Raw genomic sequence first — 44699 nt, 5'->3', positions numbered from 1 at the left:
GTCGACGGCCTGGCAGCCAACGGCGAAGACGGCAACTCCGAAGTCGAAGCCCGCGTCCGCGCCCAGGTCGCAGATCTCTGCAACCGCTTCCCCATCTACCCGAACCTGTAAGCCGAAAGGTCCCAACCATGAGCTTTCACCCAATTGAACAAGCCCCCGCCCGCCTGAACCGCAGCGAGCTTGCCGTGCCCGGCAGCCAGCCCGGAATGTTTGAGAAGGCCGCGAAATCGGACGTGGATGTCATCTTTCTCGATCTGGAAGACGCCGTCGCGCCCGATGAAAAGGAACAGGCGCGCAGGAACATCATTCAGGCGCTGAACGATATCGACTGGGGCAACAAGACCATGTCGGTGCGGATCAATGGTCTGGATACCCATTACATGTACCGGGATGTAGTGGATGTCGTCGAACAGGCGGGCCAGCGTCTGGACCTGATCATGATCCCAAAAGTCGGGACAGCTGCAGATGTATATGCGGTCGACATGCTGGTGACCCAGATCGAAGACGCCAAGGGATACAAGAAACGGATCGGGTTCGAACACATCATCGAAACCGCGCTTGGTATGCAGAATGTCAGCGCGATCGCGGCCGCATCAAAGCGCAATGAAAGCCTTCATTTTGGTGTCGCGGATTATGCCGCCTCGACTCGCGCGCGGACCACAATCATCGGGGGTGTAAACCCGGACTATTCGGTTCTGACCGACCCGGATGCCGACGGAGGCCGCCTGAACCACTGGGGCGACATGTGGCACTACGCCCTTGCCCGCATGGTGGTTGCGGCGCGCGCCAACGGGCTGCGTCCGATTGATGGGCCTTTTGGCGATTTTCAGGATCCCGACGGTTACAAGGCCGCCGCAAAACGTGCCGCCGTTTTGGGGTGCGAGGGGAAATGGGCCATCCACCCCAGCCAGATCGCACTTGCCAATGAGGTGATGTCGCCCTCGGATGCCGAAGTTACCAAGGCACGGCGTATCCTTGTCGCCATGGCCGAGGCCGAGGCGGATGGGAAAGGTGCCGTGTCTCTGGATGGCCGTCTGATCGACTATGCCTCGATCCGTCAGGCCGAAGTGCTGGTTGAAAAGGCAGGCCAGATCGCTGCGGCCTGATCGCCCCGCACCAAACCTGACTTGCGTGGGCGCACTGTCCACGCATATTCTCCAGCGCTTTGACGGGCGGACTACTGCGCTAACATAAATCGGCTGTCCGCGTTTCGCGAAAATTGCCTCCCTAAAACGCTTGTCACATTTTGACCAGCAAACGGATGCTGCCCTAAATCGCTACGACAAAAGCAAGGGATGTTTCCGAGTTCGACACCTTAAACCGGCACCCCGCCAATCCCGGTTCACTGCCCCGACAGGTTTCCGTTCCGAAATGCGGTCGGCGTCTGACCGAACTCAGCCTTGAACGCACGGGTCATGGCACTGGCGTTTTCGTATCCACAGCGCCCCGCGATCTCGGCGATGGATTGTTCCGTATCCTCGGCCAGATTGCGCGCGCGGTTCAGGCGCAGACGCCGGTACAGCGCTTGCGGAGTTGTTTTCAGTTCCGTCTGAACACGCGTTTCGAGCCTTTTCTGTGAACATCCGATTTTCCGGGCCACACTCCGGACCGAAAGCGGTGCTTCAAGATGCGCCTGCATGACAGTCAGAGCGCGATTGACCAGCGTGTCCTCGGATTTCAGAGGCAGGTCATAATGGCCACGCCCGTTCCGGCTCATGAACAGGTGCTCGACCTCCATCGCCAGCAGCGGGCCGTGATCCCGGCGGATCAAGGTCAGGGCCAGATCGAAGGCTGCCATGGCCCCGGAACAGGTCAGCCGATTACCATCAATGACAAACCTTTCCCGCACGGCCTCCACCGCCGGAAACCTTTCCTCGAACCGCGAAAACTCGTCCCAATGAATGGTCGCCCTGTGGTCATCCAGCAATCCCGCGCTGGCCAGCAGCCAGCTTCCCGTGTCCAGCCCGGCCAGGTGCTTGTGTTGCTTGGCCGCAGCCAGCACGGCACGTATGGTCGGCCGCATATCCAGCTTCAGGTATCCATATGACGGCATGACAACAAGAAAATCCCCCTGTTGATCGCCGATGGCCCCGTTCGGGGTGACGACAAGGCCGCTGGAGCTTTGAACAGGGTTGCCGTCAAGCGAACAGAAGCGCCATGCATATAATGCCTGCCGTGACAGGGTGTTCGCCGCCCGCAACGGTTCGACCATGTTCGCAAGGCAATGGTTCGAGAACCCGTCGAACAGAAGGACATTGTATTGCTGCGATAATATTTTCGAACTCGGCATGAAAATGATCTATCTCTGCATGCCGCGACCATGAGCGATGGCGTTTGGTTGGTCAACCACCGATCCAGGGAACACGCGCCATGCAGTTTGGTCTGACAGAAGAACAGGACATGATCGTCTCGACGGTCCGCAGCTTTGTAGAAAAAGAAATCTACCCGCATGAAGACGCGGTCGAACGCAGCGGAACGGTCCCGCCGGAGCTTGGCAACGAGATCAAGCAGAAATGTATCGATCTGGGGTTCTATGCCTGCAACTTCCCCGAAGAAGTGGGCGGCGCGGGCCTGTCGCATCTGGATTTCACACTGGTCGAGCGTGAACTGGGCCGTGGGTCGATGGCGCTGACGCATTTCTTTGGCCGCCCGCAAAACATCCTCATGGCCTGCAACGACGAACAGCGCGAACGCTATCTGCTGCCCGCAGTGCGCGGGGAAAAGATGGACGCGCTGGCGATGACCGAACCGGATGCCGGATCGGACGTGCGCGGCATGAAATGTCAGGCGGTGCGCGACGGTGGCGACTGGGTCGTCAACGGATCAAAACACTTCATCTCGGGCGCGGAACACGCGGATTTCTTCATTGTCTTCGTTGCCACCGGCGTGGATGAGACCCCTAAAGGCCCCAAAAAACGCATCACCACCTTCCTGGTGGATCGCGGCACACCGGGCTTTGAAGTGCGCGACGGCTACAGATCCGTCAGCCACAGGGGCTATAAAAACTGTATCCTGTATTTCGACAATTGCCGCCTGTCCGATGCGCAGGTTCTGGGCGAGGTCGATGGCGGCTTTGCCGTGATGAACGAATGGCTCTACGCGACCCGGCTGACGGTTGCGGCCTTCTCGGTCGGGCGCGCGCGGCGCTGCTTTGATTATGCGCTGAACTACGCCGCCGAGCGCAAGCAATTCGGCCAGCCCATCGGCAAGTTTCAGGGTGTGGGCTTTCAGATTGCCGACATGATCACCGAGATTGACGCCGCCGACTGGCTGACCCTTGCCGCCGCTTGGCGCCTGGACCAGAACCTGCCCGCAAACCGCGAGATCGCCTCGGCCAAGCTCTATGCCTCCGAGGCATTGGCGCGGGTCACCGACACGACGCTGCAAATCTTCGGCGGCATGGGCCTGATGGATGATTTCCCGATCGAACGGTTTTGGCGCGACGCCCGGGTCGAACGGATCTGGGACGGCACCAGCGAGATTCAGCGCCACATCATCAGCCGCGATCTTCTGCGTCCGCTGGGCGCCTGACCATGACCAAAGACCTGACCCGGCTGCTGCGCCCGAAATCCATCGCTGTCATTGGCGGCGGTGCATGGTGCCAACAGGTTATTCTGCAATCCGAACGCATGGGATATGCCGGTCAGATCTGGCCGGTCCATCCCAAGGCTTCTGACATTGCGGGCCACAAGGTTTATGGCCATATCGAAGACCTGCCCGACGCACCTGACGCGGTTTTCATCGGCATCAACCGCCACGCCACGGTTGAAGCGGTTCAAGTCCTGTCCAGCATGGGTGCGGGTGGCGCTGTCTGCTTCGCCTCGGGCTTTTCCGAAGCCGTGGCCGAGGACGACACCGGCGGGGATTTGCAGGATCAACTGATCAACGCGGCCGGCGACATGCCCATTCTGGGCCCGAACTGCTATGGCTTCATCAACGCGCTGGACGGGGCATTGTTGTGGCCGGATCAGCACGGGGTTGTGCCCGTCGACAAGGGCGTGGCGATCCTGACGCAAAGCTCGAACATCTCGATCAACCTGACCATGCAGAAACGCGGGCTGCCGATTGCCTATATGGTGACCTGCGGAAATATGGCTCAAACCAGTCAGGCGCAGATCGCCTCGGCCCTGATCGATGACCCGCGCGTGACCGCAGTGGGCCTGCATATCGAAGGCTTCAAGAACATCCGCGAGTGGGAGGCGCTGGCCGCCAAAGCCCATGCAAAAGGCGTCCCGCTGGTTGCCCTCAAGGTCGGCGCATCGGAACAGGCGCAGGCAGCAACCGTTTCCCATACCGCGTCACTGGCGGGCAGCGATGCCGGGGCGCAGGCGCTGCTTGACCGGCTTGGCATTCCACGCCTTTCGGCGCTGCCTGACTTCCTTGAAACACTCAAACTGTTGCACTGCTACGGGCCGCTGCCGGGGGGCAACATCGCCTCAATCAGCTGTTCGGGGGGCGAGGCGAGCCTGATTGCCGATATGGCCGTTGGCACTGGGCTGCAATTTCCACGGCTGAGCGGTGAAAAGCTGACCCGCCTGCGCGGCGCGCTCGGGCCCATGGTCGCGCTGAACAACCCGCTGGATTATCACACCTATATCTGGCGTGACGAACTGGCGATGACGCGGGCTTGGTCGGGCATGACGGGCGACGATATCGACATGACATTCTCGATCGTCGACTACCCGACCACCGACTCCACCGATTGGGCCTGCGCAACGCAGGCAGCGTTGAACGTACGGGCAGAAACCGGCGCCCGGTTCGCGATTGTCGCCACCTTGCCGGAGCTTTTACCGGAAGACATCGCACAACAGCTGATGGCCGGGGGTGTTGTACCCTTGATGGGCCTGCGCGAGGCGCTGTCTGCGACCCGCGCCGCAGGGCAGGTCAAGGCCCCATCCGCAACGCCCGTTTTGCAGCCGGGTATGATGGAACCAACCCAAATCCTGACCGAAGGCGCCTCGAAGGCGGCGCTGGCGGAATGCGGCCTACGCATCCCGCAAAACCGGACGGTGCGGGGCGCGGAAGCTGCCCGTGCCGCAGCGGACAAGATGGAAGGCCCCTTTGCCGTCAAGGGTGTCGGGCTTGCGCATAAATCCGAACACAGCGCCGTTCGGCTGGGCATACGGGCTCAGGACGTCGCGGCTGTCGCGGCTGATATAGGCACCGAAGACATCCTGATCGAAGAGATGGTCACCGGAACCGTTGCCGAGCTTCTGATTGGCGTGGTGCGTGACCCTGCGCATGGGTTTGTTCTGACCCTTGGGGCAGGGGGCGTGCTGACCGAACTGCTGCGCGACACGGTATCCTTGCTGGTGCCCAGCCCGCCCGGAGACATCCGCTCCGCCCTCGGTCAATTGAAGATCGCCCCGCTGCTGGCGGGCTATCGCGGTCAACCGGCGGCTGATATGGATGCGATTGTTGCCGCGGTCGAGGCTGTTCAGACCTATGTCATGCAAAATGCCGACACGCTTAGCGAGGTCGAGATTAACCCGCTCCTGTGCACGCCGGACAAGGCTGTTGCCGTGGACGCCCTGATAAGAAAGGCCTGAGATATGGACCCGATCAAAACCCGCCGCGATGGTTCAATCCTCGAGGTTACGCTGGACCGCCCCAAGGCAAACGCGATTGATCTGATCACCAGCCGCAGAATGGGCGATGTCTTTGCCGAGTTCCGCGACGACCCGGACCTGCGCGTGGCCATCCTGACCGGCGCGGGCGAAAAATTCTTTTGCCCCGGCTGGGATCTGAAAGCTGCCGCCGATGGCGACGCGGTGGACGGAGATTACGGCGTCGGTGGGTTCGGAGGCCTGCAAGAGCTGCGCGACCTGAACAAGCCCGTTATTGCCGCCGTCAACGGTATCGCCTGCGGTGGCGGGCTAGAGCTGGCCTTGTCCGCAGACATGATTCTTGCCGCTGATCACGCCACTTTTGCCTTGCCGGAAATCCGCTCGGGCACTGTTGCGGATGCCGCCAGCGTCAAGTTGCCCAAGCGCATCCCCTATCACATCGCGATGGAGCTGCTGCTGACAGGCCGCTGGTTTGATGCCGAAGAAGCCAACCGCTGGGGTCTGGTGAATGAGATTATTGCCGCTGATCAGCTGATGGACCGCGCGTGGGAACTCGCCCGCCTGCTGGCGTCAGGGCCGCCGCTGGTCTATGCGGCCATCAAGGAAATCGTGCGCGATGCTGAAGACGCCAAGTTTCAGGACGCCATGAACCGCATCACCAAACGGCAATTGCGCAGCGTGGATGTCCTCTATTCCAGTGAGGACCAGCTTGAAGGCGCGCGTGCATTTGCTGAAAAACGTCATCCGGTCTGGAAAGGCAAATAGAAACACGGTGTGTTTGTCGCGCGGATCCGGTAAATTTCCCATTTACTGATCCGCGTCACAGGTGCACAGTTGGGTATGCCTTATTTCGAACGAAAACCATACGTTAGCACGCCGCTTCCGGTCAGCCCGATCGCTCCGCAGCCGGACGCGCAACCGATCTCGGATATCGCACGCCGCGTGCTTGGGGCTGAACGGGGCACGAAACAGCCGCTTGAGGGGCCATTTGCGTGCCGCAAAACTTGCCACCCCGGCGGCACCGCGACCATTTTGCTGTCCTTTGACGCACTAAACGGTGGCGGGCCTGTCGCATTACAGTTCGAACCGGGTGACCTGATCAACCGGAACGGCGACACTCTTCCAGCAAACCGGGTTAATGTTGTTCCCCGGCAAATCCAGCTAAACCCCGGCGAGTCAACGGATGTTGCCGTCATTGTAACCGTGCCGGACCTTGCCGATCCCGGCGAATATCACGGCCGGATTGCCTGCACGGGTACAGTGCAAACTTCGATCCTCGTGATGTATGAGGTGGCGAACGCTCAAACCTGACGGGTTACGAGGTAGTCCATGAAATGGCCCAGAAACGCGCGGGGTACTTCTTCGGTGGCCGCAAAAACCTGCGCAAACTCCTGACGGGCCGAGGCCAGCAAGTCATTGGCCGCGTCCTGTGCATATCTGATGCAGCCATAGTGATCCATGCGATCCAGAACCCAGCCCACATCCTGCGTCGAGCGGCTGTCGCGCGGGTTTGACAGCATATCCGACAGGCGTGCTTTTTCGGGCTCGTCCGCCTGCAAGCTAAGCCGCCCTAGCATCAGCGTGCGTTTGCCTTCGTAGATGTCCCCGCCGATCTCTTTGCCATATTTGTCCTGCGAGCCCACGAGGTTCAGAACATCATCCTGTATCTGAAACGCGGCGCCCAAAAAAAACCCAAACGCGTTGAAATCGTCTAGGTTCAACGCCCCGGACGCGACATCATGTGGCCGGGCAATCAGCGCCCCGATGCGCATGGGGTGAATGAAGCTGTACCAACAGGTCTTTTTCAGACACATCGTCAGATAATCCGATGCATCCACGTTCAGCCGGTTGTCCCGTATCCAGCCAAGCTCCAGTGCCTGACCTTCAATGGACTGCTGCAACAGATGATCGAACTCGTCCACCACGCGCATGCCGGTTTCAGGGCCAAGCGGCCCAAGGTTCTGGCGCAACAGGCGCAGGGCCAGCGATTGCATCCCGTCACCGGTATTGATGGCCAAAGGGACCCCAAGACGCTTGTGCATACACGCGCGCCCGCGCCTGAAATCGCTTTGATCCTCGATATCGTCATGGATCAGAAACGCGTTGTGCAGCAGTTCAAGAACAGCGGCTGATACTCGTGCGGTTTCGCTGTCACCGCCGAAAGCCTCGCAGGTGGCCAGCAACAGTGCGGGCCGCAACCCCTTGCCCGAGGTTTCAATGTAATCTCGCATCGGCCCGTACAAATAGGCCTGCGGCTCGCCCGTCGGCAACAGCTGCAAAAGCGTCTCACGGGCCCGATCCCCGTAAGAGGTCAGCGTTTTCAGAAAATCCTGCTGTGCCGCAGGATCCAAATGTGCTGTGCCAGTGGCCACAGGGTCATCCCTTCTGGGTGATGATCACACGGGTTTTGGTCTCGTTCCTGCCCGTCTCGGCAAGGTTGGGTCCGGCCGCCGAAAAAGGTGCATCCGTCAGCGGCAAGGCTTTGGACAACACCCCCGACTGGCCGCTGTCCCGGCCCAGATCAAAGGCAACATCCTCTGCAATCTCCTCTCCGGGGATCGGTAGATCAGCCGTCGGCTCGTAGGCCACCATCAGGTCAAGCAGCTCTTTCGGAGGGCAGATCATACGCAACGCGTCCGCAATCGCAGGGTCTTCGGTAATCCCGCCGGGTTTTGAGTATTCCGTAGCCGGTTTCGCAATGACGGCAAGCGGCCCTTCGCCGCCACGCTCAACACCCACTGCATCCTGTCCCATCCTCAGCGCCGCCTCGACCGCAACCGCAAACCGGTTGTCCCAGGGTAGGCCGGCCTGATAGCGGGCAAAATCATAGGCGCGCAGCGGTTTCAGGATATCCGGTTCGTGCAGGTCCCAGATTTGGCAGGGCTCTGCTTTTGATCCGCCGCGTTGCAGGATGGCATTGACCGCCCGACGTGCCGCTTCGTTTGCTCCTTCCATGGTGGCAAGGTCGGTGTAGGTGCGTACATAATCCGACGCCAGCATGAAGTTCGGGATCAACGTGGCCGCCTCAGGGCGCAACCGCCAGCTGTTGATGCGGTTGACCAACAGCGGCTCCACATTGGTTTGGCGCTTGGGGTCGTTGGGATCCTGCACAATATCAGGATCAAGGAACCAGTAATGCATGTCCTCGTCGCGCAGGACGGTCTGGCCATCCACGTTGACGCTGCGCTTGAGCTGTTCCCAAACCTCGTGCGCAATCTCTTCGCGGCTACAATCACGCGCGGTTTTTCCGTTCAACCCCGGCTTGTCCCATTCCGAGATATCTATTGAAAGCAGGCCCTTGGTCTTGCCTTCTGCCCAGTTTTCAAAGTTGATGGCCGACCAGAACTGCTTTTGTGAAACCGCGGTCAGGGCCCAGGGGCTGTCAATGAAAATGACGTGGCCGTGGGTCAGTTCAACATCCTTGGTCAGGTAGAACTGAATTCCGTTCATCCATTGCACGTCTTCGGCCAGCAGGGGCAGCTTGGCCAGAGACGGGTCAATTGCCGTCATCGCAGGGGTGATGAGGGGCGCGATCCGTTCGATCGGCATCGCACTGATGAACCAATCCCCGGTGACCTGCTTTTCTTCGCCATCCTGTTCAACCGTCGCGCTGACGATGCGGCCATCCTGGCAGTCGATGCCCGTGACCTTTGAGTTGAACTTGTACACGACCCCCTTGCTTTTGAGGTAATCCAGCCACGGCTGTATCCAGACAAGGTTGGTGGGGCCGTTCAACAGCCGGTTGCCATGCGGCTCGGGCGTCGCGATACCCAGCTGAAGCTGAACGGCAATGTCGCCCACGGTCTTTGTACTGGCAGTTGTCGCCTTGGCGGCCACCAGCGAACGGGTCAGGCCAATCGCCAGAAACTTCTGATACGCTTCCGAGCGCTGCTCGGCACCGATGAAATCCCACCACCCGATGCGTTCATATTCATCGAACCGGCGCTCCTTGCAGGATGTCGCGATGCGCCACATGCAGGCGATGAAATGTTCGACATCCTCATAGGCGATCTGGTCCCGGGGCGAGAGCGTGAATGCAACCGTCTTGAGCACGTCGGCCACGTCTTTCAGCGTGCGGGGAAACCGTTCGGGAACGATGATGCCTGGGTCATCGAACTGGCTGACCAGAACCTGAGTGGTGGACACCAGATTATCGTAACAGGTGCCTTTGCCATAATAGGGCGTGCGTGCCATCGTATCGGTGATATGGCGGTAGAAATTCGGAAAGAACCGGAACCCGTGCTCGCCGGGCAGCCAGGGGCGTTTCACACCGGGGGGATAACTGGCACCGTCCATCTCGGCCCATTTTTCAAGCGCCTTGATGTGTTTCGCCTTGGACCCGTGATCGCCTTCGCCCTTCATCACGGGGATGCTGCGTGCCTTGCCGCCGGGGATCAGCTGGCGCTCGTGAATCTCGACCTCGTATCCACGCTCGATCAGCTCATGCGCCGCGCTCATTCCGGCCACGCCACCGCCCAGTATGACAACCTTTTCAGCCATCAGATGTTCCTTTCGCGGAATAGACGTCAAAGCGCAGGGTGATATCGGACAGGCTTGCTTCCCCGACGCCGAAACCCTGCAACCTGTTCATCCAGGCATAATTCGGGTTTGATGTCAGGTATCGCGGTGCCAGCCGGACCGGGGCCGAGGCGGGCAGATTGCCCTTCGCCAGCCCGGCATACCCATCCGGCCCAAAGTCACATACGCCGGTATCTTCAAACAGGATCGGCGCGCCTCCTTCAACCGGTTGAATAAGCGCTCGGGCGTGCAAAAGCCCCACACCGTCGGACCGCACGCGCATCCAGTCGCCCCCCAGCGGATCGATCGTCCCCTTCAGATGAGGCCCGTCAACCGTTCCGCCGTTTTTGATCCCGAAATGCAGCCAGATACCGTCGGGCGTTTCACCCGAAGGATAGAACTCGTCGTTGAACGGCACCACAAACCTGCCCACATGTTCCAGCGCGGGCACTTGCGTGATTGGCTTTGCCGGGCGTGGCGGCGCAGGTTCGGGGGCCTTTCCGCGGCCGGGATCATATTCGCGACCACCGGTCGTCAGCACCGGTCGCCAGGTCAATGTCTTTTCCTGGGTCACAGATGGCAGCATGGCTGCAAACTGCTGAAACCCGGTCTTGGGGTCGCATTGCAAGGGCCAGCCGCGAATGGCGCGCTCGGGGCCGCCATCTTCGGAACAGATCACGCGCACCACGTCATGCGAAGACACGGCGGGTCCGGCTTCGATCAGCACCCGATTAAGCCCATTTTCGTTGATCAGCTCGGACCAACGCAATGTCACGCCCCGGTCTGTAAACTCCCCCATGACCAGATCTCCGGTCAGCACGTGATGGTGCAGATCGCCTGTGCTTCCTTGATCCTCAGATGGAATTTCTGCTGAACGCGGAAGATATGTTCGCCGTCAGACGAGGTTTGCAGATACTTCACCGCGATATCCGAAGGCACGACAATCTCGACCGGCGCACCTTGCAGCGATACAAGTGCAGCCTTGTTTGCGGGAAGGGTGCCCGATCGCAGCAGCGGGCCGTCAAGGAACGGAAGAATACTGTCACGCGGCAGCACCATCGAGTTCTCAATCGGCGTGGTCACGGCCTGAAACAGCCCATTGCCCATCACGCAGGCAAAAGGCCCAAGGTATCCGTGAGCTTCCAGTTTATTGATGCCCGCGACCACGGCCTCGAAAACCTCGGGGCCGGAACAGGGCTTTTTCTTCCCGTTGATCGATATGGACTGACCTTCGCCAGCCTCCAACAGCCCCGGATATTTACCGCCCCCGCTGACGGTGTAGATCGGCGGCAGATCGGCAGGTGCGCCACCGGCATGTCTGGGCGCTTCGCCGGTGCCCGGCTGGCCGTTGAAAATGATGTCATCCTCAACCTTGGCCACGACGGCGGCGGCCCGGCGGAACATGATCATGGCCGCGGCCAGTTCCGGATCAGCCACCTGCGCGCCTTTCAGGTAGACGTTGACGGAAACCGTCGTCAGCCGCAGGGTGTCATAATCATTTACTTCCAGACGTTTGGCCGCGCCTGACGCGTTGTCAATCAGACCCAGCTTGTTCAGGGGAACAGATTGCGTGTCCGCTGGCAGCGGCCCATAAAGCGGCAGAATACTCGCAGCCACCCGCGCGCGCAGCGCCTCATCATGGACGGCCTTGTTAACGGCATTCCACTGTTCGGTGTTCCAATCCAATGCATCGGTCATTGTAAATCCCTCTTGGTGATGCTGCCCTGTTTGGCCGGGCAGTCCGTCTCGTTCATTCGGCTTTCGTCAAACTGTCCAGTAGTGCCCCGGCGCGTTGTTCCTGAACAACGGCACCACATTCGCTGGCAAGCGCCAATGCCAGTTCAACCTCGGCAATCGCGCTGTCCCGATCACCCTTGGCAGCAAAGGCCTTGGCCCGCACGCGGTGATATTCCGGTTTGTTCAGCGTTTCTCCTCGTTCCCAACCGGGGGTACACACGGTTTCCAGCCGGTCCAGGGCCTGATCAATATCTCCGTGATCGATCATCAACTCAGACAGAACAATCTGATTCTGTGGAAAAGTAAAGTTTCCACCAGACTTTGAGATCAGGTTCATGCACGCTTCGATATGGGCCGGAACGCCCTCGATGTCGCCTTTTCCCGCCTGCGCAAGACCCATGTAGATATCCTGCATGGCGTGAAGATACAGGAACCCTTCCTCGTCGGCGATCTTGCGGGCTTCCTTCATAGTGACGTCCAGCCGGTCCCATTCGCCTGCGTAGGGCAGGAACATGCTGCACGCGCCCATGATGTAGACAAGGTTGGGCGCGTGGTTCAGTGCCCGGCTGACGTCGATGGCTTTCAAGCGCGCGGCCTCCGCCTCATCGAACTTGCCCTGCTGCCACAGCAGGCACCCCTGAATGGCCAGCAATGACGCCGTGGTCGAGGACTGGGTCATTGGCATCATGGCCATGTCCAGCTCGGGCGTGATCAGGGCAAAGGCACGGTCAAGCTGCTGCTCGCAATCCGCAAATTCCCCACGGAAGTAATGCGTGAAACTCAGCGCGCGGGCTGCCAGCACGTTGGGAACAGTGTCGCCGCTCATACCGGCCATCGCGTCCAGGGCTTGTCCCATCTCCATTGCGCGGTTCATCTGGCCCGCGACAAAGAAATTGGTCCAGCGGCAGAAGGTGGCCGCAAAAAGGGTTTCGCCATCGCCCAAGGCATGGGCAAGCTCCATCGCGCGGGCGGCTGTCTCTCCGACCTGATCGGAGGACCATCCATAAATCGCCATGTAAGCCGGCAGGATATTCATCTGCACCCGAAGCTCGAACCCGTCACGCTCGGCATTGGCGGGCATCGTTCCGATATTGCGCAGGGCCGCGCGAAAGGCCGAGATCGCAGGCAGGTTCGCCAACCGCGACAGGGCTTGTTCGCCTGCCGTAAACCAGTTGGACACCGCCTCATCCTTCAACCCGCCATGGTCGCAGTGATGCGCCACGGTATCGGGGGCGGGGCTTCCGAATGCGTTATGTCCGGCCAGCAAGGCCCGTGCGATTTTCAGGTGAACCTTCTGCCGGTCTTCGCGCAGCAGCGAGTTATAGGCCGTATCCTGAACCAGCGCGTGGTTGAACGTATAGGTGGCCGTTCCGGCTTCGCCCGTGATCAGCACAACGCCAGCCGCCATCAGCTGCATCAGCGCGCTTTCCACATCCATGTCTTCCTGCGCCACCGCCTGGATCATCGCCGAGGTGAAACTGCGCCCGATAACAGACCCAAGCTGCGCAATGGGCTTGGCGTTTTCCATCCGGTCAAGACGCGACATCAACGAATCCTGAAGGGTTGCGGGGATACTCAGGGCATCCAGAACCTCGGCGTTGATCGGCGCATCTTGCGGCAGCTGGTCCAGAACCGCCTTGGTCATCTCTTCGATGTAAAGCGGCACGCCATCGGCTTTCTCGACAATCTGCCTGATCAGGATGACCGGCAAACTGTACGGCTCAGCCACGCGCCGGACCAGTTCCGAGGCTTCACTGCTGGCCAGAGGCGTCAGATCGATGCGCGCCGCGCGGCCTTCGTAATGTTCTGGCGGCTCATATTCAGGGCGATGCGACAGGACCACCAGTATCGGGAACCCGTCCAGTCCTGATGCCAGCGCCTCCAGCACGTCCAGCGTGGTTGCGTCAGCCCAGTGCACGTCCTCCACCACCAGCAGCAAGGTGCCGCGCCTGTCGCACAGGCTGCCAATGCTGCGCAACAACACGTCCAGCGACTTGCGGGCCTTCTTCAGGGGGTCGGGATCCGGCGCTGCGCCCGTTTCGACCCCGGCCATATCCAGAAGAACAGGCAAATCCGTGTCGCTCAGACGAGAGGCGGCCTGAACAAAGGCGGAAATCGCGGCCCTGATGCTATCATCGGACTTGTCGCCTGAAACCCGCCTCAACTCTCCCACGATCGGATGAAGCGGAAGGCTGGCCAGATGCGGAATACACTGCAACGTAAAGGGTTTGACGCCAATTGTTTCAGACAGGGACTTGATCAGCCGCGACTTGCCAATGCCTGCGGCGCCGCCGACAAACGCGAACCTGCCGGACCCCGCCTGTGCATCTTTCCAAAGCTGCGTTAGGACTGAAAGATCGTCGCCCCGGGCGACAAGATCAACAGCTGACTGTCCGACACGCGCATCGAACCGGCTGGTCGCGACGCTTTCGGAAATGGCGCGATAGACAGTGCGCTGATTGTCAAATCCTTTCAGGTTGTGGCTGCCACGGGGCTCGAATTCGAATGCGCCTTGTGTCAACCGCCACGTCTCTGCGGAAACGACCACCTCGCCCGGCTCGGCCAGACCCTGCAGGCGGGATGCGAGGTTCGCGGTTTCACCGACCAGAAAGTCCTGCGACCCAAGACTTGTTGACGAGACCACCCCCACAACGACCATACCGGTGGCAATTCCCGCCCGCAGATCCAGCTTTTCGCCAAACCTGTTTTCAAGGTTTTGTACGGCTTCAATGGTCTCCAGCACGGCGCGAACGGCGCGTTCGGCATCGTCCTCCATGGCTTTGGGATATCCGAAATAGACCATGATCCCGTCACCCTGCCTGTAGGCCAGGTGACAGCCATGCTGTTTCAGGGTGCCGATCGCCGTATCCAGATACAGGTTCATAATCTGCATCAGGTCTTCCGGGTCATACCGCTGGGCCAGCTGCGTGGACCCCACTAGATCGCAGAAAACCAGCGTAAGCTGTCGCCGCTCGGCTTCGGACCTAAGTTCCTGCCGGGTCGATGCCTCCTCAGATTTCAGACGGGCCTGCGCCTTGCGAAACCGCTTTCTTTCGCCAACCGTTAGCCCCAGATCGCGCAGTTCGGGATCTGTCAACTCGTCCAGAATATCATCATCCACGCCTTCCTGCCGAAACAGGGTGGCATAGTTTTCCAGATCAGCCAGTCGAAGAACTTTTGAGATACGCGGCGATGCCTCAAGGACCCCCGTCATCGTTCTGCGCCCCCGCCCATTTTCCTTCTCCCCTTACTCCCCTCAAAACATATTGTATTTGTATAAGCAAAAATAGAGAGGAATTTACGTTCAATCCACATGACGCAGGGACACCATTGTTAACTTGTTATCTGCTGTGGCAGATGTAGCGTTGAAATTCCACTCCACTTTGAGTTTTTCGTGTCAAATCATTGGCTTTCAGTTTCATATTGATTTTTCACGCGCAAAACTGGGCCCGGCATACTGCCTTGCCGCGCGTAATGGGGAAGGGTGTTTTCACATAGGCGCTAGGGCCTCGTGCGCTTTTATCGAAGTTGTGGAAATGCGAAAATCAGACCCTGCCGATTTTCGACACTGCCGCGCGCCTTAACCGCTTCCCCTACGTCAATAGTCGCGTCGCGTGCGACACAAGCACCCGCTTTGGCGCTGGAAACGTGACCCGGCAGGATACCGGTTCCACCAAATGGGCAGAACCGGTGTCTTCTTCAGACGGTTGCGCCTTTCAGGCGGATGGCAGTGCCAAGGCTGCCCGCGCAAAGCCCGACCAGAATCGAGATGCCCAGTTCCACCGCTTCCACATGAGCAAACTGAAAGCCCGCAAAAACCAGCGTTTCCAGCATGCCGACAACGGCCCCCAGTGCCGCGCCCAACCACAGCTTGCGGGTCATCATTCCAAGCGCCAGCCCTAGTATGCCGGGCAGGCCCAGGACATTGGCGCCGATTGTTCCAAGTAAGTCTAGCATGTCCGTCCCCACATCAATTCGAGCTGTTGTTCAGAAACGCGCGAATGTCGTCGCCAGAGGCGGATGCATGTTCCTGCAGAACCTCGCCCTCCACGGCCTCGCTTATTTTCTGGTACTGTTCCAGATAGTTTGCGGGCAGATTATGCGCGATGCCCTGATGGCAGTCGATACATGTCATGCCGGTGTCAATGGCGCGCTGGTGTTCCGACGCGGCCCGTGTTTCCTGAATGGTAAAGTCCATGTAGTCGAAGTTATGACAGTTGCGGCATTCGCGGCTGTCCGATTCCTTCATCTTCTTCCACACGGCCGAAGCCATGCTCAGGCGATGCGCCTCGTATTGCTCGGGTGTGCTGATGGTTCCGGCCAGCTCATGATAGACGTCTTTGACGGCCATGATCTTGGCTTTGATCTTGTGGCTCCATTCATCCGGCACGTGGCAGTCGGAACAGATCGCACGAACGCCGGAATGGTTGTTGTAATGGACCGTTTCGCGATATTCGCCCAGGTTCGTTTCCATCGTGTGGCACGAAGTACAGAATTCTTCGGTATTCGTCAGCTCAAGGGTCCAGTGAAATCCACCCCAAAACAGGATACCGGCCAGAAATCCGGCCAGGACAAGAAAGCCTGAACTGAACAGCACCGTCGGCGTCCAGATCGCGTTCCAGAGGCGACCAAGCAAGCCGCGGTTTTCAGGGGAGTCGGCCATGTCGGTGCTCCTTTCAGTCTTGCGTTGGATCAATTGCCGGCGGAGGGCTGGAACACGTTGTCGACCAGCGGCGGGGCGTCGGCCTGCGGTACGTGGCACTGGTTGCAGAAATACCGGGTTCCGGCGATCCGATCCAGTTCGCGGCCTTCGCGGTCCAGATAATGGGTCATCGACAGCGTCGGTGCGTTGCGGTCACCGGCTTTGGTCCAGTCATGGCAGGACAGGCACTGGTTGGTACGGATGTCGATCTGGTACTGTTCAACCGAATGCGGGATCAATGGCGGTTGCTGCCGGTAATTGCGCTGCTGCCGCCCTTCGACATTGCGGTGGATCTGGTCCAGCGGCACCGGCTCATCCACGTCCGCACCGCGCAGGGATTCAACCTGAGCAGATTGCGCGACGGCCCAACCGCTCAGCAATAATACGGGTAGAAGGGCAATTCCGCCTGTAACGATCGATTTTTTCATCTTGGCACTCCCCTAGATAGGTCTGGCGGCGCGCGGCTCGGGCGCGGCAACTGGATCGAAAGGTTGGACGACGTGGTCGTCAAACCGGTGAGTAAAGGTAAAGACGTCGACCGCGCAGACATCGATGCAGCGGCCACAATTCGTGCAGTCGGGTGACAGGATCAGCGGGGTACTTCCCGGTTTGCCCTTCAGCGCGGGCGAGATCACCTGATTTTCAGGGCAGATCGCGTAACAATCCATGCAGTCATCGCAGGCGGCGCGGTTTGTGGCGCTGATCCGCAGCAGGCTTTTTGCTCCGATCAGGCCATAGAACGCGCCCACCGGGCACAGGTGCCCGCACCATCCGTGGCGCGAGACGAAGACGTCAAAGACAAAGATGGCGGCGATCAGGGCCCAGACAAAGCCCATTCCAAAGACCAGCCCGCGATGCAGCATGGTGATCGGGTTGATCAGTTCCCACGCGATCATGCCGCTCAGACCCGAAACAAGCAGGACGGTTGCCAGAATCCACAGGCGCGTGCCGCGCTTTGGTTGCCAGCCCTTCGGCAGGTCCAGCTTGCGATGCAGCCAGTTGGCCGCATCCGTCACCGGATTGATCGGGCAGACCCAGGAACAATAGACCCGCCCGCCGATCAGCGCGTAGATCACCAGAACGATCGCCCCGCCGATCAGTGCCGTCACCTCAGGCCAGTGGCCTGCAACCATGCTCTGCAACAGGATGAACGGATCGGTCAAAGGCAGCACGTCCAGCGTCAGCGACCCGGCCAGCGTGCCCTGAACGATCCAGATGCCGAACCATGGGCCCAGCAGAAACAGAACCAGAAAGAACAGCTGGCTTGCACGGCGCAGCAGCAGATAGCGATGCGCGCCGATCCAGCCCTTGCTGGCGATGGCCTCGTGACCTGTGGGCATATCTGTGCGGGCGCTCATTGTCCCACCCCCGGCAGATCATATCCCGGCGCAAAGCCGCCGGGCGTGACCAGATTGTCCGTGCCCGGTCCGGGCAAACGGTCCGGCAGATCGATGATCCCCTCGACCACCGGCGCGCCTTTCGCGGCCTTTTCTTCCCAGCCCTTGCGGTAGTGCTCTGCCGAACTGCCCCGCGCCAGCCGGGCAGGCAGCACCTTGATGGCGGCCTCGGGCAGAACACAGCTTTTCTCGCACATGCCGCAGCCGGTGCAGCGGTCGGCGTGGACGGTCGGGATGAACATCGCGTGATGGCCCGACCGCGTGTTGTGCGTGGTGTCCAGCGTGATCGCCTCGTCGATGACGGGGCAGACGCGGTAACAGACATCGCAGCGCAACCCGAGGAAGTTCAGGCAGTTCTCCTGATCGACCAGAACCGCGACCCCCATCTTCGCATCGTCGATATTGTCCAACGCGGGGTCCAGTGCCCCGGTCGGACATGCGGCGACACAAGGGATGTCGTCGCACATCTCACAGGGAATATCCCGGGCGGTGAAAAAGGGTGTTCCCGTCGCCACCGCGTCCAAGCCCAACTCGGCCAGTTTCAGCGTATCGTATGGGCAATCCCGCACGCATAATCCACAGCGGATGCAGGCCGACAGAAACTCCTTTTCCGGCAGCGCGCCGGGCGGGCGCAAAGCCTCGGCTGGCAGGGCGCGGGCGTCGCGGGCCAGATAGGCCAGCACCGTCCCGGCGACCACGCAGCCGCCCGCCGCCCGCGCCGAATCCTGCAGGAACCGGCGCCGCTGCGGCGAAAGGGGTTTGTCGGCAAAAGACATGAGGATTTACCCGTACGATCCTTGTTGCCTATGCGCGCTCGACCTTGCAGGCGCATTTCTTGAAGTCGGTCTCTTTCGACAGCGGGCAGGTCGCGTCCAGCGTCAGCTTGTTGGTCAGCTGGCCTTCATCAAACCACGGCATGAACACCAGACCGCGCGGCACCTTGTTGCGCCCACGGGTCTCGACCCGGCTGGTGACCTCGCCCCGACGGGTGGACAGAACAATCTCCTGACCCCGGCGCAGATCCCGATCCTTGGCGTCCTGCGGATGCATGTAAACCACAGCCGCCGGGTAGGCGCGGTGCAGCTCTGGCACACGGCGCGTCATCGACCCCGAATGCCAGTGTTCCAGCACACGACCGGTGCACAGCCACAGATCATATTCGGCATCCGGTTCCTCGGCCGCAGGCTCGTAAGGAGCAAAGATGATGCTCGCCTTGCCATCCTTCTTGCCATAGAACTTCACGCCCGCACCTTCGGGCACATAAGGGTCATAGCCTTCGCGGAAACGATACAGCGTTTCCTTGCCATCCACGACCGGCCAGCGCAGGCCACGGGCTTGGTGATAGGTTTCAAACGGAGCCAGATCGTGCGCGTGGCCGCGTCCGAAATTGGCATATTCCTCGAACAGACCCTTCTGAACGTAGAACCCGAAATGCTCGGATTCGTCGTTGTCAAAGCCCTCGGCGGTTTCCGACAGCGGGAACTTGTCGACGCTGCCATTGGCAAACAGAACCTCGTACATGGTCTTGCCGCGATGTTCCGGCATGGTGGCCAGCAACTCTTCGCCCCAGACCTCTTCGACTGTAAAGCGTTTCGAGAATTCCATCACCTGCCACATGTCCGACTTGGCCTCGCCGGGTGCCTTGACCTGCTGCCGCCAGAATTGGGTACGGCGTTCCGCGTTGCCATAGGCACCTTCCTTCTCGACCCACATGGCGGTAGGCAGGATCAGGTCGGCGGACACGGCCGTGACGGTCGGGTAGGGGTCTGAAACGGTGATGAAGTTTTCGGGGTTGCGATACCCGGGATAGCCTTCTTCGTTGATGTTCGGTGCGGCCTGCATGTTGTTGTTGCACTGCACCCAATAGGCGTTCAGATCGCCATCCTTCAGCTTGCGGTGCTGCAGCACGGCGTGAAAGCCGGGCTTGGCCGGAATGGTGCCCGCAGGCACGTTCCAGGCGGTTTCACAAATCTTGCGGTGCTCGTCATTCATGACAACCATGTCGGCGGGCAGACGGTGGGCAAAGGTGCCAACCTCACGCGCGGTTCCGCAGGCCGACGGCTGACCGGTCAGCGAGAAGGGCGAGTTTCCGGGCTCGGAAATCTTGCCCACCAGCAGGTGCACGTTGTACATCAACGAGTTCACCCACGACCCGCGGGTATGCTGGTTGAACCCCATGGTCCACAGGCTCATGACCTTGCGGTTCGGGTCGGCATATTGCTGGGCCAGACGCTCCAGCTTGTCCGCCGGAACACCGGACAGTTCCGAAGTGTATTCCAGCGTGTATTCCGATACCGCCTCGGCATATTCCTCAAAGCTGATCGGTTCCATCTTGCCGACATTGGGGTTCGCGGCCTCTTGTTGCAGCGGATGATTGTCGCGCAGGCCATAACCGATATCGGTGGCTGTTTTGGTGATATTGACGTGGTTCTTGACGAACTCTTCGTTCACCGCGCCATTCTGGATGATGTAATTGGCGATATAGTTCAGGATCGCCAGATCGGTCTGCGGGTTGAACACCATGCCATTGTCGGCCAGCTCGAACGAGCGGTGCTCGAAGGTCGACAGAACATGCACTTCGCATCCCGGCTTGGTCAGGCGCGTATCGGTCAGACGCGACCACAGGATCGGGTGCATCTCGGCCATGTTCGACCCCCACAGAACAAACGTATCCGCGTGCTCAAGGTCGTCATAGCAGCCCATAGGCTCGTCGATGCCGAAGGTGCGGATAAAGCCGACCACGGCCGACGCCATGCAGTGACGCGCGTTGGGGTCGATGTTGTTCGACCGGAACCCGGCCTTCATCATCTTGGCCGCCGCATAACCTTCCCAGACGGTCCACTGACCGGAACCGAACATGCCCACGCTGGTCGGGCCTTTCTTGGCCAGCGCCTCTTTCCACTTGGCAGCCATGACGTCAAAGGCTTCGTCCCAGCTGACCGGTTCAAACTCGCCATTCTTGTCATATTCGCCGTTGGTTTTGCGCAAAAGCGGCGTGGTCAGGCGGTCCTTGCCATACATGATCTTGGACAGGAAATAGCCCTTGATACAGTTCAGACCCCGGTTGACCGGCGCATCCGGGTCGCCCTGCGTTGCGACTACGCGGCCATCCTTGGTGCCCACCAGAACCGAACAGCCCGTACCGCAGAACCGGCAGGCGGCCTTGTCCCAGCGGATATCAGGCGCGGCGGCCTGAGCGCTGGCCGAACCAGCGGCCAGTGGGATGCCGGCAGCCGAGGCCGTGGCAGCCGCTGCGGACGCTTTCAGGAATGTACGACGGGATTCAGAGATGGTCATTGCATGGGCCTCCTGCTGGACGGTTGGCTTGGAGCATCAGGACGCGGAGCAGCCTCCGCGGGATCTTCGAAATGGTGATAGGTCAGCGACAATGAGATCACGCCGGGGATCTGGTGCAGATCCATGATGGTTTCCGAGGCCAGCCGGTCGGCTGTATCCTCGACAACCACGACGAACCGGCCATCCTCGGCCTCCGCATGAAGCTCGACGCCATCGGTGCCGGTTATCGCCGCGCGCGCGGCGTCGGTGTGATCGGGGGCGATGTGGACAAGACAGCCACAGATATTCATTGGGTCACCTCCGGGTGCAAAGGGGCGGGGCGGTGCATCGTGATGGCCCCGGCAGGGCACGCGGCAGAACATGTGCCGCATCCGATACAGGTTTCGGTTTCAAGCGCCGGTTCAGCCCGCCCGCCCAGTTGCAGGCGAAAGCGGATGGCTTCCTGTTCGCAAGTGTCCTGGCACAGGCGGCAGCTCACCCCGTTCATCGACAGACAGTTTGCGGCCTCGATCCGTGCGCGCCACGGCCACTCGGCCACACGCTCGGGCAACAGCGCCGGGGTCGGGCAAACCTCGGCACATGCACCGCATAAGGTGCAGCCGCCTGCGGAAAGATCCAGAACCGGAAAGCCGCTGTCGTCGAATGTGATGATGTCTTCCGGGCAGGCCCCGGCGCAGTCTTCACAGCCTGTGCACAGATCGGCAAAGCCTGTCACGCCCGCGCCCGGCGGTCGGATCGCATCAGGATCCTCCCGTAGGATACGTGCGCTCAGAAAAGCGCGTCTGCTGGTCAACTGGCTCATGGCTGGCGACTCGAGTGTGGATAGATTGGTTCGCGTCCTTACTTCCTAACTGCGCGAAGCAGCGCACGAATTGACCTATATCATGTTTTTCGCGAATATCATGTTCTTGGCGAATTTTCCTGACCCACCTGAGATTTGCGACCATGCGTCATACATTCAGTTCGACACGGGCTCCGGTAAAATGTCTCAAGATTTCAGCTGCTTGACTGTCCGGCGCCGCGCATATCGCAGTAGACAGCCCATCTGCGATCACCGCGTCAGGGGCAGAAACCGAAACCGTTCTGTCCCGGTTTGCAGGCCCGTCCGGGGTGATGATGTGGCCCAAACCCTGTCCCAGCTGCGTCCCCAGCGACGATGATGTCGCGACCGCGCGGTCACGGAGCGCGACCCGTTTCAGAACCCGCTGGTCCGGCGCGGCCAACCCGGCTTTCCAGGGCGTGCCGTCGCCACGCACACCCAAGGCGGCAACCTCTCCCATGTCGACCAGAACATCACGCAAGCCAAGGCCACGCAGCAGCGCAGCGATCCGATCCGTGATCGCTCCCTGGGCGATACCGTTCAGCGTCAGGGCCGACTGACCCGGCACCGGCAGTCGCACCGACGCGGCATCGAAAGACACCCGTTCCCAGCCCACAGCAGCGCGGGCGGCAGCCAGATCTTCGGGGCCAGCGCCTGTTGCCAAGGCATACCACAGGGGCTGAATGCTGGGGTCGAATGCGCCGCCGGATGCCTGATGCAGCGCACTGCTCAGGCTCAGCACATTCAACAGCTCAGGCGCGGGTTCGGTCAAAACACCGTCGCGGTTCAGGCGGCTCAGCTGTGACTGCGGACGGTACAGGCTGAAGATATCCTCCAGCCGGGTCACCTCACCCTCGACGGCGGCAATGATTGGTGCGGCCTCGGCATCTGTCAGCCCGACCAGCCGCAGGCTGGCGGCAGCCCCAAGGGCGGTGCCGCGCCAGTGCGTGTCAAAGGCCATGGCCGGGGAGGCCGCACAGGCGGCCGAAATGATTAGAAATCGGCGACGGGACAGGGCGGTCATACGGGGGTCTCCAACTTCAGATCAAGATCGACCGGGCCAAGCACTTCGGCATCAGGAATGTCGGGCAGGCGCATCGCGGTCCCGCCATAGGTATCCGCGAAAACCTGGGCATCGGCAGGATCGGCAAAAGGCACCACTTCGCGCGCGCCCATGCCGCCGGCCACATCGGCACCAACCACAAAAGTCGCACCATCCGCAGCGATCCAGTTCGAAATCCCCGGCTGCCGCCAGCTTGGCGCAACGCCCATATCGCTGACATAGATGGCCGTGATATCCGCATCGCGCTCGGGGCTTTTCAGATAGGCCACCATGTCCCGCACCTGTGCAAAGAAAAGCGGGGCCGGATAGCCTTCCAGATGAACCTGCCCCTTGGGGCCGCCATGTTCGGCGACATTCATCTGGCAGAAATAGCTCAGCGCATCGGGTGTCAGGTCGACCGGATCGGGGGTCTCGGCCAGCTCTTCCTTGCAGGCCGCCAGTGCGAGCAATGCGATCAGGGCAAGACGTCTCATGGCTCAACCCTCCGGAAAGCCAACCTTGCAAGGGCAAAGCCCAGCACCGGCCAGATCAGCAGCGACGCGGGCGCGGCCCAGACCGGCAGGGCCTGTGCGGCCCCGGTCATGCCCGAAGCCATGGCCACGCCTTCCGTCGCGGCGATGTTCCACAAGCGGAAAGCGTCGGCCGGGTTGGCCACCATCACCCATGGAAAGACGGATTGGGTGAAGGCGCCGCCCTTGTCCATGACGACAGCCCCCAACAGGCCCAGATCATAAAGGACGACAAAAACCAGCCAAAGCCCGGCCGACAGACCCGCCGCCGCCGTGGCGCCCCTCGCCAAAGCGGACAGCAGGTATCCAAGCGCCAGAAACACGGCGCCCAGCAGGATCGAGGTCAGGACAAGTCGCACCAGCGCCATCAGGCTTTCCGGCCCCGCACCACCAAAGTAAGCGGCTACCGCACCTGCGGTGCCAAAACCGACGGTCATGGCAAAGGCCAGCGCGGCCAGATGGGCGCAGAACTTGCCCAACAGGATTTCCCCGCGCCCGGCCGGATAGGACAGCAGCAGCGACAGGCTGCCCCGGTCCACATCGCCCGCGATGGCATCGAAGGAAATCATCAGCGCCAGCAAAGGCGCAAGATAGACCGACAACGTGGTCATCGACGCGACCGATACGGTCAGCATATCGACACCCAATGTGCCGGTGGGCGCACTGCCCGCAAAGGTCAGCGCCAAGGCGAACAGCACCATGATCAGCGTGGCAACCAACAGCCAGCGGTTGCGGCGCAGGATCAGCATTTCAGTTCGGGTGATGGCAAGGAAGCGGGTCATGTCCTCTCCTCCTGTGCATAGTGGCGATAAAGGTCCTCCAGCTTGGGCGGTGTCATTTCCACATCCGCTACCGCATCGCCCAACCCGGCGATCCGGCGCAGGGCCTCCATCTTGTCTTCGGGTGTGCAGAGCAGCTCAACGGACGCGCCGTTGATCCGGTTGCCGCCCAGTTCGGCGGCCAAGGCATCCGCATTGGCGCTGGCACGCACCTTCAGGCGGATCGGCAGCCCGGCCAGCGCCGAGAGGTTGTTCAGCGTGTCATCGGCGACCATCCGACCCTTGCGCATGATGGCGATCCGGTCGGTGCGCGCCTCAACCTCGGTCAAAGCATGGCTGGCAATCAGCACGGCGGTACCCTGCGCGGCCAATTCATCAATGATGGCATAAAGGTCCTGCCGCGAGATCGGGTCCAGGCCGGATGTCGGCTCGTCTAGCAGCGCCACTTTCGGCTGTCCCAGCAGCACCTGCGCCAGCCCCAGACGTTGCCGCATCCCCTTGGAATAGGCCCCGATCCGGCGGTCCAATGCGTCGCTCAGACCAACGCGCTCCAACAGGCCGGGCACATCGGCTTTTGACCCGGACAGTTTTGTAAACAGCGTCAGCTGCTCGCGCCCGGTCAACGCCGGGTGAAACGAGACCGCCTCGGGCAGATACGCCGTATCCTGTCGCGCCTGCGCGCTGCCAGGGGTGGCGTCCCCGATCCGAATGGCCCCGTCCCGAATGGGCGTCAGGCCAAGGATGGACTTGATCAGGGTCGACTTTCCCGCGCCGTTATGGCCCAGCAGCGCCACGCGCTGACCGGGGGCAAGGGATAGGGTGATATCGTCAAGAACGCAGGTTTTCCCCCGGTTCTTGCTGACATGGTCAATTGACAGGGCCTTATCCGTCATGAGGCACCTTTTTCATAGCTGGGGGTTCAGGGGCTTGCATCAATGGGTTGCTGTCCATCACACCCCCCGGCAACAGTGCCGGGAAGGCCGATTGCGACCAGCGTACCAGCTGTACGGCAGGCGAGCCGAGCAGCAATTTGGCTGCGGGTTGGGTCCACAGCACATGGTCCATACTGTCATTGGGTCGATAGGGGACATCGGCGATGCCGTTGCCATCCACATCATAGGAGGCAAAATCGGACCAGTAGTTGCCGCGCCCGTCTTCGGACCACTCGACCCACTTGGTCGAGACATATTTCACCTGCGTCCGGTTGCCGATGAATGAATTGCCAACGATGCGGTTGCGTTCACTGCCAGCGGTAAAGTGGATACCGATGCCGCATCCCTCAAACCAGTTGTCGGTGAATTCGTTCTTGTTCGAGTTATAGAGGAAGGTGCATTTCTCCTTGGCACCTTTCACCACATTGCCGGTGATGACGCTCTTGTTGGCGTAATTCAGCATCACGCCATGTTCGCGGTCCCCGATCGAGACATTGTTGGCGACCCGCACATTGGTCGTGAACATCACCGCATAGCCCAGATCGTTGCCGATCGAGACATTGTCGCTGACGACCGAGTCGTCGGCATACATGTAGTGAACGGCAAACCGCAGATCGCGGAACAGGTTGCCGGTAAAGGTATTCTTCTTGGACGAGTTCACAAAGATCCCGTCGCGGCCATAGCGGATGTCATTGCCTTCAACCACCGCACCCGGCGCGTTCCAGACATAGACACCATTGCCACGCGCGTTCATGTGGCGATCCTGCCGCCCTTCAATCCGGTTGCGTCGTACGATGCTGTCCTTCGCACCGTGTATGTCGATGCCGTAAAGATTGCCCAGCAGCACGTTATCCTCGACCACCGGCGCGCGCGCCGTCTTGGTCAGCTGGATGCCGCTGTCGATCCCGTCATGATCCGAGCCTGATCCGATCACCGTAAGCCCGCGCAGGGTCACGCCCGGCCCGGTCACTGTGATCACGCTGCCTTGGCCTTGTCCGTCGATGGTGGCCTGTCCCAGCCCGTCGAGGGTCACGGGCCGGTCCAGAACCAACTGCTCGACGTAATCGCCGGGGCTCAGGCGAAGGGTGTCCCCATCCGCCGCCTGCGCCAGTATCTCGTTGATGGCCCCCGCCCGGTTGGGCACATCCCAGTCCGCCGCCCAAAGGGGCGAGCCGAGCAGGAGCGGTATGAGCAGGGGCCAACGCATGTTTATGCGCTCCGCGGCTCAACAAACATCCGGCCGCGCATCTCCATGTGCAGCGCGTGGCAGAACCACTGGCAATAGAACCAGTGCACGCCCGGACGGTCGGCAATGAACGTGACCGAGGCCGTGGCCTGCGGTGCAACTTCCATCGCGATACCGAAGTTCGACAGGCAGAAGCCGTGGGTCACATCGTCCACGTCATCCAGGTTGGTGACATAAACGGTCACTTCGTCACCCTGTTTGACGGTGAACTTCTCCATGCTGAACACGGGCGCGGTCGAGGTCATGTAGACCCGCACCTTGTTGCCGTCCCGGATCGGTTCCTCGGCACCTTCGTCCAGATCGACGCCGTCAGCGGCAGCCTGCGCGCGCGCCTCTTCCCACATTGGGTCGTTGCGGTCCCAGACATTCACCGGGTTCACCTTGGACCGGTGAACAATGATCGAGTCATGCGGCTCGGCAAAGGTCGGGCCGTCATGGACCACCTTCATCTTGTCGCCGGAAATATCGATCAGCTGCTCATTTTCGGGCTTCAGCGGGCCTACGTTCAGGAAGCGGTCTTTCGAAAACTTGTTCATCGAAATCAGCCACTTGCCATCGGCTTCGGCAGTTTCACCCATCGAGGTCGAGTTGTGGCCCGGCTGGTAATGCACGTCGACCTTGTCGACGATCGGGTCAACATCAGCACCCGCATAGGCCTCGATCGCCTTGGCGATGTCCCACTTCACCACCTGGCTGTCCAGGAACAGGGTGGTATAAGCGTTGCCCTTGCCGTCGAACGCCGTGTGAAGCGGGCCAAGACCCAGCTGCGGCTCGGCGACAACAGCGGAACGCGGATCGGCGTTTTCGCTGAACAGCGCATCGACCTTTTCCACATCGATCACGGACACGGTCGGCGACAGCTTGCCGTTGATCATGATGTGTTTCTTGTCAGGCGCTGCGTTCACACCGTGTGGCGAGTTCGGGATCGGGATGTACCGGGTCAGGTTTCCACCCGCCTCTTTACGCCCGTCCACGACCTTGACGCCGTTCAGTTCCTGATAGTTCCCGGCCGCTACGGCCTCTTCGATACCTTTGAGGTTGAACACGACCACATGGTCCAGCTCGTTCTCGGTCATCTCGGCCAGGTTCATACCCATTTCCGAGTTATACGAGGTCGAGAAGGCGTATTTGCCCTGATAGTCGCAGTCGGTGTTATCGAGGTTACCCGACACCATCACCTGCCATGCAACTTCCATGGTGTCGCCGTCGATGGCAGTAAAGATGTTCACATATTGTGACGGATCATCAAGGATCTGGCCGTCATTGACCAGCGGGGCCTCGTGCTCACCGTTGGCAAAGACATAGCCGGTGCGCGGGAATTTCTGCGGACGCAGGCCGTGGATGTCATGCGCGTTCGGGATCTCGATGATCTTGTCGCATTTCATCACGTCACAGCGCACACGGGCCACGCGGGTGTTGGCCTTGTCGTTCATGAACAGATAACGGCCATCATAGGTGCCGTCGGTGAACGACATATGCGGGTGGTGCAGGTCGCCGTTGTCATAGGTGACCTTGCCGTTTGCAGCCAGGAACTCCTTGGTTTCAGGCAGAAGGCCCTCGGTCAGAACCTTCAGCGACTCGTTGGTCTGGCCCCAGCCCGTGGCCGAGCAGCGGTTGAACACCGGCACCCGCATCAGCTCGCGCATGGACGGCACGCCTAGAATGCGCAGTTCGCCGGTCTGGCCCGACGACCAGAAGCCGTAATATTCGTCCAGCTCGCCCGGCTCCAGATGCTGCTTGGCGGCAGCGCTGGCCTCTTTCGCGGTCATCAGGGTCGATCCCAGACCGGTCCCGGCGATGACGGCACCGGTGGCAGTGGCCCCCAGCATACCGCGGCGCGTGATGTTCAGTTTGTTTTCTTGGTCCGACATGGTCGTTCCTCCTTTTAGGAAACGGTTTTCGGTTTGGCGTTTGGATGGTTCGCCGGTGGTTGCCCGAGGGGGGTCTTAGGTGTGACCGACCCGGTCTTGGCCCGCCGTTTCAGTTGGCGGATAACGACGGGACATTTGTCCTCGGACTGATAGAGCACCTGACAATGCAGGCAGGTGACGCACTCGTTCGGATTGATCTCACCGGTGGGGTGGATCGCCTGAACGGGGCATTCATTGGCGCAGGTCTGACAGGGCGTGCCACAATCGTTGTAGCGGCGCAGCCAGTCGAACATGCGGATACGGGCAGGGATCGCCAGCGCTCCGCCCAGCGGGCAAAGATAGCGGCAATAGAACCGTTCGATGAACAGCCCGATCCCCAGCAGGACCAGCGCAAAGACCACAAACGGCCAGTCGCGCATGAATTTCAGAATGATCGCGGTCTTGAACGGCTCGATCTCGGCATATTGCTCGGCCAGCGGGATCGACACGAAACTCAGACCAAAAAGACCCAAAAAGATCATGTATTTTGCAGGCCAGAGCCGCTCGTTTAGACCCCAGGGCAAAGTCCATTGCGGCACTTTAAACGCCCGTGCGATCTTATTGGTCAGCTCCTGAAGCGCGCCAAACGGGCACAGCCAGCCGCAATAGGCTCCGCGACCCCAGAACAACAGGGCGGCGGCCACGGCAAACCACTGGATAAAGACCAGCGGATCCAGCAGGAACGCGTCCCACGAGAACCCGGTGCGCAAACTGCCCGCCAGCGCCATCAGGTTCACCACGCTCAGCTGTGCATTGGCATACCAGCCGATGAAGAACAGGGTCATCGTCAGGTACCCGATGCGGAACCAGTAAAAGACGCGCGCATTCATCGTGGCGTGGAACTGGAAGAAGAACGTGGCCGTCAGCACCAGCAGCATGACACCAAGCCCGGCGATCTCGACAGTGCGATCCTTCCAGATGCGCTGCCACAGGGCGGCCTTGGCGGCCGCTTCGCCGGTTGCATCATCCACAACCGATGGGGTGGTGACTGGCAACAGGTACTGTTCCGGCAGCTTGTATCCCAGATCGAAGGTCAGAAAGGTCTTTTCAACCGCCCCGACGGCACGCTGCACCAGCAATTGCAGGCGGAACGGCTCGGCCGGGTCAAACTCGGCATCAGCGGGGATCTTGAAGATATCCAGTTCGGTAAAGCTGGGGGCATCTGGCGCTGCAACCTCACCCAGACGGCGCTGCTGCTTGTCAAAGAACCGCACTGAGCTGTCGCCCTGGATCAGTTGAATCCGGTCAAAGATCCCACCCCGGACATAGCCCGATCCCTTGAAGCTATAGGCCCCCCGGCCCAGAACCAGAATGGCCTGTTCGCCTTCGTTCAGCCAGTTGGTCAGGTTCCGGTATTCGGCCTCACCCAGCAGTGACTTGCCGATCGACGGGACCGAAACAAGCGCCATGTGCATGTCGATGAAGGTGTCATCCGGCTCGCCCGGTTCGGGTCGCTTGATCGCGCGCTGATCCCCTGTGGCTTCGAAGGCGGCATTGACCTGCCCGACATCCAGCGTCATCCGCCGGACCGAGCCGTCTCCCGACAATGTGGTCCAGTCGTACATGGCATCCTGCGCCATGTCGACTTCGCGCTGCGGACCTCCAGCTTGTACCGGAGACAATCCACCCAGCCCCAGCGCGCGGGCCACTTTGATCCCGCCGCGCACAAGGCTGTCATCGATCACCATGATCGTCACGGTCGCGCCCGAGATAATGTCGAGGTCATGCCCCTCACCCCCGGTCTCGGCCTCTCGTTTCAGGTCAAGGCCCGCATAGCCTTCGGTCAGTTCGACCATGCGGGAATTGGGAATGCCGATCAACACGATGGGTTCGGAATGCTTGACCAGCTGAACGCCGGTCAGAACAGCGTCCGCATCAATGGCGGCAACCACGTGAATGGGTTTGCCGGAATAGCCGGTCGTGCCGACAAAGTCCGAAGTCAGAAAAGCCCATGCGATCGTCTCGCCACCCCGAAGGACAGGGGCAACCTTCACGTCGCTGCGTACCGGGCCAAACGCGTCGGCGCCTGGGGCCAGGTCAGCCGGATCGATATCAGGAAGAAAGCTGGCAAGACTGTCGGCGCGTGCACTGATTGCAACACTGCAGGACAGAACGAGGGCCAGAAGGAAATGGATTGCGCGACTTACGACCACGGCGCACCTCCGATCAATTGGGTGGACGCCATGGACGCGCGCGGGGCGCGTTCAGATTCTTCTCGGGTCGCAAACGGGGGCCCTCGGGTTTCGGGCCACAGGTGTTTGGGGCTGTACAAAATGCACTGCTCCCCATGTTCAATGCGTACACTTTGAACATTTCCGACGCTTGCGGACAGCAAAGCGCCCGGCATCGGTGCTGACGCCTTCACCGCACAAAGCGCACAGTCCGCGCATTTCGGGCAGGGCGCGGTTGGATCGTCGTGCCCTTCTTCAAGGTCAACTTGAACCCAGACCGCGCCCGCCTCCGAGCAGATCTCCACCCACATGCTCTCACCGGGACTCGCCAGCACCGGACCAAGCATTTGCAAAAGCAACAGGAAAATGCCCACCAAACCACACACCGCACGGGACACGCGATCAAACAAGCTATGCGAGGGGTGGAAGGTGGGCATTGAGAATCCAACTCGGCGTTCTTTCCCGAACCCTATGGGATTCTGTTAGGCGGAGACTTGACTTAGATCAGGTGCTCGCGAATTTGCAGCTACCCGTCAGCTTCATCCATCAACCCTCGAACCCAGCGCCCGGCCAACCATGTCGCCGGAATGCCCAACGGGATTGACCACAGGATCGCCGGAACCGGTTTTATCGCTGAGAACCCGGCACTGTGCAGGATCAGCCCGGCCAGAAACAGGTTGATAGCCACGGTCAACATGGTGGCCGGATAAAGCAGAATGGCCAGTTTCCAGACCGGCCATTTGCCCTCAGTGGCTGGTGCCTTCCGAGAAGGTGATTTTGTTCCAGACATTGTACTTCCCAGATGGTTTACGCATCGGCAGGCGGCGCACTTCTTCCAGCGTCTGCGCGTCATAAACGATCACCGCGCCGTCATCTTCCCAGATCGACACAAGCGCGTGGCGGCCATCCTTTGTGAACTCTACATGTGCCACGGTCTTGCCCGGGGCAGGGCGCAAAGTCTTTATGATTTCAAGGCTTTGCTTGTCGATCACATGCATGGCATCCTTGTTGGGGCCAAAGAAGACATCGGCCCAGACGTAAGGCGAATTCTCGTGGCTCCGCATGAAGAATCCCGGCCCTTCGGTCTTGATCCGCTTGACGGTTTCCCAAGTCCCCATGTCGATCACCGACACCGTGCCGTCAGTCAGATGCGGCGTGGCCATAACGGTCGTATCGCCATGCTTCCACGTAATCCCCGAGCCTAGATGCGGCATCCCCGGCAAGTCCAGATCGGCCACCTTGTGCCCAATAACAAGGTCGATCACCTGTCCGCCCTTGCCATCGCGCGCGGCACCCATGACGTATTCATAGCTCTGATCAAAAAAGAAATCGTCCAGATAGTCGGGCGTTGTGATCTTGCGCACCGGGAAAGGATCGGGGTTCTTGAACTGCCCTTCGATGCGAAAGTCGTGACCCAGCCCGGATTGCGGCGGGTTGGCTCCGTAGAAGACCTCCCAGATCTCGGGAACATCCTTGAGCGCCAGAACAAAGCTCTCACGCGGGGGGGCCTGATACACCGCGGATACGCGGCTGGATTTTCCCGCTTTTCCTTTGATCGCAATGACTTTTGCCACCGACAGGTCTTCGGTCGACAGCAAGGTCAGACTGTTGGGCAAATAATTCGCAACGGCCAGCCACTTGCCGTCGCCGGACATTGCGATGTTACGGCTGTTAAGCCCTGCCCGTACGCGCCCCACCTGTTGCAGGGCCCAGATGTCGTATTTCTGAACCCAGCCATCCCGGGACATGATGAATACGTAACGCCCGTCCGGGCTGAACTTCGGCCCGCCGTGAACCGCGAAGGGTGTCTCGAACCGGTCCAGAACCTCAAACGTGTCACCGTCCAGCACACTGACATGATGATCCCCGGTTTCGACCACCAGGGTGATGTTCATCGGGTCACTTGACCACACTGGCGCCTCAACGGGGATGTAACCGTCATCCAGCGTGCGGCTGTTCATGATATGGGCCTCGCCCCATTCGGGGTCGGTTTCCAGCGGTGATTTTAGCCAGCCGGCCAGCTCTTCAATCTGCAAAGCGTCAAGTTCGTGCGAGAAAGCAGGCATTTGCGTCGCCGCGCGCCCTTCGGCTATTACCGCTGCGATGCGGGGCCCGCGCATGCGCTGGAGCGTCTCGGGGATCAAGGCCGGGCCGACGCCGCCCAAGCGGTTTTCACCGTGGCAGGACGCACAATGTTCAGCATAATCCGTTGGTGCATCCGCCCAGGCACCACTAGCGCCCAGCACAGAACACATCAACACGAGCTTCATCTTTTCAAAAATACTCCCGCCGGAGGCCCCCTTCGGTGCCTCTGGCGCCCATGTCGAAGGCTCAGAGCAGACGGAACTAAAAGAATTGATGCGCCGGATCATGGCTTTTCCCCCGGAACGGCGTAACCTGCAGACGCTCGCCTGCGTCGTCAACACCGATTTCTTCGTTTGTCAGGTAACAGGCCGGATCTTCGGCCCAGGGATCACCGGTCAGTTGCAGGGCTCGGATGCGGGTGTTGCCACCGCAGACATCCTTTAGCTCGCAAGCCCCACAGCGCCCCTTAAGGGGGCGCGGACGCGTGCGCAGCATAGCCAGCATCGGATCGTCGCTGGTCCAAAGCTCGGAAAACGATGTCGTCTTAACGTTGCCTACTGTGTAATCGGACCAGTACGTGTCAGGATGGACCCGGCCCAGATTATCGATATTGGCCACGCCCAAACCGCTGGAATTTCCTCCCCAAGCGGCCAGATGCTCGCGGACATGCGCGGCTTTCTCGGCGTCGAAATGCGTACGAATCCAGTTCAGGAAATACCCCGCATCTGCGTCATTGTTGCCGGTCACGATGTCCAGCGGGCGACCGCCCGAGGCAGCCTCCCACGCGCGCTCCAACAGCAGATCCATTCCCTTGCGGGTGCGCTTATGTTCGGCATCCTCGCCGCGGTTCTTGTCACCGCGCCCGGCATAAACCAGATGCGAAAGGTAGAACTTGTCGACGCCCTCGTCGTCGCATAGCTGAAGCAGGTCCGGCAGGTGATGCTGCGTGCCTTCGGTCAGGCAAAACCGCAAGCCAACCTTGATGCCGCGCCTCTTGCATTCACGCACACCGCGCAGGGCGTCTGCAAAAGCCCCTTCAACACCGCGGAACCAGTCATTCGTGGCCCCGATCCCATCCAACGAGATGCCAACATAGTTGAATCCGACATCGGCAATCATGTCGGCGGTCTCATCATGAATTCGTGTCCCGTTGGTCGACAGCGCCAGCATCGGCACAAGGTTTCGGGCACGTTTGGCAATGTCGAAGAAATCGAACCTGTCCAGTGGTTCCCCACCCGAGAGGATCAGGGCCGGGACGCGAAACTGGCCCAGATCCTCAAGGGTTACCATGGCTTGCTCGTGGCTGAGCTCGCCCGGGAACGCAACATCCGCCGAGACGGTATAGCAATGACGGCACTTCAGATTGCAGCGCCGCGTCAGGTTCCAGATCACCACCGGCTTCACAGGGCCGGGGCGGCGTTTTCGCACCGGGGTCGGTTTGACCAGCTGGTGCATGTATTCGGTCAGGCGAAACATCGTCTCAGCCTTTCTTTTTCAGGCGCAAACCGGTCTTTTTCAGGATGCGCGTGGAATAGAGGATATCCTTGGCCCGGCAGGCGTCACCCAAGATCGCAGTGATCTGGGCGCGTTTTTCCTCGACTTCATCCCGATCCGAACCGTGAACCATGGCAAACAGGTTATAGGGCCAGTCGGGCAAGGCGCGCGGGCGTTCATAGCAATGGGTGACAAAGGGTAGAGCACCGATCTGAGCGCCCAATTCGGCGATGCGGTCATCTTCGACATCCCAGACAGTCATGCCGTTCGAGGTCATTCCCAGCTTGTAGTGGTTAGGGGCGGCTGCGATGCGGCGGATTACGCCGCGTGCTTTGAGGGCTGACAGCCTCTCAAGCAGGTCGGCTTCCTGCATCCCCAGATCATCAGCAACCTGAGCATATGGGGCGGTAACCAGCGGCAATCCGCCCTGCAGTGCTTGGATAATCTGTCTGTCTGTTGCGTCGATCATGCCGCCACCCGAAAGCCGATGTAGAATTCCTGAAGTTTGGGGAAACAAAGAACCTCGATCCCCGTTTCCCGTTCGATTGCATCGGCTGCGGCCTCGATCCCTTCGGGCGTTTCCGTGGCCAAAACGAACCACATGTTCAGCCGGTGCGTACGTTCATAATTATGGGCGACCTCGGGATGTGCATTGACTTTGGTCAGGACCGCTTCGAATTCCCCAGCCGGAACGGCCATCGCACAGAGGCAAAAGGCACCGCCCATTGCTGCGGCATCGAAAAACGGCCCAAAACGTGTGATGACACGGGACTCTTTCATGCGCGTCAGGCGTGCCAGTAATTCGGCCTCGGTCAGTCCAAGTTCTTTGGCGACTGTTGCGTAAGGATGTGAAACCAGTGGCAGATCGTCCTGCATACGGTTCAGAATCGCACGGTCGGTTTGGTCCAGCGTCATGCGGCGACCTCCTTGGTTTGAATCAGCGCACCGGTCTGCTTGAAGCAGCGGGTTGAGAACAGAACCTTGTTCCGTGCACCCGTCAGTTCGGGCAAGGCCGTCGCACGGGCCAGTACGTCCAATGCTTCGCTGCGGGACCGCGCGTGGATCATGGAATACAGGCGATATGGCCACACACCGGGCACCGGGTTGCGCTCGTAACACAATGTCACACCGGGGAAAGCCGCCAAAGCGGGGCCGGCTGTGTCGATCTGCTCTGCTGGCAAGTCCCAGACAACCATCGCATTGGCGGACCAGCCAAGAGCCCGGTGACGTACGATGACGCCCAGCCGCGAAATGATACCGGCAGTATGCAACGCGATGACTCGCGCCATCACATCATCAACGTCCCGGTTCAGTGAATGTGCCAAATCTGCATAAGGTTCGGCGACCAGAGACAAACCCGAGCTCAGCGTCTGCAGCAGACACCGATCACCCTCGCGCATCGCAGACGCATCCACCTGACGTGCTGTGGGCACGGTTTTGACCCCGCCGATCATGCGGAACCCGAGATCAACGTTGAAAGGGCGCACCAGCCGCAAATCCAGAACACGCAGCCCGGTGACCCGGCTGATCCGTGTGAGGGTATCATCCACATGTGCCCGATCAGGGCCGGTTGCGACGAACCAGAGGTTCCAGGCGTCCTCGCGCTGATAATTGTGGTTTACACCCGGTTCGGCGTCGATCAGGGCGGCGACCTCCTCCAGCCGCTCCTCCGGGACGGAGACTGCCGCCAGCGTACTGGCCGTCACCACGCCGGGTGTAATGGTTGCGCCAACCCGCGTGATGCGGCCCGTGGTGCGCATTCTGGTCAGGCGGTGGATGACTTCGCTTTCGTCAAGCCCAACTGCGTTTCCAAGAACCTGAAACGGGCGTTCGATTACCGGGAAATCGCGCTGAAATTCATCCAGTAAGCGACGGTCGATCGGGTCTGTAATGTGTTGCATGACTTACAGACCCGTTTTGTGCGCACGCGCGGTAAAGAAGATGCCTGACGGGCTTTCGGCCTCGATCTCACGCAGTTTTTCGAAACTACGCGTGTCATAAACCATGACCTTGTTCGCATCGCGCACACTGATCCAGACTTCGTGCCCGCGTGGTGTGAACTCCATGTGCAAAACGGCCGGGCCGGGCTTGAACTCGTGAATTATCTGTTTGCTGACAGTATCGATGACCTGAATGGTATCGTTCAGCGGGTGGGCAAAGTTAACCCACACCTGTCGCCCGTCCGGGCGGGCCATGGCAAAGACCGGCTGTCCGTGGGTTTGTGTGCGTCCGGTCTCGGTCAGAGTGGCGGCGTCTACCCACAAAACCTCATGGTGGCCAACGGCGGGCAAGACGAATTCGGACCCTGTCAGCGCCCAACCTTCCAGATGGGGCATCTTGTAGACCGGCATTTCCTCCTGACCACGGCCATAGCCGGGCAGAACGCGGATCGGTTCCGGGTTGTCGGACCACAGGTCAAGCGCGGTCAGGCCATCCTCGCCAAACAGGCCGGCGATATAGGTGCGGCCATTGGCAGTGATTAGCGCGTCATAGGGGTTCTTGCCGATATCGGTGATCCTGGTGATCTCAGGCGCCCCCTGTGCAAAATCCGCGATCCATGTTTCGCCCGTGTCCCACATGGTGAAAACGAAGCGGCGGCCCGGCGCGTCGACCAGACCAATCGTTTTGCTGCCAGTGGGAATGTCAGCCACCATCTCCAGCGTTTGCGCATCAAACACGCGCACACCGCCGGGTTCGTAATTCGATACCGCCACAAGCGTACCATCGTCCGAGATCGCGCCGCCAATGGCGTTTCCGGACTGCACAACGCGGTTCACGATCTGGCGGGTGACAATGTCAACCTTGGTCAGGCCACCGTCGCGGCCAAAGACATAAGCAAAACGTTCATCCGGTGAATAGACCAACGAGGCGTGGGACAAGTCGCCCAATCCTTCTATCCGGGCCAGAGCGGCACGGTCGGACTGGTCCACCAACAGGACCGATCCGCTGGCACGTTCGATCACCAGCCCAAGGTCTCCTGTCGCCATCGGCTCGGCCTGGGCCGCGGTCATCATCAATGTCGCCGCAAGGCTGAGGATAAGGTATTTCATCGTGCCTCCTGTTCCAGCAGGTATCGGGCAATCCATTCGGCCTCTTCTTCGCTGATCAGAGGCCGCCACGGGGGCATCGCCGTATCGGGGATGCCGTCAAGGATGACGCCGGTCAAAACCTCGGCGTCATAATGCTCCAGTGTTTTCGAGCGCAGATCGGGCCCCAGGCCGCCTTTCAGCGACAGCCCATGGCACGAACCGCAATCCTGATGCACAAGTCTTTTCAGTGCGTTGGGATCAATGACATCGGCAGCAAAGGCGGACGTTGCAGCCAGAACCGCAGTTGTCAGAAAGGTTCGGGCGACCCACCCCGTGCGGCCAGGCACATTTCTGTTCGGCGCGGGGCACGGCACATGTTTTCTGCACCCCAGCTTAGCCATGGGCCCGTTCCAGAATGTCCGCCACGGGCTGTTCGGCATAAAGTGAAACAACCTTGCCGATGATGAAAAGCGTTGGCGCCTTCAGCCCGGAGGTGCGCACGTCGTTGGCCAATTGGTCCAGCCGTGAAACCAGGCGGCTTTCATCAGGTGTCGTTGCATTTCCGATGGCCAGAACCGGCGTCGATCCCGGCAGGTTTTCGGTCATCAGCCCCATGGCGATCTGGCCGATGTTGGCCACACCCATATAGACCACCAAGGTCGTGTCCGGGTCGGCCAGGCGTTTCCAGTCCAGATCCAGCACTTTGTCTGCCTGCCGGTGTCCGGTGACATATTGAACCGAGGTGGCCAGACCGCGATGGGTCAGCGGCACGCCGGTCGAGCAGGACGCGCCCTGCGCCGCCGTTATCCCCGGTGCGTATTCGACCGCCACGCCATGGGCCATCAGATAAGCGGCTTCTTCCGAGCCGCGGCCAAAGATCATCGGATCGCCACCTTTCAGACGGGCGACCGTGTGACCTGCGCTGGCCTCTTCCAGAAGGATTTCGTTGATCCGGTCCTGTGGGACGGTGTGGCATTTGGGCGCTTTCCCAACAGGGATCAGCCGCGCGCCTTCGGCGTGCAGATTCAGGATGTCGGCAGACACCAGTCTGTCATAGACCACCACATCTGCTTCCTGCAGCATTCGCAGGGCACGCAGCGTCATTAGTTCAGGGTCGCCGGGGCCTGCACCTATCAGAAAAACCTTACCGCTCATGTTCAAACTCGCTGGGTCTGAATGTCTTCGAAACCCGGGGTTTCCTGCGCGAGTCCAATGCTTTTGCGGGACGTTGCTGGGTAGGCCGGGCGTGTCATGAGGGCAGATTGGCGCAATCGAAAACCAACCTCCTTGACATAAGTTAAGGAGCGCGGGATTTGCGCCCGCGCTCCGTTTTCAGTCTGTAGGAGTAGCTCAGATCAGGGCTCGACAGTGATCATCCCGATCATGTTCTGTGTCTCCCAATGGGGCCCGCAGAGATAATCCTGAGGGCCCGGTGTCAGGAAGGTTATTTCAACCGTTTCTTCCGGGAACAGCCGGTCGCTTTCGGGTTCGCTGCCGTCTTTCAGCAACACACTGTGGCTGGTGCGCTTGTCGACGTTCACCCATCGGACAGTTGTACCTGCCTTTACGGTCAGTTCGAACGGGCAGAAATTGTAGTTGTACATCAAAACCACCTTGGCGTCCTCGACCGAGGCCGAGGGGTGTCCGAACAGCTCGACATAACGCTCTTCGGCTTCAGCACAGATTTCGGCGGTTTCATCTGACCAGGCTGGCGCGGCAAGAAGCAGCAGCGCGGGAAGAAGGCGGTGGGGTTTCATGGTCCATGTCTCCTTTCCAAGGTGTTTGGGGCCGGGTGAACCGGCCCCAAACTGTTATTGCTTGACCACGTTGATAAGCGCGCTGTCATCATCCAGCGCAAGGCTGGTGTTCAGCGTCACGTGATGGAACCTTGCGTTGGCGAAATCGTCATGAATGGCAAAACCGACGGTATAGGTCCGGCCAGCCTCCAGTGGAATGTCGCCCGGCGCGCCCGAGTTCAGCGGACGTGTGAAGACAACAGTCCACACGCCACCTGACAGGTTTGCCGAGGCCGCGATCTCACCATCATTGACTACACGCTGTTCCAGCAGATAGCCATTTGTGGCGCTGCCGTCCGCGTAGACACGCATCAGGTCAAGATAGGTGCCATCAGCCAGATACTGTTCGATCTGTTCTGCGGCCTGCAACTTGTCCCAACCGCCCAAAGCCTTGCCGCCCCTGCCTTTGATTTCGATCTCGGTGCGGCTTTCGCTGAGGTACTTGGTCACGGTGTCCTGAGCGGTCAGGCGACCGGAAACATCCCCGTTTGCGGCAATTGCATCCGCCTCAGGCGCAAAGGGCATGTAGGTGTTGTCGGCGTGGCACGACGCCCAGCACCCGACCTGATCGCCCAGCTCGATGCCGGTTCCGGTGATCATCATTGCGACCTTGATTTGGTTTTCGGGGTCCATTTTGCCGCCATCAACAAACGGAGCAGGGTTGTGCCCTGAATCCGGCCATTGCAGACGGATGTACAGGTTTTCGTCATCATGTGCCGCCTGAACGGTTGCGTCGATCACACCGCGTTTGCCGGGGATCGGAGTGGGTTCCAGTTCGCCACCGGCAACGATCTTGTTACCAATCGCATCCAGTTCCTTGGCATGACAGGTCGAACATTGATCGCCACCTTTGGTCAGCGGACGGGCCCCGCCATGGGTTTTTCCGTTCTGCACCCATTCAAATGACGCCTGGCCCGGATAGAACAGTTTCAGTTCCGCACTGGCCACCGCATTCCAGTCGATGTTGCCACCGACATCGCCGCTTTCACTGCCGGCAGGTGTTGTCGAACCATCGGTTGCAGCCGTTGCCCGCTCTTCCGCGACAGCCGCGTCAACTGCTGCTGCAATCTGGGCCTGAACGGCCTCCTGCTGGGCTTTCTTTGCAGCTTTCTCAGCTTCGGCCTCGGCAGCTTCCTTGGCTTCGATCCGCTCAAGACTGGCAAGGTATTCTGGCGGTATTTGTCGGATGAAAGCCGGATTTGGCGCCTCAAGCTCCTCCAGATACTCGTCGGTTGCGCGATCTCGGATGTTCGAGTGGGCAATGCCCTTGTGGCAGTCGATACAGGTCTGACCGGTTTCCATTGCGTTCAGGTGCTGCTGACGCGCACGGGGACGCTGGAATTCGGGCATCATCGATTCAAAGTCATGGCAGTTTCGACATTCACGCGAGTCCGTCGATTTCATCCTCTCCCACTCATTCATGGCAAGATGAATGCGCTTGGCTTCGAACTTCTCGCGGGTGTTGATGGTGCCGACCATCTTTCCATAAAGCTCTTTCGAGGCTTTTATTTTGCGGATGATTTTGTGGGTCCAGTCCTTGGGCACGTGACAGTCCGAGCAGACCGCACCAACGCCTGACCGGTTCACGTCGTGGATCGTGCCCTGGTATTCCGCATAAACAAAATCTCGCATCTCGTGGCACGAGACACAGAATTCCTTGGTATTCGTGGCTTCCATGGCGGTGTTGAACCCACCCCAGAAGATGATGCCGGCGGCGAAAGCCGCAGCAATACCGGCCACGGGCATTCCCCACAGGAAATACCGGCGCCAGATCGGTTTTTTCTTATCCGGTTCGGAAGTCATATCCGGGCTCCGTTTTGGCTGTCTTGTCTGGCCTTAGGTGGCAGGCCGGTGAGTTTGGCGGATCTGTCAAACGAGGAAAGGGCGGGCGAGGGGCCCGCCCTTTCCGGTTTAGGTTGCGAACCCGTCAGGTGACGTGGTTCGACCGGTTGTAGACATTGAATTTGCCGGTCGGGGCGTAAAGTCCGTCAATCCGACCGATCTCTTCCAATGTCTTGGCGTCGAAGATCACTATCTGACCGTTGGGTTCCTTCGAGTCCGACAGGTTCCACTTGGAAACCCAGACCTCGGTACCATCGGCGTTGAATTCGAAGTGAACAGCGGCACTGCCTTCGTCTTCGGTGATCTGGATGGTTTTCACGATCTCGCCGGTCTCTTTCGAGATGACCTGAACCGATTGCTGAATTTCCGGCTCGGGGTGTTTGGTCTGATCAGCCCAGATGTAATCCGAGTTCGGGTGGGTGCGGACAAACAGGCCGGGGCCGTCGGTTTCCACCTCGTAACAGGTTTTCCAGGCCTGATCCGGATGACCTTCTGGGTCGTTGCCCCAGACTGTCACGGTACCGACACCCAGGTGGGTTGTGCCCGCCACAGGTCCGCAGTTCGGGTCAATCCAGTTCGCGCCCGGGCCGGGGTGCGGCAGGGCAGCGGTGTCGATCATCGCCTCAAGCTTGTGCGTTTCGGTATCGACAACGACCATCTTGTTCGATGCGTTTGCCGCGATCTGGAAGTACCGGCCTGTCGGGTCGAAGAACCCGTCATGCAGGAACTTGGCCGAGTTGATCTTGTCAATCCGCAAGTTGTCGAGGTCGGTGTAGTCAACCTGCCAGAGCTGCCCCAGCTCTTTCACGGCAACGATCCAGGTGGGTTCGTTCGGCGTGGTGTAGATAGCGGCCACACGGGCTTCTTCCACATACTCGCCATCTACGTTGGTGCCACGGGTCGATACGACTTTGACCGGCTCCATGGTCTGCGCGTCAACGATTGCAAAGTGAGGCGGCCAGTACCCACCGCCGATGACGTATTTGCCGTCACCGGACACGGCGACATCGCGCGCGTCATAGGCGATCTTGACTTCCGAAACCAGCATCTTGTCCGGCGTCTGCCAGAGGTCGATCTTGGTCATCTTGCCGTCACGGCCCATTGTATACCAGAAACGGCCCGGCGTTTCGGGTTCGGTGATGTTGTGATGCTCCGAAGCCTTCAGGACGTGCACGGCATAGCCGGTCGGAATATGCGTCAGCACTTCTTTCGTGTCGCCGTCAATGACTGCAACCTTGCCGACGTCACGTTCGATGACGACAAAGAAGTTTTCCCAGTTGCGGCCGTGCAGCGGTTCGGTCGGATAGTCCGCTTCTTCGACGTAGACCTTGCGGGTTGCCTTCATCTGTTCCAGCGACATTTCAGGCGGCTTTGGGGCCTCCATCATGATGTATGTCGCCATATCCTTGATTTCCTGCTCAGACATGATGTCCGAGAAGTTGTTCATCCCGCCTTCAGTTCCCCAGGCGATGATTTTCTCAAGGCGTTCCTGACCCAGTTTCAGGGTGCCGCCTTCGGTTACGGTGCCGTCGGCTGCGGTCTTCTTCCAATGCGGTTCCAGGTTTTTACCGGTAGCGCCTTTGCGCAAAACCCCGTGGCAGCCTGCACATTGTTCAAAGTACAGTTGTTTCGAAGCTTCAAAGGCTTCGTCGCTAAGTGTTGGCTCGTCGGCAAAAGCTGGAGCAGCGACGCTGCCCAACAACATTGCCAATCCGACCCCAAAAGCGCGGCCGGTCTTGTTGTAGCTGATTCCAAGTGACATGATCACTCTCCATTTGCGTGGTGAGGCAATGCGGAGACTGATCCATCACGGGATTGTCATCCTTGACCAAAGTCAACGGGCGCGGCGCTAACTTCGTTCTTTGGACAAAAACCAGGTGCAGATTTCAGCAATAAAACCTGTTTTTTTCGCACATGTTTTTGACGTCTTGATTTCGGTTAAGTGCCCCAATCCCGTCGGACAGTACTGCTTGTTGAAGGACGAGATGGGCCATGGAGAGCAGGCATGTCATCTGCAATATCGCGCATTTTCAGCGAAGGATTTCGGGTATTTTTCCTTTCCGCCGGTCTTTATGGCGTATTTGCTGGTGTCGCCTGGGGTATTTGGCTGGCCTCACTGGATGGGCTTTTACCTTATGACGAGCAAAGTTATGGAATGCCCCCGGTTATGTGGCATGCCCATGAGATGATTTTTGGCTATGCAACAGCAGCGCTGGGTGGGTTCTTTCTGACGGCAGTTCCGAACTGGACCGGGACGCCCGAAGTGCGGGCGCGTTTTGTCACGGTCGTAGCGCTGATCTGGATGGCGGGGCGGCTGGCTGTGTGGTTATCAGGGTCGCTCTCTCCGACTACCGTCGCAATTATCGACCTGAGCTTTGTTCCAATTCTTGTCCTGAAAATTGCCAGCCAGCTGGTACGCAGGCCCAAGCCACAGAACATGATATTTATTTATCTTCTGAGTTTGGTATGGGTGGCCAACCTGATGGTTCATCTGGAATGGATTGGACTCACCACAGACACGTTGAATACCGGGGTGCGCGCAGGGCTGCTGACCTTGTGTTCAATGATAGCGATACTGGGGGGGCGTATCACTCCAGCCTTTACGCGCAATGCAATGAAACGCGACGGTGTGCCCGAAGCCCTGTGGCCGGTTTCAAACGCGGTGCTGGAAAAGGCCGTGATGGCGCTTGCCCTTATGCTGCCGTTGTTGGTGCTGACCTTGGGTAGTGTTTCCTTGGCGGGTATCTGCGCGTTGCTGTTGGGCGGCGCCCAACTGATGCGCATGGCACGGTGGAGAGCGGGTTGGGCGCTGCGGCAGCCGATCCTGATTGCTTTGCACCTGGGCCTGATGATGCTGGCCCTTGGGTTGTTGCTGTGGGGGTCTGCCGTCATCGGATATGGTAATGAGATCGGCGCGCTTCACATTTTGGGGATCGGGTGCGTTGGTGGCATGACCCTTGCCGTCATGAGCCGCGCCGCCCTTGGCCACAGCGGCCGGCCCCTTGTTGCACCGTCGCCAATGGCGGTCGGATATGGGCTGATGGCGGCGGCGGCTTTGGTCCGCTGGTTGGGGTCCGGGCTGGCAGGTGGATATATGACGGCCATGCTGACGGCTGACGGGTTATGGATTGCCGCAATCGGGTTGTACCTGTTTGCCATGTGGCCTGCGCTGACAGGGCCGCGCGCAGCGAAGCACGGCTGACACGGAACCTTAACCGCGTATTGCTATTCAGAATATCAAGGGGCGTTCGTTCTTTACATGGCGGGACACGAGCGCACGCGCGCGTCTTCCGTTTTCAGGTATGTGCCGCACAGCTTGAGGAACGTACCTTGGGGTCTCAAGTTCCGGAAACAGGTCGAAGATTTCCGCCCTTGCTTCTGGGGGAACGCTGGACAGAGCCTGTGCGCCGACAAAAAGGCTTTCTGACTGGGCACCTTCTGCGTAGATGATTTCATGGCGGTCGAACAAAAGATGGAAATATGTGACTGACACGGTGTCATCTGCAACGCTGATACCAGGGCTGGCGGCAAGAATACGAGCGGGGACCAGGATTTCCTCTGCGTCAAACATTCTGACGGCGATTCGGGATCGAACCAGCATGCGGTGCTGTGGCGAAACAAGCAGGTCGCGTTTTGGCAAGTCACACCCCAAGGCCCCGGCCTTGATGAGGATTGGAAGCAGCTTGGGTTTTTTCACCAGCTCTTCATGCGATAGGTTTCGCGTTCCGATCCAACGTATGTGTTGCGGTCCATTGTCCGCAGTGACGACCATGTCACCCACCTTCAGATCCTCGATGGGCATCGG

Annotated in this window: 41 protein-coding genes (1 of these 41 only partly in view); 6 read left to right on the top strand and 35 right to left on the bottom strand. The window is 59.8% G+C overall.

Annotation, left to right across the window (positions count from 1 at the left end; translation table 11 throughout):
- Positions 1-128 precede the first annotated feature (128 nt).
- On the top strand, positions 129-1106 hold the full coding sequence (locus tag ACR0BK_RS16095; protein WP_480555396.1) for an HpcH/HpaI aldolase/citrate lyase family protein: 978 nt from the start codon (positions 129-131) through the stop codon (positions 1104-1106).
- A 236-nt stretch (positions 1107-1342) separates the two neighbouring features.
- Here the strand turns inward: ACR0BK_RS16095 and ACR0BK_RS16090 are convergent, their stop codons facing one another.
- Positions 1343-2290, bottom strand: coding sequence for a GlxA family transcriptional regulator (locus tag ACR0BK_RS16090; protein ID WP_480555395.1), 948 nt, complete (start codon positions 2288-2290; stop codon positions 1343-1345).
- Positions 2291-2370: 80 nt separating this feature from the next.
- Here ACR0BK_RS16090 and ACR0BK_RS16085 point away from each other — a divergent pair, with 80 nt between their 5' ends.
- The 4 genes from ACR0BK_RS16085 to ACR0BK_RS16070 all read left to right on the top strand — a co-directional run bounded on the left by ACR0BK_RS16085 (position 2371) and on the right by ACR0BK_RS16070 (position 6878).
- Positions 2371-3531, top strand: coding sequence for an acyl-CoA dehydrogenase family protein (locus tag ACR0BK_RS16085; RefSeq protein ID WP_209507018.1), 1161 nt, complete (start codon positions 2371-2373; stop codon positions 3529-3531).
- Positions 3532-3533: 2 nt separating this feature from the next.
- Positions 3534-5549, top strand: a complete 2016-nt coding sequence (locus ACR0BK_RS16080) for an acetate--CoA ligase family protein (RefSeq protein WP_480555393.1) — start codon at positions 3534-3536, stop codon at positions 5547-5549.
- Positions 5550-5552: 3 nt separating this feature from the next.
- Complete coding sequence (locus ACR0BK_RS16075; protein WP_480555392.1) at positions 5553-6332, top strand: carnitinyl-CoA dehydratase; 780 nt, start codon at positions 5553-5555, stop codon at positions 6330-6332.
- A gap of 75 nt (positions 6333-6407) precedes the next feature.
- Entirely contained in the window at positions 6408-6878 is a 471-nt protein-coding gene (locus ACR0BK_RS16070) for a hypothetical protein (protein WP_480555391.1), read from the top strand.
- Here ACR0BK_RS16070 and ACR0BK_RS16065 read toward each other — a convergent pair.
- The 33 genes from ACR0BK_RS16065 to ACR0BK_RS15905 form a co-directional block, all read right to left on the bottom strand.
- Entirely contained in the window at positions 6869-7939 is a 1071-nt protein-coding gene (locus ACR0BK_RS16065) for a polyprenyl synthetase family protein (protein ID WP_480555390.1), read from the bottom strand. The genes ACR0BK_RS16070 and ACR0BK_RS16065 overlap by 10 nt on opposite strands.
- Before the next feature lie 4 nt (positions 7940-7943).
- The gene (locus ACR0BK_RS16060) at positions 7944-10067 is read right to left on the bottom strand and encodes a hydroxysqualene dehydroxylase (RefSeq protein ID WP_480555388.1); all 2124 of its coding nucleotides are present in this window, start codon (positions 10065-10067) and stop codon (positions 7944-7946) included.
- Positions 10060-10884: a DUF3237 domain-containing protein gene (locus ACR0BK_RS16055; RefSeq protein ID WP_480494059.1), complete on the bottom strand. Its 825-nt coding sequence runs from the start codon at positions 10882-10884 to the stop codon at positions 10060-10062. The genes ACR0BK_RS16060 and ACR0BK_RS16055 overlap by 8 nt, the downstream gene beginning before the upstream one ends.
- Positions 10885-10898: 14 nt before the next feature.
- Entirely contained in the window at positions 10899-11783 is an 885-nt protein-coding gene (locus ACR0BK_RS16050; protein ID WP_480555386.1) for an encapsulin, read from the bottom strand.
- A 52-nt stretch (positions 11784-11835) separates the two neighbouring features.
- Positions 11836-15036: an adenylate/guanylate cyclase domain-containing protein gene (locus ACR0BK_RS16045; RefSeq protein WP_480555384.1), complete on the bottom strand. Its 3201-nt coding sequence runs from the start codon at positions 15034-15036 to the stop codon at positions 11836-11838.
- 485 nt (positions 15037-15521) lie between these two features.
- Entirely contained in the window at positions 15522-15779 is a 258-nt protein-coding gene (locus ACR0BK_RS16040) for a hypothetical protein (RefSeq protein WP_480477417.1), read from the bottom strand.
- Between the two features lie 13 nt (positions 15780-15792).
- Positions 15793-16485, bottom strand: a complete 693-nt coding sequence (locus ACR0BK_RS16035) for a NapC/NirT family cytochrome c (RefSeq protein ID WP_480477415.1) — start codon at positions 16483-16485, stop codon at positions 15793-15795.
- A 29-nt stretch (positions 16486-16514) separates the two neighbouring features.
- Positions 16515-16952: a nitrate reductase cytochrome c-type subunit gene (locus ACR0BK_RS16030; RefSeq protein ID WP_480477413.1), complete on the bottom strand. Its 438-nt coding sequence runs from the start codon at positions 16950-16952 to the stop codon at positions 16515-16517.
- Between the two features lie 12 nt (positions 16953-16964).
- A complete protein-coding gene (napH, locus tag ACR0BK_RS16025; protein WP_480477411.1) occupies positions 16965-17882 on the bottom strand; it encodes a quinol dehydrogenase ferredoxin subunit NapH in 918 nt (305 codons plus the stop codon).
- Entirely contained in the window at positions 17879-18697 is an 819-nt protein-coding gene (napG, locus tag ACR0BK_RS16020; RefSeq protein WP_480494063.1) for a ferredoxin-type protein NapG, read from the bottom strand. The genes napH and napG overlap by 4 nt, the downstream gene beginning before the upstream one ends.
- A 28-nt stretch (positions 18698-18725) precedes the next feature.
- A complete protein-coding gene (gene napA, locus ACR0BK_RS16015; protein ID WP_480477407.1) occupies positions 18726-21218 on the bottom strand; it encodes a nitrate reductase catalytic subunit NapA in 2493 nt (830 codons plus the stop codon).
- On the bottom strand, positions 21215-21508 hold the full coding sequence (locus tag ACR0BK_RS16010) for a chaperone NapD (protein ID WP_480477405.1): 294 nt from the start codon (positions 21506-21508) through the stop codon (positions 21215-21217). Before ACR0BK_RS16010 ends, napA begins: the two co-directional genes overlap by 4 nt.
- Positions 21505-22020: a ferredoxin-type protein NapF gene (gene napF / locus ACR0BK_RS16005; RefSeq protein WP_480555383.1), complete on the bottom strand. Its 516-nt coding sequence runs from the start codon at positions 22018-22020 to the stop codon at positions 21505-21507. Before napF ends, ACR0BK_RS16010 begins: the two co-directional genes overlap by 4 nt.
- A 148-nt stretch (positions 22021-22168) precedes the next feature.
- Positions 22169-23062: an FAD:protein FMN transferase gene (locus ACR0BK_RS16000; protein WP_480555381.1), complete on the bottom strand. Its 894-nt coding sequence runs from the start codon at positions 23060-23062 to the stop codon at positions 22169-22171.
- Entirely contained in the window at positions 23059-23574 is a 516-nt protein-coding gene (locus ACR0BK_RS15995; RefSeq protein ID WP_480477399.1) for a nitrous oxide reductase accessory protein NosL, read from the bottom strand. Before ACR0BK_RS15995 ends, ACR0BK_RS16000 begins: the two co-directional genes overlap by 4 nt.
- Positions 23571-24392, bottom strand: coding sequence for an ABC transporter permease (locus tag ACR0BK_RS15990; RefSeq protein ID WP_480477397.1), 822 nt, complete (start codon positions 24390-24392; stop codon positions 23571-23573). The genes ACR0BK_RS15995 and ACR0BK_RS15990 overlap by 4 nt, the downstream gene beginning before the upstream one ends.
- Positions 24389-25282, bottom strand: a complete 894-nt coding sequence (locus tag ACR0BK_RS15985; protein WP_480555379.1) for an ABC transporter ATP-binding protein — start codon at positions 25280-25282, stop codon at positions 24389-24391. Before ACR0BK_RS15985 ends, ACR0BK_RS15990 begins: the two co-directional genes overlap by 4 nt.
- Positions 25272-26528 carry a nitrous oxide reductase family maturation protein NosD gene (locus tag ACR0BK_RS15980; protein ID WP_480555377.1) on the bottom strand — a complete coding sequence of 419 codons (1257 nt, stop codon included), beginning with the start codon at positions 26526-26528 and terminating at the stop codon, positions 25272-25274. The genes ACR0BK_RS15985 and ACR0BK_RS15980 overlap by 11 nt, the downstream gene beginning before the upstream one ends.
- A 2-nt stretch (positions 26529-26530) precedes the next feature.
- Positions 26531-28438, bottom strand: coding sequence for a TAT-dependent nitrous-oxide reductase (gene nosZ / locus ACR0BK_RS15975; RefSeq protein ID WP_480484303.1), 1908 nt, complete (start codon positions 28436-28438; stop codon positions 26531-26533).
- 14 nt (positions 28439-28452) lie between these two features.
- Positions 28453-30630, bottom strand: a complete 2178-nt coding sequence (locus ACR0BK_RS15970) for a 4Fe-4S binding protein (RefSeq protein WP_480555376.1) — start codon at positions 30628-30630, stop codon at positions 28453-28455.
- On the bottom strand, positions 30621-31085 hold the full coding sequence (locus ACR0BK_RS15965) for a DUF2946 family protein (protein ID WP_480555374.1): 465 nt from the start codon (positions 31083-31085) through the stop codon (positions 30621-30623). Before ACR0BK_RS15965 ends, ACR0BK_RS15970 begins: the two co-directional genes overlap by 10 nt.
- An 89-nt stretch (positions 31086-31174) precedes the next feature.
- Entirely contained in the window at positions 31175-31438 is a 264-nt protein-coding gene (locus ACR0BK_RS15960) for a hypothetical protein (RefSeq protein WP_480494072.1), read from the bottom strand.
- Complete coding sequence (locus tag ACR0BK_RS15955; protein WP_480520481.1) at positions 31395-32918, bottom strand: cytochrome D1 domain-containing protein; 1524 nt, start codon at positions 32916-32918, stop codon at positions 31395-31397. Before ACR0BK_RS15955 ends, ACR0BK_RS15960 begins: the two co-directional genes overlap by 44 nt.
- 76 nt (positions 32919-32994) lie before the next feature.
- A complete protein-coding gene (gene nirJ, locus ACR0BK_RS15950; RefSeq protein WP_480555373.1) occupies positions 32995-34209 on the bottom strand; it encodes a heme d1 biosynthesis radical SAM protein NirJ in 1215 nt (404 codons plus the stop codon).
- A gap of 4 nt (positions 34210-34213) precedes the next feature.
- A complete protein-coding gene (gene ahbB / locus ACR0BK_RS15945) occupies positions 34214-34696 on the bottom strand; it encodes a siroheme decarboxylase subunit beta (protein WP_480494078.1) in 483 nt (160 codons plus the stop codon).
- Positions 34693-35142: an Lrp/AsnC family transcriptional regulator gene (locus tag ACR0BK_RS15940; protein ID WP_480520488.1), complete on the bottom strand. Its 450-nt coding sequence runs from the start codon at positions 35140-35142 to the stop codon at positions 34693-34695. The genes ahbB (ACR0BK_RS15945) and ACR0BK_RS15940 overlap by 4 nt, the downstream gene beginning before the upstream one ends.
- The gene (gene ahbB / locus ACR0BK_RS15935; protein WP_480520490.1) at positions 35139-36128 is read right to left on the bottom strand and encodes a siroheme decarboxylase subunit beta; all 990 of its coding nucleotides are present in this window, start codon (positions 36126-36128) and stop codon (positions 35139-35141) included. Before ahbB (ACR0BK_RS15935) ends, ACR0BK_RS15940 begins: the two co-directional genes overlap by 4 nt.
- Positions 36129-36131: 3 nt before the next feature.
- Positions 36132-37277, bottom strand: coding sequence for a cytochrome D1 domain-containing protein (locus ACR0BK_RS15930; RefSeq protein ID WP_480555372.1), 1146 nt, complete (start codon positions 37275-37277; stop codon positions 36132-36134).
- The gene (locus ACR0BK_RS15925) at positions 37274-37603 is read right to left on the bottom strand and encodes a c-type cytochrome (protein ID WP_480477375.1); all 330 of its coding nucleotides are present in this window, start codon (positions 37601-37603) and stop codon (positions 37274-37276) included. The genes ACR0BK_RS15930 and ACR0BK_RS15925 overlap by 4 nt, the downstream gene beginning before the upstream one ends.
- 46 nt (positions 37604-37649) lie before the next feature.
- A complete protein-coding gene (gene cobA, locus ACR0BK_RS15920) occupies positions 37650-38411 on the bottom strand; it encodes a uroporphyrinogen-III C-methyltransferase (RefSeq protein ID WP_480555371.1) in 762 nt (253 codons plus the stop codon).
- Between the two features lie 200 nt (positions 38412-38611).
- On the bottom strand, positions 38612-39013 hold the full coding sequence (locus ACR0BK_RS15915; RefSeq protein ID WP_480520494.1) for a cupredoxin domain-containing protein: 402 nt from the start codon (positions 39011-39013) through the stop codon (positions 38612-38614).
- Between the two features lie 54 nt (positions 39014-39067).
- Positions 39068-40855: a NapC/NirT family cytochrome c gene (locus ACR0BK_RS15910; RefSeq protein WP_480520496.1), complete on the bottom strand. Its 1788-nt coding sequence runs from the start codon at positions 40853-40855 to the stop codon at positions 39068-39070.
- A gap of 124 nt (positions 40856-40979) precedes the next feature.
- Positions 40980-42656 (bottom strand): cytochrome D1 domain-containing protein, encoded by a 1677-nt coding sequence (locus ACR0BK_RS15905; RefSeq protein WP_480477367.1) that lies wholly within the window; start codon positions 42654-42656, stop codon positions 40980-40982.
- Positions 42657-42899: 243 nt separating this feature from the next.
- Here ACR0BK_RS15905 and ACR0BK_RS15900 point away from each other — a divergent pair, with 243 nt between their 5' ends.
- Entirely contained in the window at positions 42900-44096 is a 1197-nt protein-coding gene (locus tag ACR0BK_RS15900; protein WP_480555370.1) for an NnrS family protein, read from the top strand.
- Between the two features lie 27 nt (positions 44097-44123).
- On the opposite strand, the gene ACR0BK_RS15895 is transcribed toward ACR0BK_RS15900, so the two are convergent.
- Positions 44124-44699 carry the 3' portion of a Hint domain-containing protein gene (locus ACR0BK_RS15895; protein ID WP_480555369.1) on the bottom strand. 531 nt of this gene lie beyond the right edge of the window, so only the last 576 of its 1107 coding nucleotides appear in the window; its start codon lies off the right edge, out of view — the gene reads right to left on this strand; the stop codon is at positions 44124-44126.

It is taken from the genome of Ruegeria sp. AF1, from assembly GCF_056542125.1.
The sequence above is the reverse complement of the archived record's forward strand: the minus strand, read 5'-3'. Positions and strand labels throughout refer to the sequence as shown.

Coding starts and splice junctions, on each gene's coding strand:
- ACR0BK_RS16095 (WP_480555396.1), top strand. CDS start 129: ATGAGCTTTCACCCAATTGAACAAGCCCCCGCCCGCCTGAACCGCAGC.
- ACR0BK_RS16090 (WP_480555395.1), bottom strand. CDS start 2,290: ATGCCGAGTTCGAAAATATTATCGCAGCAATACAATGTCCTTCTGTTC.
- ACR0BK_RS16085 (WP_209507018.1), top strand. CDS start 2,371: ATGCAGTTTGGTCTGACAGAAGAACAGGACATGATCGTCTCGACGGTC.
- ACR0BK_RS16080 (WP_480555393.1), top strand. CDS start 3,534: ATGACCAAAGACCTGACCCGGCTGCTGCGCCCGAAATCCATCGCTGTC.
- ACR0BK_RS16075 (WP_480555392.1), top strand. CDS start 5,553: ATGGACCCGATCAAAACCCGCCGCGATGGTTCAATCCTCGAGGTTACG.
- ACR0BK_RS16070 (WP_480555391.1), top strand. CDS start 6,408: ATGCCTTATTTCGAACGAAAACCATACGTTAGCACGCCGCTTCCGGTC.
- ACR0BK_RS16060 (WP_480555388.1), bottom strand. CDS start 10,067: ATGGCTGAAAAGGTTGTCATACTGGGCGGTGGCGTGGCCGGAATGAGC.
- ACR0BK_RS16055 (WP_480494059.1), bottom strand. CDS start 10,884: ATGGGGGAGTTTACAGACCGGGGCGTGACATTGCGTTGGTCCGAGCTG.
- ACR0BK_RS16050 (WP_480555386.1), bottom strand. CDS start 11,783: ATGACCGATGCATTGGATTGGAACACCGAACAGTGGAATGCCGTTAAC.
- ACR0BK_RS16045 (WP_480555384.1), bottom strand. CDS start 15,036: ATGACGGGGGTCCTTGAGGCATCGCCGCGTATCTCAAAAGTTCTTCGA.
- ACR0BK_RS16040 (WP_480477417.1), bottom strand. CDS start 15,779: ATGCTAGACTTACTTGGAACAATCGGCGCCAATGTCCTGGGCCTGCCC.
- ACR0BK_RS16035 (WP_480477415.1), bottom strand. CDS start 16,485: ATGGCCGACTCCCCTGAAAACCGCGGCTTGCTTGGTCGCCTCTGGAAC.
- ACR0BK_RS16030 (WP_480477413.1), bottom strand. CDS start 16,952: ATGAAAAAATCGATCGTTACAGGCGGAATTGCCCTTCTACCCGTATTA.
- napH (WP_480477411.1), bottom strand. CDS start 17,882: ATGAGCGCCCGCACAGATATGCCCACAGGTCACGAGGCCATCGCCAGC.
- napG (WP_480494063.1), bottom strand. CDS start 18,697: ATGTCTTTTGCCGACAAACCCCTTTCGCCGCAGCGGCGCCGGTTCCTG.
- napA (WP_480477407.1), bottom strand. CDS start 21,218: ATGACCATCTCTGAATCCCGTCGTACATTCCTGAAAGCGTCCGCAGCG.
- ACR0BK_RS16010 (WP_480477405.1), bottom strand. CDS start 21,508: ATGAATATCTGTGGCTGTCTTGTCCACATCGCCCCCGATCACACCGAC.
- napF (WP_480555383.1), bottom strand. CDS start 22,020: ATGAGCCAGTTGACCAGCAGACGCGCTTTTCTGAGCGCACGTATCCTA.
- ACR0BK_RS16000 (WP_480555381.1), bottom strand. CDS start 23,062: ATGACCGCCCTGTCCCGTCGCCGATTTCTAATCATTTCGGCCGCCTGT.
- ACR0BK_RS15995 (WP_480477399.1), bottom strand. CDS start 23,574: ATGAGACGTCTTGCCCTGATCGCATTGCTCGCACTGGCGGCCTGCAAG.
- ACR0BK_RS15990 (WP_480477397.1), bottom strand. CDS start 24,392: ATGACCCGCTTCCTTGCCATCACCCGAACTGAAATGCTGATCCTGCGC.
- ACR0BK_RS15985 (WP_480555379.1), bottom strand. CDS start 25,282: ATGACGGATAAGGCCCTGTCAATTGACCATGTCAGCAAGAACCGGGGG.
- ACR0BK_RS15980 (WP_480555377.1), bottom strand. CDS start 26,528: ATGCGTTGGCCCCTGCTCATACCGCTCCTGCTCGGCTCGCCCCTTTGG.
- nosZ (WP_480484303.1), bottom strand. CDS start 28,438: ATGTCGGACCAAGAAAACAAACTGAACATCACGCGCCGCGGTATGCTG.
- ACR0BK_RS15965 (WP_480555374.1), bottom strand. CDS start 31,085: ATGCCCACCTTCCACCCCTCGCATAGCTTGTTTGATCGCGTGTCCCGT.
- ACR0BK_RS15960 (WP_480494072.1), bottom strand. CDS start 31,438: ATGTCTGGAACAAAATCACCTTCTCGGAAGGCACCAGCCACTGAGGGC.
- ACR0BK_RS15955 (WP_480520481.1), bottom strand. CDS start 32,918: ATGAAGCTCGTGTTGATGTGTTCTGTGCTGGGCGCTAGTGGTGCCTGG.
- nirJ (WP_480555373.1), bottom strand. CDS start 34,209: ATGTTTCGCCTGACCGAATACATGCACCAGCTGGTCAAACCGACCCCG.
- ahbB (WP_480494078.1), bottom strand. CDS start 34,696: ATGATCGACGCAACAGACAGACAGATTATCCAAGCACTGCAGGGCGGA.
- ACR0BK_RS15940 (WP_480520488.1), bottom strand. CDS start 35,142: ATGACGCTGGACCAAACCGACCGTGCGATTCTGAACCGTATGCAGGAC.
- ahbB (WP_480520490.1), bottom strand. CDS start 36,128: ATGCAACACATTACAGACCCGATCGACCGTCGCTTACTGGATGAATTT.
- ACR0BK_RS15930 (WP_480555372.1), bottom strand. CDS start 37,277: ATGAAATACCTTATCCTCAGCCTTGCGGCGACATTGATGATGACCGCG.
- cobA (WP_480555371.1), bottom strand. CDS start 38,411: ATGAGCGGTAAGGTTTTTCTGATAGGTGCAGGCCCCGGCGACCCTGAA.
- ACR0BK_RS15915 (WP_480520494.1), bottom strand. CDS start 39,013: ATGAAACCCCACCGCCTTCTTCCCGCGCTGCTGCTTCTTGCCGCGCCA.
- ACR0BK_RS15910 (WP_480520496.1), bottom strand. CDS start 40,855: ATGACTTCCGAACCGGATAAGAAAAAACCGATCTGGCGCCGGTATTTC.
- ACR0BK_RS15905 (WP_480477367.1), bottom strand. CDS start 42,656: ATGTCACTTGGAATCAGCTACAACAAGACCGGCCGCGCTTTTGGGGTC.
- ACR0BK_RS15900 (WP_480555370.1), top strand. CDS start 42,900: ATGTCATCTGCAATATCGCGCATTTTCAGCGAAGGATTTCGGGTATTT.